The following is a 56,328-nucleotide window of genomic DNA, read 5'->3' on the forward strand; positions in this document are numbered from 1 at the left end:
GGTGCTGCACTGAGCTTGCCCCACCCCGCAGGGCCGATGGTTCGGCCGTCCAAGCGGTCCATTTTTTCCCCCGCCATGCCCTGGCGCCGCCGGGCGGGCTCGTGCAGGCCTGATTGCTCCTTCCCTTTCTCCTTCTGTTGCCATGTGGTTTGCCCTGAAGAAAATACTGTCTGCGCTGCTGTTGCCCCCGGTGTCCAGCATCCTGCTGGCGCTGGTGGGGCTGTGGATCGCGCGCTACCACCGCCGCACGGGCATCACGGTGGTGGTGCTGTCGCTGCTGTCGGTGCTGGTGCTGTCCTGGCCACCGGTGTCGGATGTGCTGGTGCGCAGCCTGGAGCACCATCCCGTGGTGACCGCCAAGCAGTTGTCCCAAGCGCGCACCCAGGCCATCGTGGTGCTGGGGGGCGGGGCCGACACCGTGGCCCCCGAGTACGGTGTGGATGTGCTCAGCCGGGGCGCCCGCGAGCGGGTGCGCTACGCCGTGCACCTGCAGCAGCAGGCGGGCTTGCCGATCCTGGCGACGGGCGGCTCCACCGGCGGCATGCGGGCCGAGTCGCTGGTCATGAAGGACGTGGTGGAGCGCGAGTTCAAAGGGCGGGTGCGCTGGACGGAGGTGGAGTCGCTCGACACCCGCAGCAATGCCGAAAAATCCGCCATCCTGCTCAAGGCCGCCGGTATCGAGCGCATTGCCCTGGTCACCCACGGCTGGCACATGGTGCGCGCGGCCGGGGCCTTCGAGCGCGCGGGGCTGCAGGTGCTGCCCGCGCCCATGGGCTTCAAGGGCGGGCAGGCCCGCAAGCTGTACCGGGTGTTGCCGCGCGCCTCCGCGCTGGCCGACAGCAGCCTGGCGCTGCACGAATGGCTGGGGATTCTGGTGCAGCGGATGGGGCTGGGCTCCTGACACGACGTTGTCAGCAGCCCGGCAATAGCCTCGTGTGCACCATTCTTGAGAGGGAGCTGCCCATGATGCAGGCCAATGCCGCCGGCACAGCGAAGTGGAAAGGCGCGCCGGGCGCCGGCGCCCCAGCCATGGGAGACGCCGCGCACGCCCCGGTGCCGGATGGATCTGCGGGCCGCCAGAGCCTGGCGAACCTGACGGCGCTCGGGCAGGCGGATACAGTCTCCCTCGTTGCAATGCCCACAGTGGGGTGACATGGGTTTTTCTGCCGCTGAAAAAGAGCAAATGCTGGCCCTGCACGGCGTGGGGGCCACCGTGATTGCGCGCCTGGAGCAGGTCGGGTTTTCGGCGCTGGCCGAACTGGTCGACGCGGATGTGGCCGCGGTGACCAGAACCATCTCGGAGATGATGAGGTCCACCTGCTGGCACAACAGCCCCCAGGCGCGCGGTGCCATTGGCGCCATCGTGGCGCTGGCCCGGAGCCGGCAGCCCTAGCTGTTCTCGCCGGCGGCCCGGCCCCTGTGGCGAAAGCCACACCCACCGCGACCGCAGCAGCCTCACCCTGGGCCGTGCCGGCACGGCGTTGTGGTTAGTTACGCCAGCAAGAAGTCCGGCGCCGCAGCCAGCGCCTGCGCGTCGGCCTGCACCGCCCCCGGCGGCCCGCCCTTGCCCCAGAGCGCGCCGCCCCAGGCCATCGACAGGAACCGGGCGCACAGCTCCACGGAGTCGATCATGGGCTGGGCCTTGGCGCGGTCGCCGCTGGTGGTGATGAGCGCCAGGGTCTTCGCGCCCATGGGCTCCTTGAAGGCCAGGCCGGGCACGCGCATCCAGGCGCTCCAGTGGTCCAGGTAGGTCTTGAGCGGCGAGGGAATGCTGTACCAGTAGACCGGCGCCACGAACACGATGTGCGTGGCCGCCAGCGTGGCGTCCAGCAGCGTCTTCATGTCGCCTTCGGGCGGCGCATAGGTGCCCGAGGTGTGGCGCTGGTCCACGAAGGGCGGCAGGTCCATCCGGGCCAGGTGGTGCCAGGTTTGCGCGGTGCCCGGGGGCAGCGCGGCGGCCGCCTGGCGCGCGAGCCACTCGGTGTTGCCGGTGTGGCCCGGCTCGCGGGTGGACGTGGTGAGAAAGAGGTAGTGCGGTGCAGGCATGGACGGGATCGTAACGGCCCCGGCCCGTGTCTGCTGGCAGTGGCTTCAGGCCGTGGCGACGGCCCGGGGCGCGCGCACGCGCTCGTCGCCCAGGAAGCCGAAGTTCATCGCGGGCTGTTCGCCGCTGATGAGCTCGGCCAGCGCCTTGCCCGAGCCCGCGCCGTGCGTCCAGCCCAGCGTGCCGTGGCCCGCATTCACCCACAGCTTGCCCACGCGGGTCTGCCCGATGAAAGGGATGTTGGTGGGCGTGGCCGGGCGCAGGCCGGTCCAGTACTGCGGGTCGCCGCCTTCTTCGGGCGTGCGGGTGTCGCACACGCCGGGCAGGATGGCCTCGATGCGGCGCGACAGCATGTGGCAGCGCGCGCGGGCCAGTGTGCTGTCCAGCGTCAGGTCCCAGCCGTTGAGTTCGATGGTGCCCGCCACGCGCAGGTGGTTGCCCAGGCGGCTCATGGCGATCTTCTTGCCGTCGTCGATGGTGGAGACCATGGGCGCGCCCTCGGGCTTGAGCAGCGGGAACGTGGCGCTGTAGCCCTTGCCGGGGTAGATGGGCAGGTCCACGCCCACGGTGCGCAGCAGCGGTGCGCTGTAGGAGCCGCAGGCCACGACCACGGCGTCGGCCTTCAGGATGAAGTCTTTTTTGCCCCCACCGCTGGACTGGCGTGCCATGACAGCTACCGAATCAATAGCGTTGCCGATCTTGTTCAGGCGCAGCACGTCGTGGCCATAGAGGAACTGCGCGCCGCGCGCCATGCAGCGGCGGGCGAGTTCCTGCGTGAACACGCGCGCGTCGCCGCTCTCGTCGGTGCTGGTGTAGGTGCCGCCGGTGATCTTGTCGCCGTAGGCCTTGAACGCGGGCTCGATCTGCAGCAGTTCGTCGCGGCTCACCAGGCGCCGTTGCACGCCGTGCTTGCGCATGAGCTCCACCGCATGGCCCGCGGCGTCGAAGGACTTCTGGTCGGTGTAGAAGTGGGCGATGCCGCGTTCGAGCCGGTTGTACTCAATGCCCGTGGTGGTCACAAGGTCCTTGAGCGCGGCATGGCTGTAGGCGCCCAGCGCCACGATCTGCTGCACGTTGCGCTCGAATGCCGCGTCGTTGCACTGCGCCAGGAACTGCAGGCCCCAGCGCCATTGCTGCCAGTCCATCTGGGGGCGGAACAGCAGCGGCGCCTCTTTGTCGAACATCCACTTGAGCGCCTTGAGCGGTGCCTCGCGGTTGGCCCAGGGCTCGCAGTAGCTCACCGAGATCTGCGCCGCGTTGGCAAAGCTGGTTTCGAGCGCCGCATCGGGCTGGCGGTCGACCACGATGACCTCGTGGCCGCGTTCGAGCAGGTGCCACGCGGTGCTGGTGCCGATGATGCCTGCGCCGAGAACAATGGTTTTCATATGCGGAATGCCTTGTGAGCCTTTGCGTGCCACCCGCCCCAGTGCGGGACACGATGGGGCGCAGTGTGCGCGACATTGCATTCAACTAAAAGCAAAATTAAACTTACTCCAAAAACATCAGCGCACCTAATAAACGGTGCGGTAGAGACAACCCTCTTTTGTTCGAGCCCGAGACCATGAGCACCTACGATCCCGCCGCCCTGGAATGCCTTGCCGCCATCGTTGAAGAGGGCGGCTTCGAGCGCGCTGCGCAGCGCCTGAACGTCACACAGTCGGCCGTCTCACAGCGCCTGCGCGCGCTGGAGGCGCAGGTGGGCTCGGTGCTCATCGTGCGCAGCCGTCCGCTGCGGCCCACCTCGGCGGGGCAGTTGCTGCTCAAGCACACCAAGCAGCTGCGACTGCTGCGCGCCGACCTGGAGCGCGACCTGCACGAACTCGCGCCCAGCGCCCCCGGCGGCACGCGCGAGGACGAACGCATCTCGATCGCCATCAATGCCGACAGCATCGCCACCTGGGCCATGGGCGCGCTGCACGACCTGGTGCGCCAGCGCCTGCCGCTCGAAATCATCGTGGACGACCAGGACTTCACCCAGGAATGGCTGCGCTCCGGCCAGGTGCTGGGCTGCGTGACCACGCTCAAGCAGGCCCTGCGCGGCTGCAAGATGGTGCCTCTGGGCGCCATGCACTACGTGGCGGTGGCGTCCGCGCCCTATGCGCAGCAGCACCTGCCCCAGGGTCTCACGCCGCACAACTTCCGCGAAGTGCCGTTCCTGTCGTTCAACCGCAAGGACGACATGGCCGCCGAATTCGTGGCCCGTGCCTTCGGCCTCAAGCGCGTGGCGCTCAACCACCTGTTCGTGCCCGGGTCGGAGGCGCAGATGCGCGCCGTGGCCGCAGGCTGGGCGGTGGGCGTGGTGCCCGAGCTGCTGGCGCGCGGGCCCATCGCCGACGGCAGCATGGTGGACCTGGCGCCCGGCCGCAGGCTGCCGATCCAGCTGTACTGGCACTGCTGGAACCTGGAGTCGGCGGTGCTGGACGCGCTCACGGCCGCGCTCACGGCCACGGCCGCCCGCACGCTCGAGGCGCCGGCGGCCTAGCCGGGGCGGCGGCTGCGTTCAGTGCGGCCGGCCCACCACGAGATGGCACGAGGCCATGGGCGCCAGCGTCTGCCCCACCGTGCATCGGGTCTCATCACCCGGGCCCTGGATGCGGTGCGCGGCGGTCACGCTCACGGCGGTGATCCGCTGGGGGCGGTCCGTGGTGTTGCGCACCTCGTAGGCGTGCAGGTAGTCGGCGAATGCACGTTCCAAGTCGGGGTGGTCGGGAATGTCGGCCACGCCCCCCGCCGGGTTGTCCAGCGGGACATCGCTGGAGGGCACCGCGATCGCCTGTCCGCCCCACGGCATGCACAGCAGCGCCGCGCAGGCCAGCAGCCCCGGCACGATGGCGCGGACCACGCCGTGTCCCGCGTGGCGCAGCAGGTGGCGGGCCGCGGCGGCCAGGAGCAGCACCAGCACCAGCAGCCCCCATTGCGACAGCGTGGGCACGGCGGCCGGGGCCGCCAGCGGGGCATAGGCCACCGCGCCCACGGGCGCGCCCTGGGCCCAGGCGGCGGGGGCTGCAGCGGCGGCGGCCCACAGCAGGGCGATGCGTGGGGCGGTTGCGGGGTGACGGGAGGGATGGTTTTTTTGCATGAAATTGCCTTGTAGCGCTTGTTTTAAAAGGGTGAGTAGCTATTGTTTTGGGAGTGACGCGCGAGCCCTGCGACGGGACCCGGGCCGCCGTCGGTCAAGGCCAAGCCCACGCTGCGCCGGTTGGTTGGCCGCGAAAAGGGCGGCGGCGATGCCGCGGACAAGGAACATGGTGGCGCGCACGGAGAAGAAGCGGAGGAGGGCTGCCGCGCATGCTAGGCAGCATTCACGGCGCGGCTTGACTGTGCGTTTCAGGGCGCTTGACTGCCCGTGCCGCCGAGGGATCGGCAAAAGCGGGTGCTACACCCTCAAGCCGCGCAGCCAGTCCGCGTATTCGGCGGTGGTCTGCCCGCTGGCGCCGTCCGGGCCCTTGCGGGGCGCTTGACAGCCGCGCCCCATGGCACGCACGTCGCTGGGCGTGAGGCCAAAGGTCGTGCGAAAGGCGCGGCTGAAATGCGCCTCGCTGGTGAACCCGGCGCGCGTGGCGATCTCGCCCACCCGCAGCCGGCGGTTGGCCGGGTTGGCCAGCGCGTGGAACGCCCGGGCCAGGCGCTGCTGCTGCACGTAGTGCGCCACGCCGCCCAGCGGCTCGAACAGCCGGTACAGCATGCTGCGCGAGACGCCGAACGTGCGGCTCAGCAGCTCGGGGCTGAGCGGGGCCCCCAGGTGCTGCGCGATGTATTGCTGGATGCGTCCGAGGGTGACACCCTGGATCTGTGGTTCCGCCTGGGCGAGGGTGTCGCGGCCCGGGCGCAGGCAGGCCGCCAGCATCTGCGTGGTGGCCTGCACCACGGCGGGCGCCTCGGGGAGGGTGACGGTGGGCAGCCGCCGATGCAGCGACTGCAGGTAGTCGCTGAGCAGCCCGCCCAGCGCCGTGTGGCCGCGCAGCACCGTGCCGTGCAGGTCGGCCGAGGGGCTGCAAAAGGCCTCGTCGGCGATCTCGCGGGGCACGACGATGGACAGGACGTGCGAGGGGCTGGCGTAGGTGCGCTGCGTGCGGCCGAGGTCGAACACGGTGATGTCGCCCGCGCGCACCTGCATGTCCACGCCGTCGTCGTGCTGGCCCACGAACCCGCCGCTGCGGTACCACTGCACCAGGTAGTGGTTGACCCCGTCGCGCGCCACGCGCGGCGTACCGCGCGAGAACTGCTGCCGGCCAAAGCGCAGGTCGCCCACCAGCAGGGCGCCCAGGTGGCTGGCGGTGACCGATGCACTGAAGCTCTCCAGCGGATCGCGGTCCAGCGGCGCGACATCGAAGACCACCGAAATGCTGCTGCGCCAGGCCTCGAAGCGCTCTTCGCCGGAACCCTGGTCGGTGGTGAAAACTGTCGATGGCAGGGCGTGCGGCGTGGACATGGCGGCGCGATTATGGGGGCGGGTGCTGCAGTGCACCAGCGCAGATTGCCCGCCCTCGCGCCCAGGCCCGCGGCACGATTCCTGCTGGAGAAAACGTGAACGACGTAGTTGCATTGCAACTTGGTCATTTATTTTTTTACTGTGATGTATAAAATGGACGCCATGCAAACGCAGCCCCCCAAAGCCTCGTTCAAGGAGCAGATGCACCAGGCGCGCGAGGATGCCATCCTCCAGTCCACCTGCCAGCTCCTGGGCGAAAAGGCCTTCGACGCCATGACCATGGACGATGTGGCCAACGCCGTGGGCATTGCCAAGGCCAGCCTGTACAAGCACTTTTGCAGCAAGGAAGAGCTGTGCAGCGCCGCCATGGTGCAGATCCTGGCGCGGGTGCGGGCCTATCTGGCGGACCTGCCCGCCGAAACGCCACCCCTCGAAAAGCTCCATGCGCTGGTGCGCTGGTCGCTGGAGCGCCTGCTGAGCAATGAAATGCCGCTGCTGCCCAGCCGCAACTCCACGCTGCGCGCGGTGCTCATGGCCAACAAGGACTATCTCAACGGCCTGGTGGCGGTGAGCGACCAGATCGGCGAATGGATCACCCAGGCCCAGGCCGAGGGCGTGATCAACCCCACGCTGCCACCGCTGGTGGTGCTGTACACCTTGTATGCGCGGGCCTGTGACCCGGTGGTGAGCTTCCTCAAGGAAGGCGGCCAGTATTCGGATGCGCAGATCGTGGATCTGGTGGTGCGCACCTGTTTCGACGGGCTGGCTGCGCGGTAGCGGCAGCCCGTTCCGGCGTTTCGCACCTCGCAAGAAAGCCCGGCATGCCGGGCTTTCTTGTCTTGTGGGCGAAAAACCCTGCCGAGGCAGGGCGCGGCCTGCGCCGGGCGGCGGGGCTCAGCGCACGAGCAGCACGGGCACCTTGCTGTGGGCCAGCACCTGCGTGGTGACCGAACCCATGACCAGGGTGGCCAGGGCCCCGTGGCCGTGGGAGCCCATCACCAGCAGGTCGAACTTGCCGCTGTCGGCCACCTTGGCGATGTTCTCGCCCACCGTGCCGACCTTGACGCTGCGCTTGGCCTCCACACCGTGGCGCGCGAGAAACTTGCACACGGGCGCCAGGATTTTCTCGGCTTCTTCGGCGTGGTAGTTCTCCACGACTTCCTTGCCCAGGGCCGCGCGGGCACGCGCGGGCAGCGGGGCCTGCACGGTGAGCACCGTGTACTGGTGGTTGCCCCCCAGCAGTTCTTCGTGGGTGGCCAGGTAAGCCAGCATTTTCTTGGTGTAGGCGCTGCCGTCGACAGCAAGCAGGATGTTCATGGTGTTCTCCGAAAAGGAATGGGTCAGACTAACGTGCGCGGACTTCTGTTGTCTTGACCTGGGTCATGTTTTTTCCTCTGCACTGCGGGGCGGCAGGGCCCCGTGCACCGATCATAAGGTGATGCAGCACTGCGCCTGGAACGCCGCCTGCTCGCCCTTGCGCGCATAACCCAGCGGATTGGCCACGACGCGGCACTGCCACGGCGTGCCGTCCTCGCGCAGGCCCCGTGCCGTGTAGTCGCTCGGGGCATGCAGGTGCCCGTGCAGCCACAGCTGCGCGCGGGGCAGCAGGGCGTCCAGCGCGTTGCAGAAGCCCGCCGTGCCCGGCACCATGCCGTAGCGCGGGTCGGCACTGCGCAGGCTGGGCGCGAAGTGCGTGGCCACGACCGTGGGCCCGTCGAACGGGACCGCGAGCGCGTCGGCCAGCCACTGCTGGCAGGCCAGGGCCTGGTCGCGCACGGCCTCCGCGAGGAATGGCTGCGCATGGCGGGTGCCGCCCGTCTTGCGCAGATAGAAATTCGCCGCCCGGAAAGCCTTGTCGCGCAGCTTCAGGCGCCTCGCCAGGTCGGTGGTGCCTTCGTGGTCCGCCAAAGCGTCGAAATCGCTCCAGAGCGTGGTGCCCACGAAGCGGACACCTTGAAGAGTGACCACCTCCCGCTCCAGCCAGGTGATCCCCAGCCGTTCGCAGGTCCTGCGCAGCCGCTGGTGGGCCGCATCGAAATCCTGCGCGTCGTATTCGTGGTTGCCGGGCACGAAGAGCACCGGCGTGGGCCAGCCCGCGTACGGGGCCAGGGGCGAGAACCGGGCGAGGCCGAAGTCATCGTCCTGCAGCAGCGAGCCCTGCTGGTAGGAGCCCACGTCCCCCGCAAGCACCAGCACATCGGCGCCGGGGGCCGGTTCGGGGATGAAATGGGGGTGCGCCTCAAGGTGCAGATCGGACAGCAGCTGGATGTTCATGGAGCGCGCAGTCTACGGGCTCGGGGTGGGACGGGGCGAATCGAATGCCGTGGCGGCACCCCGAAATGCGCCAGATCCCGCCGCAAGGCACTGCCGCGGCAGGCCGCGCTGGGGTGGGTGGGGGATGCCCGCGCCCGGGCCTCACGGTTCGGGAAAGGTGCGGCGCGCCGAGCGCGCCAGGGCGTGCAGCAGCCAGGTCATCGCCGCCTGCTGCGGGCCGCGGCGGCGCCACAGGGCATCGACGTGCACGGGCGGGACGTCCAGCGGCAGGGCCCGTTGCACCAGCGCGTCGGAGATGCCCGTGACGGGCACGAAGTGGCGCGGCAGCACCGTCAGCAGGTCCGAACCCGACACCACGCGCCCGGCGGTGAAGAACTGGTTGACCGTGATCACCACCTTGCGCTCGCGGCCCAGGGAGGCCAGCGCCTCGTCGATGAAACCGAAGGGGCGGCCGGAAAAGCTCACCAGCATGTGCCGGGCAGCGCAATAGGCGTCCAGGGTGAGCGGCGCGTCCGCCAGCGGGTGGCCCTGGCGCATCACGCACACGTATTCCCCGTCGTAGAGGCGGCGGCTCTCGAACGCGACCGCCCCGCCCGACTGCGCGCGTGCCGTGAGGTCCGCCAGCACGGCCGGAAAGTAGCCCACCGCCATGTCGGCGGCTTCCTCGTCGAGCAGGCGCCGGGGGTCGCGGGTGGTCAGGGGCAGCACCCGGATCGAGATGCCGGGGGCCTCGCGCTCGATGATCTCCACGAGGGCGGGAACCAGCGTGGCCGCCGTGGCATCGGCCATGGCCAGCACAAAGGTGGACTCGGCCGTGGCGGGCTCGAAGCGCCCCGGCGCCAGGGAGTCCTGCAGATGGGCCAGGGCCTCGCGCACGGGGGGCCACAGCGCCAAGGCGCGGGGCGTGGGCTCAACCCCCTGGCCGCTGCGCACCACCAGTTCATCCCCCAGTACGTCGCGCAGCCGGCGCATGGCATTGCTCACGGCGGGCTGGGTGATGGACAGCTTGTGCGCCGCGCGCGTGAGGCTGCGCTCGGCCATCACCTCGTCGAAGACGCGCAACAGATTCAGGTCCAGCGAGCGGAAGTTCAAGGGTGTCATGGCCATTCATCACCATTATGAATATCAATGATTCAAAATATAAACTTGAACATGCAAAGGGTAAACCCTAGTATTGCCCCATCGCCCGGCAATCTCGCCACAAGCGTTAGAAAAGGGAAACCGAAATGACCAGCTTTGCACACGTTGACTACCCCACTGAACACCCCGGCGTGGTCCGCGCCGAAAACGCCGCCGCCGCTCTGAAGAGCGTGGCCGCCAACTTTGACGGCGCCCGTGGCGCCGCCACCCTGCTGCTCGCGGCCGTCGTGTCGGCACTGCTGGTCGTGGCCAACCAGGTGATCGACACCTGGAGCGAAGGCCACCTGCTGGCCGCGTGGATGGTGCTGTGGCTGGTGGCGTTCGCCGCCCTGGCCCTGCTGACCGCCCCGGCACGCCGTGCTGGCGCCGCTCTGCGCGTGGCAGGCCGCGCCTGGGCGGAAAACCGCCGCCGCGCCGCGGACGACGAGCGCACCTGGCAAGTCGCCATGAAGGATCCCCGCATCATGGCTGAACTGAACCATGCAATGGGCATCCCCACGGTGAACGATATCCGCACGTACTACTGAGACCGCGCTGCGCGGCCGGCGCGGCCGTCCCGATCCCCTTGAAGCCGTGGCGAATGCTCGCCACGGCTTTTTTCATGGGCCGGCTGTCCTGCGCCTGGCCTGTTTCCCCCTGGCGCCGGCCCATGAAAAAACCGCCCGTTCGGCAGAAGGGGCGGTTTCTCGGACTGGGAAGAACAGGGTTTTATGCAGCCAGGCGTTTTTCCAGCAGGGCCTTGGTGTCCAGCAGGGCCGTGGGCAGGTGGTAGGCCAGTTGCTCGAAGTGGGCATCGTGCAGCTTGAACTCATCGGCCCAGGCCGCCTTGTCGATGCTGGTCACGGCGTCGAACTTCTGGGCGCTGAAATCCAGGCCCGTCCAGTTGATCTCGGCGTACTGGGGCGCCACGCCGAACATGGTTTCCTGGCCTTGGGCCTGGCCTTCGATGCGGTCGATCATCCACTTGAGCACGCGCATGTTGTCGCCGTAGCCGGGCCAGACGAACTTGCCGGCCTCGTCCTTGCGGAACCAGTTCACGCAGAAGACCTTGGGCACGGCCTTGCCGGTGGCGGCGATCTTGCCTTCCATGTTCAGCCAGTGCTGGAAGTAGTCGCTCATGTTGTAGCCGCAGAACGGCAGCATGGCGAAGGGGTCGCGGCGCACCACGCCCTGGGCCCCGAAGGCGGCGGCGGTGGTCTCGGAGCCCATGGTGGCGGCCATGTACACGCCCTCCGTCCAGGTGCGGGCTTCCGTCACCAGCGGCACGGTGGTGGAGCGGCGGCCGCCGAAGATGAAGGCGTCGATCGCCACGCCGTTGGCGTCGTCCCACTGCGCATCGAGCGCCGGGTTGTTGGTGGCGGCCACCGTGAAGCGCGAGTTGGGGTGGGCCGCCTTGGCGCCGGTTTCCTTGGCGATCTGGGGCGTCCAGTCCTTGCCTTGCCAGTCGATCAGGTGGTCCGGGAGCTTGCCGGTGTCCTTTTCCATGCCTTCCCACCACACGTCGCCGTCGTCGGTCAGGGCCACGTTGGTGAAGATCACGTCCTTGTCCAGGCTCTTCATGCAGTTGGGGTTGGTGTGCATGTTCGTGCCGGGGGCCACGCCAAAGTAGCCGGCTTCAGGGTTGATGGCATACATCTTGCCGTCGGCATGGGGCTTGATCCAGGCGATGTCGTCACCGATGGTGGTGACCTTCCAGCCGGCAAAGCCTGCTTCGGGCGGCACCAGCATCGAGAAGTTGGTCTTGCCGCAGGCGCTGGGGAAGGCGGCGGCCACGTGGTACTTCTTGCCGGCGGGGTTGGTCACGCCCAGGATGAGCATGTGCTCGGCCAGCCAGCCCTGGTCGCGGCCCATGGTCGACGCGATGCGCAGGGCCAGGCACTTCTTGCCCAGCAGCGCGTTGCCGCCGTAGCCCGAGCCGTACGACCAGATCTCGCGCGTCTCGGGGTAGTGCACGATGTACTTGACCTTGGGATTGCAGGGCCAGCTGGTCGTGTCCTTTTCACCTTCGGCCAGGGGGGCGCCCACGGTGTGCATGCAGGGCACGAACTCTCCTTCCACGCCCAGCACGTCGTACACGGCCTTGCCCATGCGGGTCATGAGGCGCTGGTTCACGGCCACGTAGGCGCTGTCGGTCAGCTCCACGCCGATGTGGGCGATGTGGCTGCCCAGGGGGCCCATGCTGAAAGGCACCACGTACATGGTGCGGCCCTTCATGCAGCCGTCGAACAGGGGCTGCAGCGTGGCCCGCATCTCTGCGGGTGCCATCCAGTTGTTGGTGGGGCCTGCGTCTTCCTTGGCGGCCGAGCAGATGTAGGTGCGGTCTTCCACGCGGGCCACGTCCGATGGGTCGGACCAGGCCAGGAAGCTGCCGGGGCGCTTGGCGGGGTTGAGCTTCTTGAAGGTGCCGGCGTCGACCAGCTGCTGGCACAGGCGGTCGTACTCTTCCTTGCTGCCGTCGCACCAATAGATGGTGTCGGGCTTGCACAGGGCGGCCATGTCGGCCACCCAGGCGAGCAGCCGGGCGTTCTTGACGTAAGCGGGGGCGTTGAGATTCAGGCCCTGCATGGTGGGTGCGTTCATCGGGAGCTTCCTAAGTTGAAAAACAGTTTTTTCAAAGGAAGCGGACCCGGTGGATCGCGGCAAGGCCTGGCGCAGTTGCGATGCTGAGCGCTGCCTTTGAAAAAACGGCTTTCGTGCTCAGTCGGCGGGCGGGAGCGTGGATCAGCCCCACGGGGTGGAGGCTATTTCCACGGATTCCGCGGGTCGGCTGGGGTGTCAATTTTATGAATCTGCCGACCGCTTGTCTGTCAGACTGGGGCTAAAACCATGCAAAAGATGCATGAGGTTATGCATCACAATCCGCCCAGTCCCGCTCTGTCCCGCCCTTCAGGTGCAGGGCTGGCCTGTCTGGCCGACCTGCCACCGCGCATGGCCCGCCTTGCGCAACTCGCACGCCGGGCAGGTGCCGCAGCCGTAGCCCCAGGCATGCAGCGTGTCGCGCACCCCGTGGTAGCAGGTGTGCGACTCGGTGATGATGAGATCCACCAGCGCGTCGCCGCCCAGGGTGCGGGCCAGCTCCCAGGTGGCGGCCTTGTCCAGCCACATGAGCGGCGTCTCGAACGTGAAGCGCTGCCCCATGCCCAGCGACACGGCGACCTGCAGCGCCTTGAGCGTGTCGTCGCGGCAGTCGGGGTAGCCCGAGAAGTCGGTTTCGCACATGCCGCCCACCAGCGTGTGCAGCCCGCGCCGGTAGCCCACGGCGGCGGCCAGGTTGAAGAACAGCAGGTTGCGCCCCGGCACGAAGGTGTTGGGCAGGCCGGCGGCGGTCATCTGGATCTCGGCGTCGCTGGTCAGCGCCGTGTCGCTGATGCGGCCCAGCACGGCCAGGTCGATCATGTGGTCGTCGCCGAGCCGGTCCCGCCATGGCCCGAAGCGGGACCGCAGGGCCGCCAGCACTGCCTGCCGGGCCTGCAGCTCCACATGGTGGCGCTGGCCGTAGTCGAAGCCGATGGTTTCCACGCGCTCGAACTGCGTGAGCGCCCAGGCCAGGCAGGTGGTGGAGTCCTGGCCACCGGAAAAAAGGACGAGGGCGTGTCCGGGTCTCATGGGGTCTCCTGGTGACGGGGGTGGTGCAAGGCGAAAAAAAGCCCCGCGCAGCGGGGCTTGTGGCGGTGCCAGGGCAATCGATCAGGCCATGTACACGGCGATGAAGGCCAGCAGGAACATCATGATGCCGCCGACCACGGGCAGCACCACGGGAATCACGTGAACCACGTTTTCCACAGGATCGTGCGGGAGCGATTCGGGGGCGTGCGTAGTGTGGTGGTCGGACATGGTGTGGGCTCCAGATGCTTAAAACTTGCGCAATTCTAGCCGCGCCGGCGTGCACGGGGCTGAAAACCCCGCGCCGGGGGTCAGATCAGGTCGGCCTCCATGCCCGCCGAACGCAGCTTGCCCAGCACCTCGTCCACGTGCGCCTTGCTCCTTGTCTGCAGGACCAGCTCGATCTCCACGTTCTGCGCGGCCAGCATGGTGAATGCGCGCTGGTGGTGCACTTCCTCGATGTTCGCGCCCGCGTCGGCCACGGTGGCGGTGATGCGCGCGAGCACGCCCGGCACGTCGCGCGCGCTGACCTTGATGCGCGCCAGCCGGCCCGAGCGCACCATGCCGCGCTCGATGATGGCGGCCAGCAGCAGCGGATCGATGTTGCCCCCCGAGAGCACCAGCCCCACGCGCTTGCCCCTGAAGCGGGCGGGGTGGCGCACCAGCGCCGCCAGGGCCGCGGCGCCCGCGCCCTCGACCAGCGTCTTCTCGATTTCGAGCAGCATCAGCACGGCCTGCTCGATATCGCCTTCGTCCACCAGCACCAGGTCGTCCACCAGGCGCTGCACCACCTCCTGGGTGATCTTGCCCGGGGTGCCCACGGCAATGCCCTCGGCGATGGTCGAGGTGCCCATGGGGTGCTGCGTGTGCCGCACGGCGTTGACCATCGACGGAAAGCGCGCCGCCTGCACGCCCACGATCTCGATGCCGGGCTTGAGCGCCTTGGCCGCCGTGGCCATGCCGGCGATCAGCCCGCCCCCGCCGATGGCGACGACCAGCATGTCCAGATCGGGCTGGGCGGCGAGCATCTCCAGCGCGACCGTGCCCTGGCCCGCGGCAATGGCTTCGTCGTCGTAGGGGTGCACGAACGTCAGCCCCTGCGCATCGGCCAGCCCGTAGGCGTGGGCCCGGGCTTCTTCGAGCGTGTCGCCGTGCAGCACCACCTCGGCGCCGAAGCCGCGGGTGCGCTCCACCTTCACGCCGGGCGTGAAGCGCGGCATCACGATCACCGCGCGCAGGCCCAGGCGCTGCGCGTGGTAGGCCACGCCCTGGGCATGGTTGCCCGCGCTCATGGCCACCACACCCGGCGTCGTTCCGGGCGCCGCGCCGCGGGCACGTTCCGCGTCGACCAGCAAGGTGAGCCGGTTGCAGGCGCCCCGCTCCTTGAACGAGGCCGTGAACTGCAGGTTCTCGAACTTGAGGAATACCTGCGCGCCCACGATCTGCGAGAGCGTCTTGGATTCCACACAGGGGGTGTCCAGCACCTGGCCCTGCAGGCGGGTGGCGGCGTCTCGGATGTCTTGGAGGGTCAGCATGGCGCCATTGTGGCGCAGGCCCGCGTGCCGCAGGCCCCCCGGCATGGACATGGGAAGAAAATGGCCGCCAGCGCTTGAGGGGTAAGCGCTGAATGCTATCAAAATTGAAGCATCTACTTGATGCCCAGCCTGCGCGCCAGCTTGTGCAGGTTGCTCGCGTCCACCTCCAGCGCACGCGCCGCCTGGGCCCAGTTGCCCTGGTGGCGCGCCAGGGCCTGCGTGATGGCGTGCCGCTGGCAGGCATCCACGGCGTCGCGCAGCGGGCCTTCGGCGGTGGTGGGGGTGGGCGGCGTGGTGGCCACAGCGGGGGCACCGGCATCCAGGGGGGCGTGGGCCACGCTGGCGGCGTTGGCGTCCAGGTCGAGCAGCGCGGGCTCCAGCGTCACGATGTCCGCGCGGCTCACGCCCCGGCTCAGGGCCTTGAGCGCCGCGCGGCTGACCACGTGCTCCAGCTCGCGGATGTTGCCGGGCCAGGGGTAGCGGCGCAGGGCGTCCTGTGCGCTGGCCGACAGCCGCAGGCTGCGCAGGCCCAGGCGCGCGCGGTTCAGTTCCAGAAAACGGCCCGCCAGCAGCAGCACATCGTTGCCCCGTTCGCGCAGCGGCGGGATGGGCACGGGGTACACCGACAGCCGGTGGTACAGGTCGGCGCGGAAGGCGCCGTCGCGCACCTGCTCGCGCAGGTTGCGGTTGGTGGCGGCGATCACGCGCACGTCCACGCGGCGCGGGCGGTCGGCGCCCAGGCGCTGGATCTCGCCGTTCTGCAGCGTGCGCAGCAGCTTGGCCTGCACGGCCAGCGGCAGCTCGCCCACCTCATCCAGGAACAGCGTGCCGCCCTCGGCGGCCTCGAAGCGCCCGGGCCGATCGGCCACTGCGCCGGAGAACGCGCCGCGCACATGCCCAAACAGCTCGCTCTCGGCCAGCGATTCGGGCAGCGCCGCGCAGTTCACGTGCACCAGCGGGCGGGCAGCGCGGGTGGACTGGCGGTGCAGCAGGCGCGCGAACAGCTCCTTGCCCACGCCGGTTTCGCCCAGCAGCAGCACCGGCAGGTCCGAGCCCGCCACTACCTCCAGCTCGTGCAGCAGGCGCAGCAGGGGCTCGCTCTGGCCGACGATCTCCATGTCGCCATCGCCCGCGCGGGTGGTGCGCTCGTCGTCGGCGCTGCGGGTGTGGGGGGCGCTGCGCAGCGCCTGCACCTCGCGCTCCAGCCGCGAGATGCGCACGGCCGCCTCCACCAGCACCTTGCAGTCGGCCAGCGCGGCGCGTGCGGCCTCGCCAAAGGTGCCGGTCTGCAGCGCGTCGAGCGTCAGCACGCCCCAGGGCTGGCCGTCCACCCACAGGCTCACGCCCATGCAGTCGTGCACGGGCAGGGGCTCGCCCACCAGGGTGTCGAGCAGGCCGTCGTAGGGGTCGGGCAGGGCGCTGTCGTGGTCGAAACAGGTCACCTCGCGCCGCGCCAGGATGGCGGCGAGCCGGGGGTGCTGGCTGACCACGAAGCGCCGGCCCAGCGCCTCGCGCACCAGGCCCTCCACGGCCACGGGGCGCAGGTGGTCTTCCTCCAGCTGCAGCAGGGCCACGGCCCCGCAGTGAAAGCGCGTGCGCAGGTGGTCCGCCAGCCGCTGCAGGCGCACGGCCTGGGGCAGATCGGTGGCCAGGTCGGCGAGCAGGGGGCTATGGTCCATGGTGATATTTACCTTTGATGGGTGAATTAAACCCTATCCATGGATGGTCAAAAAGACCATGACTGCTGCAAGTGGTTGATTTGATGGGCCTGCAGCCCTGGCCCGGCGCTTGCGATGTGGACAGTGACACCGATTCACTCGTTCCGGAAAGCCATGACCACAAGACCCCGACCCCATGCCGCCAGCGCACGCTGGCGCCGCCCCGTTGTTGTTGTTCTGTTGAAGCAGGAGGCCCGCCATGGGTAACTACCGCAAGCTCTGGTTCACGCTGATCGGCGTGCTCATCGTCACCTTCAGCCTGCTGGGCTACTACGGCGCCGAGGTCTACCGCACCGCGCCGCCCATTCCCGCCAGGATCGCCACGGCCGGGGGTGAAGTGCTTTTCACCCACGACAGCATTCTCGACGGCCAGACCGCGTGGCAATCGGTGGGCGGCATGCAGCTGGGTTCCATCTGGGGCCACGGCGCCTACCAGGCACCCGACTGGACGGCCGACTGGCTGCACCGCGAGCTGCTCCACTGGCTTGACGTCGCCGCCGAGCGTGCGCACGGCAAGCCCTTTGCCGAGCTCGACGCCGCCGCCCAGGCCGTGCTGCGCGACCGCATGAAGACCGAGTACCGCACCAACACCTACCACCCCGAGACGGGCGTGGCCACGGTGTCTTCGGTGCGTGCGGATGCCATTGCGATGACCGCGCTGTACTACGACCAGCTTTTCAGCGACGTGCCCGCGCTGCACAAGACCCGCGAGCACTTCGCCATGAAGGAGAACACCCTGCCCAGCGCCGAGCGGCGCGCGCAGATGACGGGTTTCTTCTTCTGGACGGCCTGGGCCGCCGCCACCGAGCGCCCCGGCACCACGGCGACGTACACCAACAACTGGCCCCACGAGCCGCTGATCGGCAACAAGCCCACGGCCGAGAACATGGTCTGGTCCGTGATGAGCGTGGTCGTGGTGATGGCGGGCGTGGGCTTCCTCGTGTGGGGCTGGTCCTTCCTGCGCAAGCACGACGAGGTGGAGCCCACGCCACCCCAGCATGACCCGCTCTCGCGCGTGCCGCTCACGCCGTCGCAGCGCGGGCTGGGCAAGTATTTGTTCCTCATCGTGGCGCTGTTCAGCTTCCAGGTGCTGCTGGGCGGCTTCACGGCCCACTACACGGTGGAAGGCCAGCAGTTCTACGGCATCAACGTGTCGCAGTGGTTCCCGTATTCGCTGGTGCGCACCTGGCACATCCAGAGCGCGCTGTTCTGGATCGCCACGGGCTTCCTGGCGGCGGGGCTGTTCCTCGCGCCGCTCATCAATGGGGGCAAGGACCCGGCTTACCAGAAGCTGGGCGTGGACATCCTGTTCTGGGCGCTGGTCGTGGTGGTGGTGGGCTCGTTCACGGGCAACTACCTGGCCATCGCGCAGGTCATGCCGCCCGAGTGGAACTTCTGGCTGGGCCACCAGGGCTATGAATACGTGGACCTGGGCCGCCTGTGGCAGATCGGCAAGTTCACCGGCATCGCCTTCTGGCTGGTGCTCATGCTGCGCGGCATCGTGCCGGCGCTGCGCACCCCCGGTGGCGACAAGAACCTGCTGGCGCTGCTGACGGCGTCGGTGGTGGCCATCGGCCTGTTCTACGGCGCGGGCTTCTTCTACGGCGAACGCACCCACCTGTCGGTGATGGAGTACTGGCGCTGGTGGGTGGTGCACCTGTGGGTTGAGGGCTTCTTCGAAGTCTTCGCCACCACGGCGCTCGCCTTCATCTTCTCGACGCTGGGGCTGGTGTCGGTGCGCATGGCCACCACGGCCAGCCTGGCCTCGGCCTCGCTGTTCATGCTGGGCGGCGTGCCCGGTACTTTCCACCACCTGTACTTTGCAGGCACCACCACGCCGGTGATGGCGGTGGGCGCAGCCTTCAGCGCGCTCGAAGTGGTGCCGCTGGTCGTGCTGGGCCACGAGGCCTGGGAACACTGGCGCCTGCAGCACCGCACGCCCTGGATGGCCCGCCTGCGCTGGCCGCTGATGTGCTTCGTGGCCGTGGCCTTCTGGAACATGCTGGGCGCGGGTGTCTTCGGCTTCATGATCAACCCGCCCATCTCGCTGTACTACGTGCAGGGCCTGAACACCACGCCGGTGCATGCCCACGCCGCGCTGTTCGGGGTGTATGGCTTCCTGGCGCTGGGCTTCACGCTGCTGGTGCTGCGCTACATCCGGCCGCAGCTGGTGTTCAGCGAGCGGCTCATGAAGACGGGCTTCTGGTGGCTCAACGCCGGCCTGGTGCTGATGATCGCCACCAGCCTGTTCCCCATTGCCCTGTTCCAGTTCCATGCCAGCGTGAGCGAAGGCCTGTGGTACGCCCGGGGCGAGGCCTTCATGCAGCAGCCCTTCATCCAGACGCTGCGCTGGGTGCGCACCTTCGGCGACGTGGTCTTCATCGTCGGCGCGCTGGCCATGGCCTGGCAGGTGGTGAGCGGTGTGTTCGGTTCGCGGGCCCCGGCCGCTTCCACGGGGGCCTACCTGGCACAGGCCCGCCGCTGAAATGCACCGTGCGCGGCGGCTGCCACAAGCGGCCACCGCGCTCACACACCGTTTGCCCACAAGGACTGACCATGAACCTCGACAAATTCAAGCACCAGCACACCGACATCCTGCGCAGCATCGCCACCTTGCGCGCCCTGGCCCACGCGGGCGTGCAGGCCAACGCCACGGCCATCGCGCAGGGCATCGTGGCGATGAGCGGCACCATCAAGCTGCATCTGGCCGTGGAAGACCAGGTGCTGTACCCCGCACTGCAGCGCGGTGGCAACGCCGAACTGGCGCGCCTGGGCCGCCAGTACCAGAGCGAGATGGCCTCGATTGCCAGCGCCTACGACGCCTTTGCGCGCCGCTGGAACACGGCCGAGGCCGTGCGCCGCGATGCGCAGGGCTTTCGGGACGAGGCCAACGTGGTGCTGCGCCGGGTGTTCGAGCGCATGCAGCGCGAAGACCATGACTTTTATCCGCGCATCGAGGAGGAAGAAACCGCCGCCTGCCATTGAGCGCCCACGCGAGCGCAGCCCGGCCGCAGCAGTGGAGCCCCTGCAGCCCCTAGCCCCCAAGAAAAACACCCACCTTTTCCACGCACACCTCTTGTGCTCCAGCGTGCCATCACACGCACCCCCATCCATCGGTAGGGCCTGACGGCACCTTCCTTTCGCCGGCCTTTGTGCCGGCATTTTTTTTACCCCTGCTTACCGCCTCGATTGTGTTGGGTCAAACTACCTATAGTGTTTGGTGGGTATCGTGGACACCATAGGTAGTGTTTTTAACCCGTTCCACAGATTGGTCGAACCCATGGCGTCCACCCTTGCCACCTTGCCCCGCGATGTTGTGTTGCGCAGCGGCCAGCGCGTTCCTTTTGACGCCGAACGCATCCGCGCAGCGCTGGCCAGCGCGGGCCAGGCCTCGGGTGAATATGGCGCCGACGAAGCGGCGTTGCTCACCGCCCAGGTCACCAAGGTGCTGATCCACCGCTTCCATGGCGAGGCACCCACCATCGAGCAGATCCAGGACGTGGCCGAGCAGACGCTGATCGCCGCCAACCACCTGGCGACCGCGCGCGCCTACATCGTCTACCGCGAGCAGCACGCCCAGCTCCGCGCCGACCGGCAGACGCTGGTCGATGTGGAAAGCTCCATCAACGAATACCTCACGCGCGCCGACTGGCGCGTGAACGCCAACGCCAACCAGGGTTACTCGCTGGGCGGGCTGATCCTGAACGTGGCGGGCAAGGTCACGGCCAACTACTGGCTGTCGCACGTCTACACGCCTGAGATCGGCGAGGCGCACAGGAGCGGCGACCTGCACATCCACGACCTCGACATGCTCAGCGGCTACTGCGCGGGCTGGTCGCTGCGCACGCTGCTGCACGAGGGGCTCAACGGCGTGCCGGGCAAGGTGGAGGCGGGGCCGCCCAAGCACATGAGTTCGGCCGTGGGGCAGATCGTGAACTTCCTGGGCACGCTGCAAAACGAGTGGGCGGGCGCGCAGGCGTTCTCGTCGTTCGACACCTACATGGCGCCCTTTGTGCGCATTGATGCCATGGACTACGCCGCCGTGCGCCAGTGCATCCAGGAGCTGGTCTACAACCTCAACGTGCCCTCGCGCTGGGGCACGCAAACGCCGTTCACCAACCTCACCTTCGACTGGACCTGCCCCGAGGACCTGCGCGAGCAGGTGCCCGTGATCGCTGGCGTGGAAATGCCGTTCAGCTACGGCGAGCTGCAAGCCGAGATGGACCTCATCAACCGCGCCTACATCGACGTGATGACCACGGGCGATGCCAAGGGCCGGGTGTTCACCTTCCCCATCCCCACGTACAACATCACCAAGGATTTTCCGTGGGAGAGCGAGAACGCGCAGCGGCTGTTCGAGATGACGGCCAAGTACGGTCTGCCGTACTTCCAGAACTTCATCAACTCCGAGCTGGAGCCCAACATGGTGCGCTCCATGTGCTGCCGCCTGCAACTCGATTTGCGTGAACTGCTCAAGCGCGGCAACGGCCTGTTCGGCAGCGCCGAGCAGACGGGCAGCCTGGGCGTGGTCACCATCAACTGCGCGCGCCTGGGCTACCAGCATGCGGGCGATGAGGCGGGCCTGTTCGCCGCGCTCGACCGCCTGCTGGAACTGGGCAAACAAAGCCTGGAGACCAAACGCAAGCTCATCCAGCGCCTGATGGACCAGGGCCTGTTCCCCTACACCAAGCGCTACCTGGGCACCTTGCGCAACCACTTTTCCACGCTGGGCGTGAACGGCATCAACGAGATGGTGCGCAACTTCACGGCGGACCGGCACGACATCACCAGCGAATGGGGCCACGCGTTTGCCGTGCGCCTGCTCGACCACGTGCGCGAGCGCATGACCGCCTTCCAGGAAGAAACCGGCCACCTCTACAACCTGGAGGCCACGCCCGCCGAAGGCACCACCTACCGCTTCGCCAAGGAAGACAAAAAGCGCTGGCCCGCCATCCTGCAGGCGGGCACGGCCGAGCAGCCCTACTACACCAACTCCTCGCAGCTGCCCGTGGGCTTCACCGACGACCCGTTCGAGGCCCTGATGCGGCAGGAGGCGCTGCAATCCAAATACACCGGCGGCACCGTGCTGCACCTGTACATGGGCGAGCGCTTGTCCAGCGGCGCGGCCTGCCGCGATCTAGTGCGGCGCGCGCTCACGCGCTTTCGCCTGCCCTACATCACGGTCACGCCCACGTTCTCGATCTGCCCCACCCACGGCTACCTGGCGGGCGAGCACCCGTTTTGCCCGCGCTGCGACGAAGAGCGGCTGGACGCAAAGCGGCGGCGTCTGGTCGCCTAGTGTGGTGCTGCACGCTATCCGGCACTTAAAACCGCGTCTTTTCGGCCAGGGCTGCGTTGCAAATCCGCGCGATACCTACGGGTATCGCTGTGGTTTGCGCCTTGCCCTGACCAAAAATCCATCGGTTTTAAATGTGCCGTCAAGCATGCAACACCACACTAGATTTTGAACAAAAAGTGGCCCTGGCGCTTGATGGTCAAGCGCAAGCAGCTATCAAAACAGAAGCAAACCATTTCCTCAACCCCCGAAAGGACCCCGGCATGAGCCATTTCTCCGCCACCGAACACATCGCCATCTCCAGCGCCGCCGCCGTGCAGCTCACCGACGACGAGCGCCAGCCCTGCGAGGTCTGGACCCGCGTCATGGGCTACCACCGCCCCGTGGCCAGCTTCAACACGGGCAAGCAGGGCGAGCACGCCGAACGCCGCTTCTTCGCCGAAACGCACCGTGGCTCCAGCAGCAACGGCTGCTGAGCCCGGTGCCGCCGCCCTGCGCCTGGGCGGCCTCACGCCGCTGACCACCATCGACTTCCCCGGCCGCCTCGCGGCCGTTTTCTATTGCCAGGGTTGCCCCTGGCGCTGCGGCTACTGCCACAACCCCGGGCTGCTCGACGCCGCCGCGCCCCCGGCGTTGCCGTGGGACGAGGCGCTGCAGTTCCTGCACAGCCGCCGGGGCCTGCTTGACGGCGTGGTGTTTTCGGGCGGTGAGCCGACGCTGCAAGCCGCGCTGCCCGCTGCGGTGGATGCCGTGCGCGCACTGGGCCTGCAGACCGCCCTGCACACCGGCGGCATGTACCCCGGGCGGCTGGCGGCGCTGCTGCCGCGCCTCCACTGGGTGGGGCTGGACATCAAGGCCCTGCCGCAGCGCTACGACGCCATCACCGCCACCCCCGGCAGCGGCGCGCGCGCCTGGGCCGCGCTCGATGCCATGCTGGCCCATGGCATCGACCACGAATGCCGCACCACCTGGCACGCGGGCCTGTTTGGTGTGGGCGAATTGCTGGAACTGGCCCAGGCCCTGGCCGCGCGCGGGGTGCGGCATTGGGCGCTGCAGGAATGCCGCGTGCTCGGCGCCCCGGCCTGGGCGCTGGCGCCCGCGCACCAGCAGCAACTGGCCGCGCTGTTTTCCGGATTCACCTTGCGCCGGGTGTGAGCGCCGGGCGCAGATTTCCTGCGTTGCAAGGGCCTGCATGAAATAGGCATGCAAATACGGCCGCTGTTGCACACGCCTTGATGCGCGTCAGAAGTGCTTTGCGCGGCCCGCGCGGATCATTCGCGCCACCGCCGCACAACGGCACCACCTTGTCAGGAAATCCTCCATGAACCCCCTCGGCCTCCAGCTGCTGCACGCGCTCAAGCACCACGGCGCGCGCGAGATCTTCGGCATCCCCGGTGATTTCATCCTGCCCTTGTTCGCGCAGATCGAGGAAAGCGGCATCCTGCCGCTGGTCACGCTCAGCCACGAACCCTCGCTGGGTTTTGCCGCCGATGCCGCCGCGCGCATGCACTGCGGGCTGGGCGTGGTGGCCGTCACTTACGGCGCGGGTGCGCTCAACGTGGTCAATGCGGTGGCGGGGGCCTATGCCGAGCGCTCGCCGCTGGTGGTGCTGGCCGGCTGCCCCGGCGAGGTCGAGGCGCACTCCGGCCTGGTGCTGCACCACCAGGTGCGCCATGTCGATTCGCAGTGGCGCATCTTCCGCGAGATCACCTGCGACCAGGTGCGCCTGTCCGACCCCGCCACCGCGCCCGCCGACCTTGCCCGCGTGCTGCGCAGCTGCCGCGAGTACTCGCAGCCCGTGCTCATCGAGGTGCCGCGCGACATGACGCTGCACCCCATGGCCGAGGTGCCGGTGCTGCCCCCCAGCCCGTTCAACGTAGCCGCCGTGGCCGAATGCGCCGATGAATGGATGGCCCGCATCCAGGCGGCCCGGCGCCCCGTGCTGGTGGTGGACGTGGAGGTGCGCCGCTTTGGCCTGGAAGCCCGCGTGGCCGAACTCGCGCGCCGCCTGCAGCTGCCCGTGCTCACCACCTTCATGGGCCGGGGCCTGCTGGCCGAGGACGCGGGGCATGCCGGCGTGCCCTTCCACGGCACCTACCTGGGCGTGGCGGGCGCACCGGAGACCAGCGCGCTGCTTGACGACTCCGACCTGCCCGTGATGCTGGGCGCCATCCTGTCGGACAGCAACTTCGGCGTGAGCGCCCAGCGCATGGACTTCCGCCGCGCGCTGATCGCCGCGCACCGCGAGGCGCGCGTGGGCCACCACCTGTACCCGGACATCCCCCTGGCCGCGCTGGTGGAGGCGTTGCTGGCCCGTGCCCCGGCAGCGGGCGTTGCAATGGCACGCGCGTTGCCACCCCCGCCCATCTGCCCCGAAGGCCTGGTGGCCGACGATGCGCCCGTGTGCGCGGCCGACCTCTCCCGCGCGCTCAACGACCGCATCCGCGCGCACGGCCCCATGAACATCGTCTCGGACATCGGCGACTGCCTGTTCGCCGCCATGGAGCTGCTGCCCACGCCGCTGGTGGCACCGGGCTACTACGCGTCGATGGGGTTCGGGGTGCCGGCCGGCATCGGCGCCCAGGTGGCCACGGGCCAGCGCAGCCTCATCCTCGTGGGCGACGGTGCCTTCCAGATGACGGGCTGGGAGCTGGGCAACTGCCCGCGCCTGGGGCTGGACCCCATCGCCATCGTGCTCAACAACCAGACCTGGGAAATGATCCGCGCGTTCCAGACCACGTCGCGCTGCGCCGCGCTCGGCGACTGGCACTTGGCCGAGGCCGCCGACGCGCTGGGCGGGCGCGGCCACCGGGTGCACACGCGCGCCCAGTTCAAGGCGGCGCTCGATGCCGCGTTTGCCGAACGTGGGCGCTTCCAGCTCATCGAGCTGATGGTGCCGCCGGGCGACAGCACGCCCACGCTGCGGCGTTTTTCAGAGGGCATTCGCGCGCTGCGCGCGGGAAGGTAGCCCTCCCCGCCACACGCACGCGCGCGCCAGCCTGGCAGGGGGTGGGGCGATGCCGGTGGCCGGGCGGCTCAGCCGCCCACCACCCGCAGCACGTCGGCGCCGTAGGCTTCGAGCTTCTTCGCCCCCATGCCGCTGATGCCCTGCAGGTCGTCCAGCGTGCCCGGGTTGCGTTCGGCAATCGCCGCGAGCGTGGCGTCGTGGAAGATCACATACGCGGGCAGGTTGTGCTCGCGCGCCACCTCGGCGCGCCAGGCCTTGAGGTTGATGAAGCGCACCTGCGCGTCGGGCCCCAGGTTGGCGGCGGCGGCGGGCGGGGCGCTGCCCTTGCGCGTGCGCTTGGCTGGTGCGGACGACACCGATTCGCGCAGCTGCACCGGCACCTCGCCCTTGAGCACGGCGCGCGAGCCCTCGGTGAGGCACAGCGTGTCGAAGCTGTGGCCGCTGTCCAGCATCACCTTCTGAAGGCCTAAAGCGCCCGTGGCGATCAGCTGGCGCAGCACGCCGCGCAGTTGCGGTTCCGAGAGGTCCGCGCCAATGCCGAAGGTGGAAATCTTCTCGTGCCCGAACTGCGCGACCTTCTCGGTCTTCTTGCCGCGCAGGATGTCCATGATGTGCCCCGTGCCAAAGCTGATGCCGCTGGCCTGGTTCACGCGGTAGATGGTGGACAGCAGCTTGCGCGCCGCGTCGGTGGCGTCCCAGATCGCGGGTGGTGTCAGGCAGTTGTCGCAGTTGCCGCAGGGCGTGGAGGCTTCGCCAAAGTAGGCCAGCAGCCGCACGCGGCGGCAGTCGGTGGCCTCGGCCAGGGCCAGCAGCGCGTCGAGCTTGCCGCGCAGTGCCTGCTTGAACTCCTCGCCCGCCGGACTCTCGTCGATCATGCGGCGCTGGTTGACCACGTCGTTCAGGCCATAGGCCATCCAGGCATCGGCGTTGAGGCCGTCGCGGCCCGCGCGGCCGGTCTCCTGGTAGTAGCCCTCGATGTTCTTGGGCATGTCCACGTGCGCGACGAAGCGCACGTCGGGCTTGTCGATGCCCATGCCGAAGGCGATGGTGGCCACCATCACGATGCCTTCCTCGCGCAGGAAGCGGTCCTGGTTGCGCTGGCGCACCTTGGTGTCGAGCCCCGCGTGGTAGGGCAGGGCCGTGAGGCCGGCGTCGCTCAGCGTGACCGCCAGCTCCTCCACGCGTTTCCTGGACTGGCAGTACACCACGCCCGCCTCGCCCGAGTGCTCGCGCTCGATGAAGCGCAGCAGCTGCGTGGTGGCGTCCTTCTTCTCGACGATGGTGTAGCGAATGTTGGGCCGGTCGAAGCTGCTGATGAACAGCCGCGCGTCTTCCAGCTGCAGGCGCTCGATGATGTCGGCGCGCGTGAGGTCGTCGGCCGTAGCCGTGAGCGCGATGCGCGGCACCCCCGCATAACGCTCGTGCAGCACCGTGAGCGCGCGGTACTCGGGGCGAAAGTCGTGGCCCCACTGGCTCACGCAATGCGCCTCGTCGATGGCGAAGAGCGACAGGTGGCCCTCGTGGTACAGGCTGTCGAGCAGGCCCAGGAAGCGCGGCGTGTTCAGCCGCTCGGGCGCCGCATACAGCAGCGTGATGTCGCCGGTCTGCAGGCGCAGCTCCACGTCCTGCGCCTCGTCAAAGCTCAGCGTGGAGTTCAAAAAGGCCGCATCCACCCCCGCCTCGTGCAGCGCGCCCACCTGGTCGTGCATCAGCGCGATCAGGGGCGAGATCACGATGGTCACGCCGCGCCCCTGCTGCTGGCGCACGATGGCCGGCACCTGGTAGCACAGCGACTTGCCGCCGCCCGTGGGCATCAACACCAGGGCATCGCTGCCCGCGATCACGTGTTCAACGATGGCCTGCTGGGGGCCGCGGAATTGCTCGTAGCCGAAGACGTCCTGCAGGACGGTATGGGCGGGGGACAAGGCGGGAGACAGGCGGGAAGACAAGCGGATACTCTGAAATTAATAGCTGCCAGCGCATGACCAGCAAGCGCCTGGTGCCGATAGGGCGGGAATTCTCTGGCGCGCCAGGGCCTGGCCCCGCGCGCGGCAGGCGCATATTGTGCGCTGCACCGCGCACCGGGCCGCACTTTCTACAATAGCGGCCTATGCAAGCCCTTCACTACACCCGCGCCGCGCAGCTGCCCGACATCCTCGCCCAACGCATCGTCATCCTCGACGGCGCCATGGGCACCATGATCCAGCGCTTCAAGCTGGGCGAGGCGCAGTACCGGGGCGAGGGCTACACGGGCCCCGACGGTGTGGGCGACCGGTTCAAGGACTTCCCGCGCGACGTGAAGGGCAACAACGAGTTGCTCAGCCTCACCCGCCCCGACGTGATCCGCGACATCCACGAGCGCTACCTGGCCGCGGGCGCCGACCTCATCGAGACCAACACCTTCGGCGCGACGACCATCGCGCAGGAGGACTACAAGATGGCCGACCTGGCGCGCGAGATGAATCTCAAGTCCGCCCGGCTCGCCCGCGCCGCCTGCGACAAATACTCCACGCCCGACAAGCCGCGCTTCGTCGCCGGCGCCCTGGGCCCCACGCCCAAGACGGCCAGCATCAGCCCCGACGTGAACGACCCCGGCGCGCGCAATGTGGACTTCGAGCAGCTGCGCGCCGCCTACTACGAGCAGACCGAGGCGCTGGTCGAGGGCGGCTCCGACGTGCTGCTGGTCGAGACCATCTTCGACACCCTCAACGCCAAGGCCGCGCTGTTCGCCATCGATGAGTTCTTTGAAAAAAGCGGCGAGCGCCTGCCCCTCATCATCAGCGGCACCGTCACCGACGCCTCGGGCCGCATCTTGAGCGGACAGACCGTGACCGCCTTCTGGCACAGCGTGCGCCACTCCCGCCCGCTGGCCATCGGCCTCAATTGCGCCCTGGGTGCCACGCTGATGCGCCCCTACATCCAGGAGCTGAACCGCGTGGCCGAGGACACGTTCATCAGCTGCTACCCCAACGCGGGCCTGCCCAACCCCATGAGCGACACGGGGTTTGACGAAACCCCCGAGATCACCAGCCGCCTGGTGCACGAGTTCGCGGCCGAGGGGCTGGTCAACATCCTGGGCGGCTGCTGCGGCACCACGCCGGACCACATCGGCGCCATCGCCAAGGCGGTGGAAAACGTGCCCACGCGCAAGATGTTCTACCCCGCTGAAGCCTGAATTTGGAGGCAAACTGGCCTCTGGCGCTGATCCAGAAAGCGCTGGTAGCTATAAAAAACGCAGCACTCAAATCGTCACTGCGCTGCGGTGGCGCATTGCCGGGCGCATGACTCTGCGGCACCCTTGCGCCTTCGGTTGAACTTTCGCCCGCACCCTTTGCCAGAACCCCGGCCCGCTCCCCATGTCCGTTACCGCCACCCTGCCCGAAACCCCTGTTGCTGAGGCCGCCGAGAAAGCCGCCGCCCACGCCGCGCTCAAGCTCGAAAAGCGCCTGGTGCGGCAGGTCGCCCAGGCCATTGCCGACTTTGGCCTCATCGAAGACGGCGACAAGGTGATGGTCTGCGTCTCGGGCGGCAAGGACAGCTACGCCATGCTCGACGTGCTGCGTTTGCTGCAGCAGCGCAACGGCAACCGCTTCGAGCTGATCGCCGTCAACCTCGACCAGAAGCAGCCCGGCTTTCCGGCCCATGTGCTGACGGAGTATCTGACGCAGGTCGGCGTGCCCTTTCATATCGAAACGCAGGACACGTACAGCGTCGTCAAGGAGCACATCCCAGAAGGCAAGACCATGTGCAGCCTGTGCAGCCGCCTGCGCCGGGGCATTTTGTACCGCGTGGCCGACGAACTGGGCGCCACCAAGATCGCGCTGGGCCACCACCGCGACGACATGCTGCAGACCTTCTTTTTGAACATGTTCTTCGGCGGCAAGCTCAAGGGCATGCCGCCCAAGGTGCAGAGCGACCGGGGCGACCACCTCATCATCCGCCCGCTGGCCTATGTGGCCGAGGATGACCTCACGCGTTGGGCCGAGATCCGCAACTTCCCCATCATCCCCTGCACCCTGTGCGGCAGCCAGGAGAACCTGCAGCGCAAGCAAATCGGCCAGATGCTGCGCGACTGGCAGCAGCTGTACCCCGGCCGCATCGAGAACATGGCCGTGGCCCTGCGCAACCTGGTGCCTTCGCACTTCATGGACCCGCGCCAGTTCGACTTCAAGGGGTTGGTACCCAACGGCGTGGCCGACGCCGATGGTGACAAGGCCTTTGACGCCGAAGAACTGCCTGCGCAGGCCGTGGGCATGCTCGCGGGCCTGCCCCTGATGCCCCGCTGAACCCGACCCCGACGATTTCTAGATTGGGCCATCCCATGACCACCCTCAAAGCCCCCGAACTGCTGCTGCCCGCCGGCTCGCTCGACAAGATGCGCGCCGCCTACGACTTTGGCGCCGACGCCGTGTACGCCGGCCAGCCGCGCTACTCCCTGCGCGCGCGCAACAACGAATTCAAGCTCGAGCAGATCCGCCAAGGCATCACCGAGGCCCATGCGCGCGGCAAGAAGTTCTTCGTGACCAGCAACCTGATCGCGCACAACGACAAGATCCGCACCTACCTGCGCGACATCGAGCCCGTGATCGACTGCCAACCCGACGCCCTCATCATGGCCGACGCGGGCCTGATCATGATGGTCAAGGAAAAGTGGCCCGAGCAGGTGGTGCACCTCTCGGTGCAGGCCAACACCACCAACTGGGCGGCGGTGAAGTTCTGGCAAAAGATGGGCGTGGAGCGTGTGATCCTGTCGCGCGAGCTGAGCCTGGACGAGATCGAAAAAATCCGCCAGGAATGCCCCGACATGGAGCTGGAAGTGTTCGTGCACGGCGCGCTGTGCATCGCGTACTCGGGCCGCTGCCTGCTCAGCGGCTACTTCAACCACCGCGACCCCAACCAGGGCACCTGCACCAACGCCTGCCGCTGGAACTACGCCACCCACGACGCCGACATCGACCCCACCACGGGCGAAGCCATCGCGCAGAAGATGGAAGGCGACTTCAACTTCGAGGCCGCGCAGCAGAAGGCCGAACAGTCCTTCGCCTCCACCACTGGCAACGGCGAGCGCCACCCCAAGGCCGACAAGGTCTACCTGATTGAAGAAGCAGGCCGCCCCGGCCAGCTCATGCCCATCATGGAAGACGAGCACGGCACGTACATCATGAACAGCAAGGACCTGCGCGCGGTGGAGCACGTGGCGCGCCTGGCGCAGATCGGCGTGGATTCGCTCAAGATCGAAGGCCGCACCAAGAGCCTGTACTACGTGGCCCGCACCGCCCAGGTGTACCGCCGCGCCATCGACGACGCCGTGGCCGGCCGCCCGTTCAACCCCGAGCTGCTCATCGAACTCGAAGGCCTGTCCAACCGGGGCTACACCGGCGGCCTGCTGGAGCGCCGCCCCAGCAACGACTACCAGAACTACATCAACGGCCACTCGGCCACGCAGCGCAGCCAGTATGTGGGCGAGGTGCTGGGTGCCGAAGGACTGGCCGAAGTGGGCCTGTCAGGAGATTGGGTTCAGGTCGAAACCAAGAACCACTTTGCCGTGGGCGACCTGGTCGAGGTCGTGCACCCCAGCGGCAACACCACCGTGCGCCTGCAAGAGATGCGCAATGTGGAAGGCCAGCCCGTGCAGGTCGCCCAGGGCAGCCCGGTGCGCGTGTGGATTCCGCTGGCTGCACGCTACAGCGGCGCACTGCTGGCGCGGGTGATTGAATCGCAACCGCCTGCTGCAGCGGCAGAGCCTGCATTGGCGGTGTAACTCTTTTGCAGGGGCTGGAGCATGAAGACCTTGGTGCACGCCACACGGCCTCGCCACTGGACCATGGCTGCTTTGCTGGGCGCAGTTCTCGTAGGCCCGGTCAATGCCCAGACGCCGGCTGTGGCGCCCGCCAAGCAGCGTTATGTGCAGGGCTCCTGGGTCAACCTGCGCGATGCTGCCCAGTCGCAGGCGCGCATCGTGGCCCAGGTACCCGCCAACACCGTGCTGCAGCAGATCACCGAGCGCGACGGCTGGTGCGCCGTGCTCTACACGGGCGATGCGCGCCTGGGCCCGCCTTTGCCTGAGCCCCTGCAAGCCCATGTGGCCTGCAACCTGCTGGCCGACCAGCCCCTCACCCTGGCCCAGGCGGGCAAGGACGCCGCCCGCGCCTTCTGGGTGGCGCCGTCCGCCAACCGCATGCGAGCCTATGGCAACGCCCTGCCGCGCCCCGCTGCATTGCAGTTGCCCGCGTTGGCTCAAAGCCACACGCCCCGGATGCCCGTGCAGTACCCCCTGCGCCCCGAATGGGAGGCTGCCAAAAAGCTCATGCGCGGCGGCGTGTTGCTGCGGCCCGAGCAGGAGATCGACCGGGGCCGCCCCGTCAACCCGCTGGATAACTTAAAGCTGGCCACCCGCGCCGTGGACCATATCCCGGCCGTGGCGCCCCTGGCATCCGCCCCCACGCTGCCTGCCATTGCCCCGTCGTACTTCCGCAGCCACACCAGCGTGGCCCTGCTGCACGAGACCGAGGCCGACGGCATCGCGGCCGTGGCGGGCAGCCGCATTGCCGTGGAGCCCACCGCTGTGCCTTATGGCAGCTTCAACCGCCACAGCGGACCCGAGATCGAGTTCGTGACCGGCTTCTGGGACGTGGGCGGTGCCGATCTGGCCTTTGCCCCGGCGCTCACGCTCTACGCCATCACGCACCAGGGCCTGGTGGGCGCCCGCACCTTGGGCCGGCGGTATTGGGAGATCAGCAATGCAGACCACTATTGCGGCGGCCACTACCCGGGCAAGGGCTTTGACGACCCGAGCAACGACGAGACCACTGCCGTGCGCGGCTATGTCAAGGTGTCAGATTCCGCTGAAGTGCTGGTGCGCCTGGTGGTGCCCGGCAAGCTGCCGCCCGATGCGGTGAAGGTGCGCTCCCGGCGCTACGCCACCAGCTGGATGATGCCCGCCGACCCGCCCTACCGGCCCCAGCCCGAGCGCAAGAAAACAGCGGTGACGGTGCACGAGATCGACCTGGACCGCGACGGCGTGGCGGACATCCTGCGCATCGACACGCCATCGCCGGGCGGCATGAGCTTTGAGCCCATCTTTGAATGGCGCTGGTACCTCAATATCAACGGCCAGTGGTTTCCGGCGGGGTATTGGGTGGATCAGGAGTGCACGTGAGGGGATGCTGCTGGACTGCTTTGGGTCAGGATCGGCAGCGCTTAAGCCGTAGCCCCCCGCGCCGGTTGCATGACAATTCGCCTATGACGCTTTAAAAGGTGTCACTGCATGCTTTACTGGAAGCACTCATGGCGGAAAAACTGAATCCGGACGGCTGGCTTGACCTGCGGCTGTATCACGCGGTCTTTTTCGATCACATCATTTCCGACATCAAGTTCTGCCTTGAGAACAAGCGTATGGCCGCTGGAGCGCAGCTGCTGATGAGCGCCATCGACATAGCATCCGGAATCGAGCGACCACGCGAGAAAATGGATACAGACCGGGAGGACTTCATCTCCTGGGCAGACCGCTACTTAACCTTGTCTGGGCCAGAGTACACACTCCGTGGCGTTGATTTGTACGCTGCGCGATGTGGTCTCCTTCACGGCTACACATCGCAGGCCAAGCTCATCCGGCAGGGTAGGGCAGTGATGCTCGGATGGCTGGACGATATGCTGCCGCCCGTCCGCGCCAATGAGGACCAGTCACTGGTTCTTGCAAGTCTGGCCGCCCTGTTCGTGGCCTTCAATCATGGCTTGGCAGATAGCATTGGCCGCATTAACAGAAACGAGAAGCTTGCCGTTGTCGTCAATGAGCGCCTGGCGTTCATGTTCCAGACTTCCGACATTGACGCTGACCTCAAGACATCGATGGGGCAAGCAGCTGAGAAGTGGCACGAGGCTTTGAAGGCCAAAAAAACAGCCGCGGAATGAATAACGCTCCTGTGAGCGGAGCGTATTTCGTCGTCAAGCCTTCACTTCGTTCGCTTCTTATCGCAACCCCGGCTGTCGCAACAACGCCCCCAACACCAGCGCCTCGGCCACCACCTCAAGCCCTTCTTCCAGCGTAGCCAGCAGCGATGGCAGCTCGGGCAGGCGGGGCCAGCGCGCTTGCACTTCGGGCCATTGGTCCACACCAATCGCCAGCCAGCCCACAGCCAGGCCCGCCCACAGCAGGGTGCGTGTGCCGGTGTGCCACAAGGCGCGGTGTAGCCAGACCATGGTGAGCAGGCCCACCACCGCCACGGTGAGCATGGGGGCTTCGCGCACGGCGCTCCAGCGGCAGGCATCGGTCCATTCGTGGCAGCGAAACTTCCACAGCTCGTGCAGCATGAACTGCTCGTCCAGCGCCAGCACAAAAAACGAGAGCGCCAGCCAGGCACCCAGCAGCCGGGGCAGGGCGCGGTCCCCCACCATCCTCAGGGCCGTGATGCTGAGCGCCAGCAGCAGCGCACTCGACAGCCACGACACCGGCGAGCCGTCCGAGCGGAAGGCTCGCTCCCACTGCGGCGCATACATCCACCCACTGAACAGGAGGAAGCCCAGCACGGCCATCAGCAGTGCGGGCGCAACCCCAGTGTGGGGCGTGGGGTGGCGATCAACAAGGCGCGGGTGGGCGGTGGTGTGCGGGTACATGGCGGGGAGGTGGCTGCGCACTGAGAGGCAGCGCGGCGGGCGGTGGAACCGGATTGTGGGCAAAAAGTGCCGGTAGCGCTGGACTTTATTGCACCTTTTGCTATGTAGTTGATAGCTGATGCGGGCGACAGGTTTGCCCGCACCATGGCCTGTTCACGCTGGACGAATCACTACAGAATCGGGCATCCCTTCCCCAGGCAACCCGGCATGACCCTCCCGATCGATCCGTCCCGCACGGCACTGCGGCCCGTGGCCCAGTTCCTGGCCGAGGCGGCGCTGCAGCGGCAGACGGCGCTGCTGGGGCTGGACAAGCCCAAACCCGCTGCACCCTCGCCGTTGCCCACTGCAGACCCCAGCGCGCCGCCGCCCTCGGTCACGTCACCCAGTCCGCCCGGCGGGCCGCTGCCTACACCGGCGGACCAGGCCAGCATCTCGCCCCAGGCGCGCGAACAGTTGGCGGCGGGCTTCGACCCGCGCAGGGCGGGCGGGGCCGATGGCCGCTTGCAGGGCGCAAGGGGCGAAGGCACTGCGCGGGCCGCACCACCAGGGTCGTCGGCGCTGCCGCGTGGCGCAACCATGGCGGCGCAGGCCAATGCGGCAACCTCCGCTGCCTCCGCCACAAGTGGCACGGCCTGGCCTGCGTCGGGCCTGGGTGCACCGCTGCTGCGGATGGTGAGTGCCCTGGTCGCACAGGTCACCGCCCAGGCCGGAGTGCCGCAACGCGTGGTGGCCGCGCAGCCCTGGCCCATCGGCATGGCGCAGGCGCTGGAGAGCGGCGCGCTGGATGCCGACCAGCCGCCGCTGCAAACCTGGCTGGTGCGCCAGGGCGTGGTGTCGACGCCTGAGGGGCCGCGCGGGCTCGCGCTCACCTTGCGTGCCCCGGTGCCGTGGCTGGCGGCCCAGGCGTCACCTGCCGCTGCGGGCGCGGCGGCGGCGCAAGTCGGCGCAAGCCTGGGCGCGGGCGCCAGTGCTGCGGGTGGCGCGCTGCAGGTGCCTTTTGCCGGGGGTGGCCAGGCGTTGCAATCGGGGGTGATGGCCTTGGTGTTGCAGGGCATGGATGCTGCCGCGCCGCGCACCAGCGCGCTGCTGGTGCTGGACCTGCAGCCGCAACTGGCTGCCACCGTGTACGGCCGCGACATGCTGCAGCAGGCCACTGGGCGCCTGGACCCCTGGACCCAGATGGCCGTGCTGCAAGCCAGCGGCCAGGTGCCGCGAGAAGAGGAGAAGGCGCGTAATGGCGCGTCAGGCCTGTGCGAGACGGTGGGCTGCCCTTACGCCGCGCGGGCCGAGTGCGTGCAGCCCTTCTGCCTCGCGATGCGGGGCGTGCTACCGCCCGAGCCCGTGGGGCCAGCGCCGTCTGCCTGAGGGCGCTCCCGGATGTTCTCTAACGACTGTGTGCGAAGTCGTGCCCACCACCGGGCAGGTTGCGTGAGGGCTCCCACGCAGGGCGGGTGGTGTGTTCGCTCTGGCGTACAGGGGTTGCGGCCACTGCTGCCGCACTGGCCGTCTCCGCCGGGGCGGCAGCGCCCACGCTGCGCACCAGGTCTGCATGGCGGGCGCGCGTGATGGGGTAGGCCATCAGCAGCGGGATGGCCAGCACCAGGCACAGCGCCGGCAGCAGGCCCGTCATGGCCGTGATGCCTTGCAGTGCCTGGGCCGACTGGGCCACGTTGGGCACATAACCGGTCAGCTCCAGCATGCCGGCCACCAGCACCGTGGCCAGGGTGCGAGCCAGCTTGTCGACCAGGCCATACAGGCCGTAGTACATGCCGGTCTGCCGCTCGCCCGCTTGCATGTGGCCGTGGTCGATGGTGTCGGGCACCATGGCAAACGGCACGATCCAGTGCGCGCCCATGCCAATGCCCACCACCACCAGGATGCCCGTCACCAGGGCCTGCTGGCCTGGGCCCACCCAGTACAGCGCTATCAGCCCCACGCAGCAAAACACCAGCCCGAGGATGTAGGCCCGGTTTTTCTCCCAGCGGTCCACCACGCGCTTCCAGACGAACAGCGAGACACCCACCACCGCGAGCAGGATGCCCATGAAGCGTGGCAGATCGCCCTTGTCGCCCTGCAGCTGGTAGATGACGAAATAAGCGAGCGAGGCCTGCACCAGCGTGAGGCCCAGCCGCACCAGCCCGGCTGCGCTCACCAGCATCACAAACGGGCGGTTGCGCAGCGTGGCCAGCAGGGTGCTGCGTACCGACGCCCAGCCGGGTGTGGCTGCTGGAGGGTTTGGGGCGGCAGGCGATAAGTCGCCGGTGGTGGCGGGCTCGCGCACGCGCCAGGCCACCACGGCCACAGCGACCCCGGCGGCCAGCCCGAAACAGGCGCCGGCCAGTGCGTAGCCCGTGCGTGCATCGGGCGCGGCCCGCACCAGCAGGGGCATGAACACGCTGCCCGCAAAAAACCCCAGCAGGGCACCCATGGATGCAAAAGCCGTGAGGCTGGTGCGCTCGTCGTAGTCCTGCGTCATGTTGGCGGCCATGGCCTGGTAGGGCAGCTGCACCAGCGTCATCACGGTGTCGAACAAGGTGTAGGTGACGGCGATCCACACAAACGCTGCCCAGGGGCTCAGGCCTGGCGGCACCATCCACACAGCGGCGGCCACCACTGCCAGCGGCAGGGCGCCATAGATCAGGTACACGCGGTGGCGGCCGTGGCGCGAGCGCGTGCGGTCGGTCAGCCAGCCAAACAGCGGGTCGTTGATGGTGTCCCACACCTTGCCCACCAGCAGCGCCGCGCCGGCCACGGCGGGCGCGACCAGGGCCACGTCGGTGTAGAAGATCATGAGCATGAAATTCATCGCCGCGACCAGCATCTGCAGGCCGACGTTGCCGACCGCGTAGCTGAGCTTGGTGCCGAGGGTCAGGGGCGATGGCGTGGTGCTGCCCGGCGCGTGGCTGGGGTGCATCACGGTGCCACCGCCGAGACGGACGCGGGCATTGCGGCGGACGTGGGCGCAGGGGCGGCTGCGCGCGGCGGCGCGGCTTCGAGCATCAGCCGCACTTCGCGGCGCAGCATCTTGTTCAGGAAGCTGCGCGGAATCTCCTCGACGATGCGGACATCGTCGGGGCACAGGGTGGCGGGCAGCTGCTGCGCCAGGTACTGCGCGATCTCACCCTCCAGCGTGCCCCAGTCCTGCCCCTTGCGCCAGCTCCGGCGCAGGCTCAGCACCAGCACGGCCTGCGCGCCATGCTGCACCAGGCAGGCCTCCTTGACCGAGGGGTGGGTGTGGGCCACCTCCTCCACTTCGCGCGGGTTCAGCAGCTGCCCATCGCGCGAGACGCGGTCGGCGCTGCGCCCCAGCACGTGCAGGTAGCCTGCCGTGTCGAAATAGCCCAGGTCGCCCATCACCACCCAGCCGTCGCGCAGGGTCTCGCCGGTCTTTTCGGGGTCGAGCCAGTAGCCGTCGAAGCGCACGGGCGTCAGCACGGTGATCAGGCCCATCTCGCCCTGCGGCAGCGGCGTGAAGTCGTCGCCGCGGATGACCACCTGCACGCCGGGCATGACCCGGCCCACGGTGGAGAGCACCTCCAGGCCGAGCGGGTTGCCCTGTGCATCCACGTGTTCGTGCGGCAGCAGCCAGGTGATGGGCGGCAGGGCCTCCAGGCAGCCGTAGCCCTGCTGGAAGATCGGCCCGAAGCGGCGGATGGCCTCGGCGATCTTGGGCGCGGGCATCATCTCCGAACCGTAGGGCACGTGGGTCAGCGACGACAGGTCGTACTGGTCCAGCGTGGGCTCGTCCAGCAGGTCGATGATGGCCGAGGGCGAGAGGAAGGCGCGCGACACGCGGTGCTTCTGGATCAGCCCCGCGAGCGTGCTGGCGCGGAAGTCCTCGGGCATCACCAGCGCCGCGCCCGAGAGCAGCGTGGGCAGCACCAGGCCCGAGCCCGGCCCGGTGAGCGGCAGGCCCAGCATGTTCACGTCGGGGCCGTGGGCGGGTGGCTTGAAGTCGATGGCGCGCGAGATCAGGCGCACGCTGTCCAGGTACTTGCGGTTGCTGTAGCCGATGGACTTGGGCAGGCCCGTGGTGCCCGAGGTCATGTGCAGCGCGAACACGTCGTCCTCGTGCACCTCGGCGGTGCCCGCGGTGGGGGTGGCCTGCGCCAGCGACTGTTCGTACTCATCCCCCAGCGCCAGCAGGCGCAGGCCGGGCAGCTGCTCGCGCACGGCCTGCAGGATGGGCGTGCTCAGCAGCGGGTCGTGGATGAACACCGTGGGCTTGACGCGGCCCATGGTGGTGAGCGCCGCATCGGCCGGCAGGTGCTTGTGGAAGCTCGCGAAGATGGTGCCGTTCTCGAACGTGGCCAGGCGGGTTTCGTACTGCTCGCCGGTCTCGGGCAGCCAGGTGAACACGACGTCGCCCTTCTTCACGCCCTGCGCCTGCATCCAGGCCTGCAGGCGGTACACGCGGTCTTGCAGCTGCGCGTAGGTGAGGGTGCCGCGCCGGTCGATGAGCGCGGGCTTGTGGGGGTGCAGGCGGTACGCCAGGCGGGCGACGGCGCGGGCGGTGCGCAAGCGGTTCAGGAGAAAGCGCGCCACCAGGCTGCGCAGGGAAGGTAAGGCCACCGGAAGTCTCCCAGGAGGGGCGTGAAAGCAAGGTCAAGGAAGTTTTTCACGCGCACCCGTGGCAAAAGATGACCATTTGTACGTGCGCGTATCTTCTTGTTTCTGCTTCGGCTGTGCGGTCGCTTTGGCTCCGTGAACGGCGGTGCGCGCCGCGTGCCCGTCGCCGTGGCGCAACAAGCAGGCCGGCGCACCGTGCGCAGACAAAGAAAAAACCGCCAGGCCGGATCACGGCGTGGCGGTTGTTTGGCAAGGCCCGCCCCGGTAAGGGCGTGGCCAGGATGGCGGACTAGAAAGTGCCCCTGCGCAATCAGGCGGCGCCTTCACGCCAGGCCACCGGCGTGTCCCCTCGGGGGAAGCGGCGCAGCCGCTGCGGGCGCTTACGGATACAGGCCGCGCATTTCGCGGGCGTGCAGGATGCGCTGGCAGGCCACGATGAAGGTGGCGGTGCGCAGGCTCACCTTGTGCTCCTGCGCCACTTGCCAGATGCCCGCGAAGGCCTCTTGCATGATGCGCACCAGGCGGGCGTTGATCTCGTCCTCGCTCCAGAAGAAGCTGGAGAAATCCTGCACCCATTCGAAGTAGCTCACCGTCACGCCGCCGGCATTGGCGATCACGTCGGGCAGCACCAGCACGCCCTTGTCGTGCAGGATGTCGTCGGCCTCGGTGGTCGTGGGGCCGTTGGCGCCTTCGATCACGAGCCTGGCCTTGATCTGGCCCGCGTTGTCCTTGGTGATCTGGCCTTCGAGCGCGGCGGGGATCAGGATCTCGCAATCCACGCCCCAGAACTCCTCGGGCTGCATCACATCGGCGCCGGCGAAGCCGCCCACGCCACCCCGGGTCTTCACGTGCGCCAGCAGCGCGGGCACGTCCAGGCCCTTGCCGTTGAAGATGGTGCCGGTGTGGTCCTGCACGGCCACCACCTTGGCGCCCGCTTCGGCAAACAGCTTGGCCGCGATGCCGCCCACATTGCCAAAGCCCTGCACGGCCACGCGGGCACCGTCGAGCGCCAGGCCGGTGAGCTTGGCGGCTTCCACGCCCACGGTGAACACGCCGCGGCCAGTGGCTTCCACACGGCCGAGCGAGCCGCCCAGGTCCACGGGCTTGCCGGTCACCACGCCGGTGGCGGTGGCGCCCACATTCATGGAATACGTGTCCATCATCCAGGCCATGATCTGGCCGTTGGTGTTCACGTCGGGGGCGGGGATGTCCTTGGAGGGGCCGATCAGCAGGCCGATCTCGCTGGTGTAGCGGCGCGTCAGGCGCTCCAGCTCACCCATCGACAGCTTCTTGGGGTCCACGCGGATACCGCCCTTGGCACCGCCGTAGGGCACGTTCACGGCGGCGTTCTTGACCGACATCCAGGCCGACAGGGCCATCACTTCGGACAGTGTCACGTCCTGGTGGAAACGCACGCCGCCCTTGCCGGGGCCCCGGCTCAGGTTGTGCTGCACGCGGTAGCCCTCGTAGTGGGCGATGGTGCCGTTGTCCAGCTCGATCGGCACGTCCACGATCAGGATGCGCTTGGGGCGCTTGAGCGTTTCCACCCAGCGCGCCAGGCTGCCCAGGTAGGGGGTGACGCGGTCTACCTGCTGCAGGTAGTTGCCCCAGGGGCCGAGGTGGTCGGCCTGCAAGTACGAGGGCAGGGTGTGGACTGCGCCTGCGGGGTTGGAGGCTGGGGCGCCCGTGGATGAAGACATGGTGAATTCCTTGTGGGATCAGTTCAAGCCGCGAAGCTTATGCCTGCCGCCGCACGCTGTCTAAGGCCGTAGTGTTTGTGTGTTATGCATTTGTTGCATAACCACGCAAACGACCGCCCCATGTGGCACTGCACCATGGGCCGCGCCGGGCGCGGGCACCGGGCGGCCGCCCGCCACGCCGGTCATTCCACCGTGAAATGGGTCAGCGCCGGGTCGCCCGTCGGGTAGCGCAGGTCCAGGTTCTGCAGCACCTCGCGCAGCACGGTGGCGATCATCAGGTTGCGGTGGGTCTTGGAATTGGCGGGCACGATGGTCCACGGTGCCCAGGGCGTGTGGGTGGCGGCCAGCAGGGCGTCGTAGGCGCGCTGGTACTCCGCCCATTGCTTGCGCACCTCGATGTCGCCCATGCTGAACTTCCAGTGCTTGGCCGGATCGTCCAGGCGCTCCTGCAGGCGCTGTCGCTGCTCCTCGGGGCTGATGTGCAGCAGGAACTTGAGCACGATGGTGCCCGTTTCGCCGAGCATGCGCTCGAAGTCGTTGATGTGGGCCAGGCGCTGCTGGTGCTGTTCGGGCGTGATCCAGCCGTTGACCACGGGCACCAGCACGTCCTCGTAGTGGCTGCGGTTGAACACCGTGATGTCGCCGGCCTGTGGCACCTGCTGGTGGATGCGCCAGAGGTAGTCGCGGGCGCGCTCGGCCTCGGTCGGCGCCTTCCAGCCCACGGCATGCACGCCCAGGGCGCTCATGCGGCCGAACACGCCCCGGATCGTCCCGTCCTTGCCCGAGGTGTCGGTGCCCTGGAGCACCACCAGCAGCTTGTAGCGTTTGTCGGCATAGAACAGGTTCTGCAGCGCATCGAGTTCCTCGGCCAGCGCCTCGACGGCGGCCTTGTCCCGGGCTTTCTCGCCGTGCGAAAACGGCTTGGCGCCCGGGTCGTAGTCCTGCAGCGACACGCCGCGTGGCGGCTTGCCCCGGCTGCTGCCCTTGCCCTCGCCATCGGCGGGCTTGCCGGGTTGCCATTGCGACCAGAGCTCGGCGGCCTTGTTGCGGGACTTGGGAATCAGGGGTGACGGCATGGGGTTCCAGGGGCGGTGCGTTGGTGTGAAAGAGGTTAGCTCACAAGTGGCCTGCGTGGGCCGGCGGCTGCTGCCACTGGTCGTGCCGGCCGTCGATGCGCACGATGGCCAGCCGCGAGAGGTCTTCGTCCGTCAGCCCGTCGATGCAGCCCACGTTGACGCCGTACATCTCGCCCATCGGCGTCTCGGTGCCGTGGCCGAACACGCGCACGCCGCAGTGCCTGCAGAAGTAGTGCAGGTTCTTGCGCGTGTTGAACTGGTAGCGCGTGAGCTCGTCCTGCCCGCGCACGATGTGAAACTGGCCCGGCAGCGCCACGGCTGCCCAGAAGCGCGTGCGCCGGCAGATGGAGCAGTTGCAGCGGAAGGTGGGCTGGCTCAGGTCCAGGCCCGCCTGCACATGGACGGCGCCGCAATGGCAGGTGGCGGTGTAGGTCTGGGGCATGGGCGGGTCCTCGGAACGTGTGGCGATCTTGCAGGGCGAGGGCGGATGATCGCAAAAGCGCGGCTGCGGGGCTACCCCGCCAGCCTTCTGCCGGGGTTCTTTCAACCTTCAACCGCGCCCGTGCGCCATGCGGTAGGCCAGCGGCGTCTGCCCCGTGGCCTGCCGAAAGGCCCGGTGCAGGCCGGCTTCGCTGGCAAAACCCAGGTCTTCGGCGATGCGCTTCAAGGGCCGTGGCGTGTCGCACAGCGCCTCGCTCACCTGGCGCAGCTTGATGCGGCGCATCCAGTGCGCCGCCGGCAGCCCCGTGTGGGCCTGCACCCGGCGCGCCAGCGTGCGGGGCGACACGCCCAGCGCGTCCGCCAGCGCGGGCAGCCGCAGCTCTGCGGCGGGGCTGCGCTGCACCCAGAGCATGGCGCGGCGCAGGTCGGCGTCGGCCGTGGCCATGAGGTCGTGCCCCGCGAACGCCGGGTGGGTGGCGCGCGGGCGCGGCAGCATCAGCAGCGCCTGCAGGTCCGCCAGGGCCTCGGGCGCGATCCGCGCGCCCAGGGCGTGCAGCATCAGCGGCAGGTGGCCGTTGGCACCGGCCGCCGTGGTGGCGGCGCCGTCCTGCACCAGGGGTTCGTCGAAGCGCCAGCGCACGGCGCCGAACTGTTGCTCCAGCGCGGCGCGCAGCCACCAGGTGGCCGTGGCGCCACGCCCGCGCAGGCAGCCGCTGGCTGCGGCCAGCAGCACACCGGCGCAGTAGCTCCACACCTGCGTGCGGCGGGGCAGGGCGGCCAGGGCCCGCACCACCGGGGCCAGCTGCTGCAGCTGCGCGGCCAGGCCGTTCGTGGACGAAAGCCACAGGCCGGGGACCAGCACCGCATCCACATCGGCCCCGGCCAGGGCGGCGGTGGGCGCCAGCGCCGGCCCCTGCCACGTGGGCACGGGCTGCAGGTCGGCGCCCACCCACAGCGTCTGCACCACGGGCCGCTGCACCCGCAGGCCGGCCGCGCGGGCCATGTCGGCGGCAGCGAACAGGCCCGCCGGCATGCAGCCGGGGTACAGCAGCAGGCCCAGGCGCAGCGGGGCGGCGGGCGGCGGCACGGAGCGACGCGGGAGAGGTGGCTCGACGGGTGTTGCCATGGGGGAAAAAGTGGTTGGCTGGAAATGGTAAGAAGTTGTCCAATCAAGCCATTCTCGCGCAGGCCACGGCATCCCACAATCGGCCATCGACCCACCCCCCGGCCCTGTTGGAGACCCCCATGCACATCACCCATCTGCGCAATGCCACCGTCCTGCTGGAATTCTCATCGGAAGGCCGCCCCGTGGGCCTGCTGGTGGACCCGATGCTCGCCCCGCGCGGCGCCCTGCCTGCGCTGCGCTACCTGGGCCAGGGGCGCGAGCGCAATCCCATCGTCGACCTGCCGCCGGGCACGGACGCGGCGCTGGAGCGCGTGACGCACGCCCTCATCACGCACTGCCAGCGCGGCCACTTCGACCACCTGGACAGCGCGGGCAAGCGTTTTCTGCGCGAGCGGCAGATTCCGGTGGTCTGCATGCCGCGCGATGCGGGCTACTTGGCGCAACGGGGCCTGGCGGTGTGGCCGCTGTCCGGCCCGCAACGCCAGCCGTTCGCGCTGGGCGGCCATGTCACGCCGATCGCCTGCGTGCACGGCCGGGGCTGGATCGGCCGGTTCATGGAGCACGGCCATGGCTACCTGCTGGAGCTGCCGGGCGAGCCCCGCGTGTACCTGGCGGGCGACACGCTGCTGACCCCCGCCGTGCGCGACTGCCTGGCGCGACTGAAGCCGGATGTGGCGGTGCTGCCCGCTGGGGGGGCGCGCTTCGACATCGGCGCGGAAATCCTCATGGACGCCGCCGACATGGCCGAGGCCGCCGCGCTGACGCCCGGCACCCTGGTGGTCAACCACCTGCAGGCCCTGGACCACTGCCCCACCACCCGCGCGGCAGTGCGTGCGCTGGCCGAGCAGGGCGGCTGGGCGCACCGCCTGTGGGTGCCCGAGGACGGCGAGGCGCGGCGATTCCGGCGCACGGCTGGCGGCACGGATGCTATTGAAATAATAGCTAATTGCGCATGATGGTCAGGCGCTGGAGCCCTTCTTGAGGGTGCAGTCGCCGGGGGCCGTGCGCACCCCCGTGCTCTCCCGCATCAGCGCCACGAAGCGCGCCGCGCCCAGGCCCAGCGGGCGCTCCTTGGACCACACCACGTCCACCCACAGCGCGGTGCCGTTGCTCAGGTTCTCGAAGGGCATTTCCACCAGGCGGCCGGCCTCGATGCGTGGCTGCACCAGCGCGCGGGGCTGCCAGCCCCAGCCCAGGCCCGCTTCGATCAGCCCCAGCGCGGCCAGGTGGTTGTCGGTGCGCCAGTGGTGCCGGGCAAACACAAAGCGGGGATCGGTCTGCGCCAGGTCGCGGCTGGCCACGACGATCTGGCGCGTGGTGGTCAGGTGCTCCTCGCGCAGCATGGCGCGCCCGGGGTCTTCGCCCCGCGCCTTCGCCGACGCCCGTGCGCCCTCCAGCACCGGATGCTCGGGGGCGATCACGGCGACCAGCGTCTCGGTGCCCACCTCCTGGAAACCCTCGCGCCCGTCGATGCTGGGGCGCTCGAACACCAGCGCCAGCTGGGCGCGGCCGCCGTGCAGCAGCTCCAGCGCATCCACCTGCGGCGCGGCCAGCACCTCGACCTGGAGCAGCGGGTACTCCTGCGCCAGCGCGGCCAGGGGCCCGGTCCAGCGCGCCGCGAGCAGCTCGGGGGCGATGGCCAGCGTCAGCCGCTCCTCCAGCCCCTGGGTCAGCGCGAGCGCCTGGGCGTTGAGCTGCTGCAGCTGGCCCGCGAGCAGCCGGGCCTGGGGCTCCAGCGCACGCGCCGCCGCGGTGGGCCGGGGCTCGCGCCCGCTGCGGTCGAAAAGCTGCACGTCCAGCTCGGCCTCCAGATGGGCCATCGTCATGCTCACCGCCGAGGGCACCCGCGAGAGCGCGCGTGCCGCCGCCGAGAACGAGCCGTGGTCCAGCGCGGCCAGAAAGACCTGCACGCTGTCGGAACTGAAGGCCATGGTGGTTCCTGATCTATCAATAAAACTGAAACAAGCTGACTTTATATGTCAGATTGTTGAATATAAAGTCCGGCCCATGGACAAGAAACCTACTCTTTTTGGTCTGCAGGGCCTCAAGCGCCGCCTGATCTATGTGACCTTGTACGAACTGATCGCCATCGTGGCGGCGACGGCGGGGCTGGCCCTGCTGACGGGTCAGGGCGCGGGCCATTCGAGCGTGGTGGCCGTGGCGGCCTCGGTGATTGCCATCCTCTGGAACATCATCTTCAACTGGGCCTTCGAGCGCTGGGAAGCACGCCAGCCCGTGCGCGGCCGCAGCGTGGCGCGGCGCGTGGCGCATGCCATCGGTTTCGAGGGCGGACTGGTCTTCACGCTGGTGCCGCTGTTCGCGTGGTGGTTCGGCATCAGCCTGTGGCACGCGTTCGTGATGGACCTGGGGCTGATCGTGTTCTTCCTGTGCTACACCTTTGTCTTCAACTGGGTGTTCGACCATCTGTTCGGCCTGCCGGCCTCGGCCATGGAGCCCGTGGCTGCCTGAGGTTGCAAGGAATTTAGCTATTAAATTAATAGCTTTTGACGATTGGTGGATAGGCGCCAAAGGTCAATTTGACCTCAATTGACCTGATGGGTGCCGGCCTCGGATCAGCCGGTCGCCCTGGGCCCGTCGAAGGGCCGCTCGCAAGGAGCGCCCTGGCGTCGACAGGCTCCGCCCGGACGAATGGGGGCAGGCGTGGCCCATCCGGAAAATCCGGACTCAGACCTGCAGCAACTGCCCCGCAATGGCCGCGGCGGCGGTGCGCGTTTCCACCCCCAGCTTTTCAAAAATGTGCTCCAGGTGCTTGTTCACCGTGCGCGGGCTCATGCCCAGGATGTCGGCGATGTCGCGGTTGGTCTTGCCCTTGCTCAGCCAGGACAGCACCTCGGTCTCGCGCGGGGTCAGCGCCACCTGCTGCAGGTGGCGCGGCGCGGCGGCCTCGGGCTGCGCGTGGCTGAGCAGCAGCATGGATTCGGCCAGGCCGCTGGCGCCCATGTGCCGAGCCAGCAGCTGCCGGCCATCGGCCAGGGGCAGGGTTTGCGCGCCCTCCCGGCGCGCCTGCACCAGCCAGGCGGCTGCGCGTTCGGCCGGTGCCTCCTCACGGGCGAAAGCCGTCTCCAGCCAGCGCGTGGCCTGCGGTGAGCGCCAGGCCACGCGGCCCTGGCCGTCGAGCACCACCACGCCGAGCCCGGCCACGTCCACCGCCTCGCGCGCCAGCCGCGTGGCCTGGGCGTTGCGCATATGCGTGGCCAGCCGGGCCAGCACCTCGGGGATGCGCAGGGGCTTGACCACGTAGTCCACGCCGCCGCTGGCAAAGCCCTGCAGGATCTGTTCGGTGTCCGACAAGCCCGTCATGAACACCACGGGCACATGCGACCAGGGCGGGGTGGCCTTGAGCTGGCGGCACAGCGCAAAGCCGTCCATGCCGGGCATCACCGCGTCCAGCAGCACGCCGTCGGGCACGGTGAGGTCAAAGCGCTGCAGGGCTTCTTCGGCATCGCGCGCGGCCAGCACGGCGTAGCCTTCGGCGGCCAGTGCATCGCACAGCATGCGCAGGGTGTCGAGCGCGTCGTCCACCACCAGGATCACGCGCTGGCTGATCTGTGGGGCGGCGTCGGGTTGGTCGTTCATGGGGTTCCCTCTTCGGGCTCGCGCAGGTGGCGTGCCAGGGTTTCGAAGTCAAAGCGGTCGGCGCTGGCCTGCAGCAGCGCCAGCGTGGCGGCGTGGCCCGGCAGGTCGCCGCGTGCGCGCCGCAGCCGCTCGCGCAGCGCGGCGGCCTGGCCGGAGCGTGCCAGGCGGGTGAGGTCTTCGCGCAGCTCTTCGGGCAGGGTGGCCAGGGTGTCGTCCGGGTTGGCGGGGCCTGCGGCGGGATCCGGGCCGGGCGCCAGCGGGGTGTTGTCGCGCACCCATTCCAGCTGCAGCGCGTGCTCCAGCGCCTGCAGCAGTTCGGATTCGATCACGGGCTTGCCCACGAAGCCTTGGCACTGCTGGGCGGCCAGGCGCGTCGCTTCATGTTCAAACAGGTTGGCCGATACGAACACGACGGGCAGCTCGGCCGCGGGGCGCAGCGCGCGCAGCAGGGCAGCGGTCTGCCAGCCGTCCAGGTCGTCCATGGTGATATCGAGCAGCACCAGGTCGGGCGGTGTCTGGCGCACGATCTCCAGGCATTCGCGGCCGCTGGCGGCCTCGCGCACATCAAAGCCCAGGGGCACCAGCAGGCCGGCCAGCAGCTGGCGCTGCAGGGGCTGGTCGTCCACCACCAGCAGCGTGCGCCGGGGTGCCAGGTAGCCGATCACCGGGCGCAGCGTGGCGCGGCTGGGCGGGGTCCAGGCCGGGTCCACCGCAATGCCGGGCAGGTACAGCCGCACGGTGAAGGTGCTGCCCTGGCCCGGGGTGCTGGTCAGTGTGAGCTGGCCACCCATCAGCTCGGCAAGCAGGTGCGTGATGGTCAGCCCCAGGCCCGTGCCCGCCTCGCTGGCCCGGCGCCCCGCGCTGCCGCGTTCAAACGGCACAAAGATGCGCTCCAGGTCTTGCGGCTCGATGCCGATGCCGGTGTCGATCACTTCAATGCGCGAGACATGCTGGCGAAAGTCCATGCGCAGCCGCACTTCGCCGCGCTCGGTAAACCGCACCGCGTTGGACAGCAGGTTGATGAGGATCTGCCGCAGGCGCTTGGCGTCGGCCCGAATCCAGCCGGGCATGGTGCCCAGTGTCTCCACCACAAAGTGGAGGCCCTTGGCCTCGGCCTGCGGGCGCAGCATGGCTTCGATGTTCTCGATCAGGTCGGGCAGCGGCAGCGGGGCCATGTCCAGCCGCAGGCGCCCGGCCTCGATGCGCGCCAGCTCCAGCGACCCGTCAATGAGCGCGTGCATGTGCTGGCCGCTGTGCTGCATGGTGGACAGCGTCTCGCGCATCCAGCCTTCGGTGTGCGGGTTCTTGAGCAGGATCTGCGTGTAGCCCAGGATGCTGTTGAGGGGGGAACGCAGCTCGTGCGTCATGCCCGCCACGTAGCGTGTCTTGGCCTGGTTGGCCGACTCGGCCTGGTCCTTGGCGGCCTGCAGTTCGGCGTCGGTGCGCTTGTGGGCCTCGATCTCCTGCAGCAGCAGCTGCGTCTGCCGCTCTGATTCATCTTGCGCCATGCGTCGGCTGTCAGTGCTCAGCACCACCCACCACGCGCACACGGCCGCCAGCAGCGCCAGCAACGCAAACACCTTGAGGAACGGCATCCGCAGCACCTGCTCGGGCGCAGGGGTTTGCAGGCTCTCTTGCACATACACCACGCCCACCAGAAACGCCATCACCGCGCACAGCGACACCACGACCATGAGGTACTGTCCGAGGCGAAAGTTCACCTTGATGGCCCAGCGCTGCGGCAGCAGGGCCATCACCACGCCGCGCAACTGGTCGGCCGCGCGCGAGCCGGTCTTGCAACGGTCGTGGCAGCGGGACTCCAGCGAGCAGCACAGCGAACAAATGGGCGCGGCATAGGCCGGGCAGCGCGCCATGTCTTCGGACTCGAACTGGTTCTCGCACACGGCGCAGCGCACGATCTCGCCGGGGCGCCACTCGTTGCCCGGCGCGCGCGCCAGGTAGTAGCGGCCCTGCGTCAGCCAGGCCAGCAGCGGCGCCAGCGCCATCGACAGCACCAGCGCGATGAAGGGCGAAAACGCGGCCGCCTCTTCGCCCAGCAGCCCCGCATAGGCGCCGCAGGCCACCGTGGCCGCCAGCACCATGGCGCCCAGCCCCACGGGGTTGAAGTCGTACAGGTGCGCGCGCCGAAACTCGATGCCCTTGGGGGAGAGCCCGAGCGGCTTGTTGATGACGAGGTCGGCCACCAGCGCGCCCACCCAGGCGATGGCCACGTTGCTGTACACGGCCAGCACCTTCTCCAGCGCTCCAAAAACCCCGAGCGTCATCAGCAGCGTGGCAATCAACACGTTGAACACCAGCCACACCACGCGCCCCGGATGGCTGCGGGTGACGCGCGCGAAAAAGTTGGACCATGCCAGCGAGCCCGCGTACGCGTTGGTGAGGTTGATCTTGATCTGCGACACCACCACGAACACCACCGTCACCGCCACGGCCAGCCCGGGCAGGCCCAGCGCCTGCATGACCTGGTGAAAGCCTGCGAGGAACATCTGCGTGGGCTCGGCGGCGCGCTGGGCGCCCACCTCGAACTGCAGCGCGGCAAACGCCAGAAAGGCCCCGCCCGCCATCTTGAGCATGCCCATGACGATCCATCCGGGGCCTGCCACCAGCACCGCGCCCCACCAGCGCAGGCGGTTGGCGGGCGTGCGCTCGGGCAGAAAGCGTAGAAAGTCCACCTGCTCGCCAATCTGCACCACCAGCGAAAAGATCACCGCGGCCGCTGCACCAAACATGAGCGGGTCGAACTGGCTGCTGCCGCTCTTGAGGCCCGAAAGCCCCGCAAAGTCGCGGTACAGCTGCGGCTGGGCCAGTGCAATCCACACAAAGGGCAGCAGCAGCAGGAACAGCCACAGCGGCTGCGTCCACGCCTGCAGGCGCGATATGAGGGTGATGCCGCGCATGGCCAGCGGCAGGACCACCAGCGACGACGCGATGTAGCACCACTCCAGCGGCCAGTCCACCACCATCTGCAGCGCCAGCGCCATGATGGCCGCCTCCAGCGCAAAGAAGATGAAGGTGAACACCGCGTAGATCAGCGACGTGATGGTGGAGCCCAGGTAGCCAAAGCCCGCGCCGCGCGTGAGCAGGTCCATGTCCAGGCCGTAGCGCGCGGCGTAGTAGGCAATGGGCAGGCCCGTCAGAAAGATCAGCAACCCCACGGTGAGGATCGCCCACATGGCGTTGCTGAAGCCGTAGTTCAGCGCAATCGCACCACCAATGGCCTCCAGCGCCAGGAACGACAGCGACCCAAATGCGGTGTTCGCCACGCGGAATTCGCTCCAGCGCCGAAAGCTCTTGGGCGTGTAGCGCAGCGCGTAGTCCTCCATGGTCTCGTCGGCCACCCACGCGTTGTATTCGCGCCGGAACCGGAAGATGGTCTGCGGCGCGCTCTGGGCGTTGGGTGGGAGCGGTGGGGCCATGCGCAGGCTTCAAGCAAGAAGCGTTCTAGGCGTGCACCGCGTTGGGGCGCTGCACGGGTGCGCGGGGCCATGCGCAGGGTGCGCACCGGGGTGCGTAGGCAGCCCTACGTTAATTGACGTATGGGCGCATGCAAGGGTTGTCCCTAACCTTCATTCCACAGCGCAAACAAACCGCTTTGGTCCCGTCCCTTCCTTCCTTCATTCATTCACACCGATCTCGCAAGGAGCGCCTTCATGAGCCACCCCTCCGACCCCCGCTTCAGTGACTCCGTCCAGGCCGAACCCGGCCGCCGTCGCATCCTGCAGGCGCTGGGCGCCGCGTCGGTAGCGGGCCTGCCCGCCTGGTCTTTTGGCCAGCCCACGGCGCAGGTCAATACCACCAAGCTGGCCATCACCGACACCGAAGTCACCGTGGGCCAGTTGCACTCGGCCACCGGCACCATGGCGATTTCCGAAACGGGCTCCATCCAGGCCGAGCAGCTGGCCATTGACCAGATCAACGCCATGGGCGGTGTGCTGGGCCGCAAGATCAAGGTGATCAAGGAAGACGGCGCCTCCGACTGGCCCACGTTTGCCGAGAAGTCCAAGAAGCTGCTCATCAACGACCGCTGCGCCGCCGTGTTTGGCTGCTGGACCAGTGCCTCGCGCAAGGCCGTGCTGCCGGTGTTCGAAAAGGAAAACGGCCTGCTCTACTACCCCACGTTCTATGAAGGCCTGGAGCAGTCCAAGAATGTGATCTACACCGGCCAGGAAGCCACGCAGCAGATCCTGTACAGCCTGGAATGGGCCAAGACCGAGAAGAAGGCCAAGAGCTTCTTCCTGATTGGCTCCGACTACATCTGGCCCCGCACCTCCATGAAGATTGCGCGCAAGCACATCGAGAACTTCCAGAAGGGCAAGGTCGTGGGCGAGGAGTACTACCCGCTGGGCAGCACCAACTTCGGCTCGCTCATGAACAAGATCAAGGTGCAAAAGCCCGACTGCCTGTTTGTGGCGGTGGTGGGTGGCTCCAACGTGGCGTTCTACAAGGCGCTCAAGGCCGCGGGCATCACGGGTGACAAGCAGCTGCTCGTCACGCTGTCGGTCACCGAGGACGAAATGACCGGGGTGGGCGGCGAGAACTTCGCGGGCTTCTATTCGTCGATGAAGTACTTCCAGTCGCTCGACAACGAAAACAACAAGAAGTTTGTGACCGCCTTCAAGGCCAAGTACGGCAAGGAGGCCGTGATTGGCGACGTGACCCAGGCGGGTTACCTGGGCCCCTGGCTGTGGAAGGCGGCGGTCGAAAAAGCCAAGAGCTTTGACGTGGACAAGGTGGTGGCCGCATCGCCCGGCATTGAACTGACCACCGCGCCGGAGGGCTATGTGAAGGTGGACGCCAACCACCACCTGTGGAGCAAGTCGCGCATCGCCATGGGCATGCCGGACGCGTCGTTCAAGGTGGTGTCCGAGTCGCCCGCGCTGATCAAGCCGGATCCGTTCCCCAAAGGGTATCAATAAACACCCCCTGAGGCGCTTCGCGCCTTCCCCCTCTCTCGCTGCGCGGGAGGGGGACGACACCCTCGGTGCGGGGCGGCCCTTCCTCGGTGTCCCTCGCAAGAGGCCGCCCCATGGCACCGCTGTTCGTTTTCCAACGCTGCCCACGCAGGAGCTGCAACATGACCTTTTCCGAAATGATGAACATCGGCCTCATGCAGGGCTTTGCGGGCCTGAGCCTTTTTGCCGTGCTGCTGCTCATGGGGCTGGGCCTGGCCATCATCTTCGGGCAGATGGGCGTGATCAACATGGCCCATGGCGAGTTCATGACCATTGGCGCCTACACCATCTACCTTGGATCCACGCTGGCGGCCAACCATGCGCCGCAGATGATTCCGTATTACTTTCCGCTGGCGATCGTGGCGGCGTTCGGCTTCGCGTTTGCGGCGGGCTGGCTGGTGGAATGGGGGCTGATCCGCCACCTGTACAAGCGCCCGCTCGACACGCTGCTGGCCACCTGGGGCATCAGCCTGGCCCTGCAGCAATCGTTTCGCACCTTCATCGGCCCCAAGGAGGTCAGCCCGACCTTGCCCGACTGGCTGCTGGGTTCGTGGGCGCCCGCCGAGGGGCTGGACATCCCGATCAATGGCCTGTTCGTGCTGGCGCTGACGGCGGTGGTCACGGGCGGCGTGCTGCTGGCCCTGCACCGAAGCCGCTGGGGCCTGCGGGTGCGCGCCACGGTGAGCAACCGCGTCATGGCCAACGCCATTGGCATCGACACCCAGAAGACCGACCGCCTCACGTTCGCCATCGGCTGCGGCATTGCCGGCGTGGCGGGCGCAGCGTTCACCACCATCGGCTCCACCGGCCCCACATCGGGCTCGCTCTACATCGTGGACGCCTTCCTGGTGGTGACGTTTGGCGGCGCCGCCAGCCTGCTGGGCACCGTGGTGTCGGCCTTCGGCATTGCGCAGACGCAGTCCATCACCGAGTTCTTCATGGCGGGCTCCATGGCCAAGATGATCACGCTGTCGCTGATCGTGCTGATCCTGATGGTGCGGCCGCAGGGTTTGTTCGCCTCCAAAGTTCGCCGATGAAATTCGCTCAACTGTCCATTTCCTTCGAGCCCACCGGAGTCTCCGCATGAACGCCCTCAAAGCCTGGATCCTGCGCTACCAGCTCGCCAGTCTGGTACTGCTCACCGTGCTGCTGGCCGTGGTGTTGCCGCTGGCACTCGACATCTTTCGGCTGAACCTGGTGGGCAAGTACCTCACCTATGCGTTCGTCGCCATCGGCCTCGTGATGGTGTGGGGCTACGGCGGCGTGCTCAGCCTGGGGCAGGGCGTGTTCTTTGGCCTGGGGGGCTATGCCATGGCCATGTTCCTCAAGCTCGAGGCGTCGGACCCCATCAGCACCAAGATCCAGTCCACACCCGGCATCCCGGACTTCATGGACTGGAACCAGATCACCGAGCTGCCCAACTTCTGGATTCCCTTCAAGAGCCTGCCGTTTGCGCTGGCAGCGGTCATCGTGGTGCCCACGGTGCTGGCCTGGGTCATCAGCTTCGCGATGTTCAAGCGCCGCGTGGGCGGCGTGTACTTTGCCATCATCACGCAGGCCGTGGCGCTGATCCTGACCGTGCTCATCATCGGCCAGCAGGGCTACACCGGGGGCGTGAACGGCATGACGGACCTCAAGACCCTGTGGGGCTGGGACACGCGCACCGACAGCGCCAAGTACATCCTGTACTACGTGTGCGTGGCGCTGCTCATCGGCTCCATCGTCCTGTGCCGCTGGATACAGACCGGCAAGGTGGGCACGCTGCTGCTGGCCATGCGCGACAAGGAAGACCGCGTGCGCTTTTCCGGCTACGACGTGGCCAATTTCAAGGTCTTCACCTTCTGCCTGGCCGCCGCGCTGTCGGGCATCGGTGGGGCGATGTTCTCGTTGCAGGTGGGCTTCATGTCGCCCAGCTTCGTGGGCATCGTTCCGTCCATCGAGATGGTGATCTACGCCGCCGTGGGCGGGCGCATGAGCTTGGTGGGTGCCGTGTATGGCACCTTGCTGGTGAACGCGGGCAAGACGTATTTCTCGGAGAGCTTTCCCGAGTTGTGGCTGTTCCTCATGGCCGGGCTTTTCATCGGCGTGACCATGGCCTTCCCCATGGGCCTGGCGGGCCTGTGGGAGAGCCATGTGGTGCCGTGGTGGAAGGGCCGCCGCGAAGCGTTGCGCCAGGCGTCCGCCCAAGGCCGGGCACCCGCAGCCCGCCCACCCGCCGATGCTGGGCCAGCGGCGGCATCGTCGCCCGTACCGTCTGCCACGCTGCCTGACGGCGTGAGCCGCCAGGGCGTCTGAAACCACCGGAGCACTCCTCATGAGCAACACCGACTTCGCGCTGGCCATTGAAGACCTGACCGTGTCGTTCGACGGCTTCAAGGCCATCGACGACCTCACGCTGTACATCGACAAGAACGAGCTGCGCGTGATCATCGGTCCCAACGGCGCGGGCAAGACCACGCTGCTGGATCTGATCTGCGGCAAGACGCGCGCCACGGGCGGCAGCATCAAGTTCAAGAACGAAGAACTCACCCGCATGGCCGAGCACAAGCGCGTGCGGCTGGGCATCGGGCGCAAGTTCCAGACACCCTCCATCTACGAGAACCTGTCGGTCTTCCAGAACCTGGAGGTGTCCTACCCCGCGGGCCGCTCGGTGCTGGGCGCGCTGGCGTTCAAGTGCACCGACGAAGTCAAGGCGCGTGTGCAGGTGGTGGCCGAGGACATCGGCCTGGGGGACAAGCTCGACACCGAGGCGGGCCTGCTCAGCCACGGGCAAAAGCAGTGGCTGGAGATCGGCATGCTGCTGATGCAGGAGCCCGAGCTGCTGATGCTGGACGAGCCCATCGCTGGCATGAGCGCCCGCGAGCGTGAGCTGACGGCCGAGCTGCTGCAGCGCATCTGCAAGAACCGCGCGGTGATCGTCATTGAGCACGACATGGAGTTCGTCAAGCGCATTGCCCACAAGGTCACCGTGATGCACCAGGGAAAGATCCTGGCCGAAGGCCCCATGGAGAAGGTGCAGGCGGACCCCAAGGTCATCGACGTGTACCTCGGTCATTGACTTCGCCACCCGCCCACCGAACCCCCACAGGAGCGCAGCATGCTGGAAGTCAAAGATCTGTTTGTGGCCTACGGCCAGAGCGAGGCGCTGCACGGCATCTCGTTTGACGGCCGTGCCAACGAGACCGTGGCCATCATGGGCCGCAATGGCATGGGCAAAACCACGCTGTTCAAGAGCCTCATGGGCGTGATGCCCGTCAAGAGCGGCCAGATCACCGTGGCAGGCCAGGACGTGACCAAAGACGAGAGCTTTCGCCGCGTGGCCAAGGGCATCGCCTATGTGCCGCAAGGCCGCATGATCTTCCCGACCCTCACGGTGCAAGAGAACATCGAGACCGGGCTGGAAAACTCCAAGACGCGGCAGATTCCCGAAGACATCTACGCGCTGTTCCCCGTGCTGTGGGACATGCGCCGCCGCAAGGGCGGCAACCTGTCGGGCGGGCAGCAGCAGCAGCTGGCCATTGCGCGAGCGCTGGTCACCGACCCCAAGGTGCTGCTGCTCGACGAGCCCACCGAGGGCATCCAGCCCTCGATCATCAAGGACATCGCCAAGGCGCTCAACGAGATCCGCAAGCTGCGCCAGATCACCATCGTGGTGAGCGAGCAGGTGCTGTCATTCGCGATGGACGTGGCCGACCGGCTGTTCGTCATCGAGGGCGGCCGCCTGGTGCATGAGACGGCACGCGCTGACACCGACCAGCAGCGCATCAAGGCTTATTTGTCTGTATGAGGCACCCCCTGTGTCGCTTCGCGCCTTCCCCCTCTCTCGCATCGCTGCGCGCTGCAGGAGGGGAACGCCCCCAGCGCGGCGGGGCGGCCCTTGCGCGGGGGCACTGGCCTTCGCCGCGACAGTTTCGCAGGGCGCTTGCCGTGCAAGCCCTGGACTCTCTTCCCCCACTTTTTCCTCTGTCCACCCACCCTTCCAAGGAGCACGCCATGGCTGAAACCCTGATCAAGGTCGATCTGAGCAAGTCGCCCACCGAGAACGAGAACATCCACAACCGCTGGCACCCCGACATCCCCATGGCCTGCTGGGTCAACCCTGGCGATGAGTTCGTGCTGGAGACGTTCGACTGGACCGGCGGTTTCATCAAGAACAATGACAGCGCCGACGACGTGCGCGACATCGACCTGACCACGGTGCACTACCTCAGCGGCCCCGTGGGCGTGAAGGGCGCCGAGCCGGGCGACCTGCTGGTGGTGGACCTGCTGGACATTGGCGCCAAGCAGGACAGCCTGTGGGGCTTCAACGGTTTCTTCAGCAAGAAAAATGGCGGCGGCTTTCTGACCGAGCACTTTCCCCAGGCGCAAAAGTCCATCTGGGACTTTCATGGCATGTTCACCAGTTCGCGCCATGTGCCAGGTGTGAAGTACGCCGGCCTCATCCACCCCGGCCTGATCGGATGCCTGCCCGACCGCAAGATGCTGGAACAGTGGAACGCCCGTGAGCAGACCCTGATCGACTCGGACCCCACGGCCGGGCTGGCCAACCCACCCTCGGCGGGCACCGCGCACATGGGTCGCCTCACGGGCGATGCCAAGGCCAAGGCGGCTGCCGAAGGGGCCCGCACGGTGCCACCGCGCGAGCATGGCGGCAACTGCGACATCAAGGACTTGTCGCGCGGCGCCAAGGTGTTCTTCCCGGTGTATGTGGACGGTGCCGGGCTGTCGGTGGGCGACCTGCACTTCAGCCAGGGCGATGGCGAAATCACCTTCTGCGGCGCCATCGAGATGGCGGGCTGGGTGCACATGAAGGTCACGCTCATCAAGGGCGGCATGGCCAAGTACGGCATCAAGAACCCCATCTTCAAGCCCAGCCCCATCACGCCCACCTACAACGACTACCTGATCTTCGAGGGCATCAGCGTGGACGAAAGCGGCAAGCAGTACTACCTGGATGTGAACGTGGCCTACCGCCAGGCCTGCCTGAACGCCATCGAATACCTCAAGAAGTTCGGCTACTCGGGCGCGCAGGCGTATTCCATCCTGGGCACAGCCCCGGTGCAGGGCCACATCAGCGGCGTGGTGGATGTGCCCAACGCCTGCGCCACGCTGTGGCTGCCCACGCAGATCTTTGACTTTGACATCAACCCCAGCGCCGCAGGGCCGGTCCAGCACCTGGATGGCTCGGTGGTCATGCCGCTGTCGCCCGATCTGGCCTGACCC

The 56,328-nt window shown here is 67.9% G+C and carries 49 protein-coding genes (1 of these 49 running past the window's edge); 26 read left to right on the forward strand and 23 right to left on the reverse strand.

Annotation, left to right across the window (positions count from 1 at the left end; all coding sequences use genetic code 11):
• The 3 genes from KW843_RS17930 to KW843_RS17940 form a co-directional block, all read left to right on the forward strand.
• On the forward strand, positions 1 to 13 hold the end of the coding sequence (locus KW843_RS17930; protein WP_218296511.1) for an alpha/beta fold hydrolase. Its footprint begins 776 nt before the window's first position; the window shows 13 of its 789 coding nt (coding positions 777-789); its start codon lies off the left edge, out of view; its stop codon occupies positions 11 to 13.
• A gap of 129 nt (positions 14 to 142) precedes the next feature.
• Positions 143 to 901: a YdcF family protein gene (locus KW843_RS17935; RefSeq protein WP_218296512.1), complete on the forward strand. Its 759-nt coding sequence runs from the start codon at positions 143 to 145 to the stop codon at positions 899 to 901.
• A 282-nt stretch (positions 902 to 1,183) separates the two neighbouring features.
• On the forward strand, positions 1,184 to 1,393 hold the full coding sequence (locus KW843_RS17940) for a helix-hairpin-helix domain-containing protein (RefSeq protein ID WP_218296513.1): 210 nt from the start codon (positions 1,184 to 1,186) through the stop codon (positions 1,391 to 1,393).
• Positions 1,394 to 1,491: 98 nt separating this feature from the next.
• Here KW843_RS17940 and KW843_RS17945 read toward each other — a convergent pair whose 3' ends face one another.
• Both KW843_RS17945 and KW843_RS17950 read right to left on the reverse strand, forming a co-directional pair.
• Complete coding sequence (locus tag KW843_RS17945; protein ID WP_218296514.1) at positions 1,492 to 2,046, reverse strand: flavodoxin family protein; 555 nt, start codon at positions 2,044 to 2,046, stop codon at positions 1,492 to 1,494.
• A 45-nt stretch (positions 2,047 to 2,091) separates the two neighbouring features.
• Positions 2,092 to 3,429, reverse strand: coding sequence for a D-amino acid dehydrogenase (locus tag KW843_RS17950; protein WP_218296515.1), 1,338 nt, complete (start codon positions 3,427 to 3,429; stop codon positions 2,092 to 2,094).
• A 176-nt stretch (positions 3,430 to 3,605) separates the two neighbouring features.
• Between KW843_RS17950 and KW843_RS17955 the strand changes: the two genes are divergently transcribed.
• On the forward strand, positions 3,606 to 4,526 hold the full coding sequence (locus KW843_RS17955) for a LysR family transcriptional regulator ArgP (protein WP_218296516.1): 921 nt from the start codon (positions 3,606 to 3,608) through the stop codon (positions 4,524 to 4,526).
• Positions 4,527 to 4,544: 18 nt separating this feature from the next.
• Here the strand turns inward: KW843_RS17955 and KW843_RS17960 are convergent, their stop codons facing one another.
• Positions 4,545 to 5,123 (reverse strand): midcut-by-XrtH protein, encoded by a 579-nt coding sequence (locus KW843_RS17960; RefSeq protein WP_218296517.1) that lies wholly within the window; start codon positions 5,121 to 5,123, stop codon positions 4,545 to 4,547.
• Between the two features lie 297 nt (positions 5,124 to 5,420).
• Positions 5,421 to 6,476 (reverse strand): helix-turn-helix domain-containing protein, encoded by a 1,056-nt coding sequence (locus KW843_RS17965; protein WP_218296518.1) that lies wholly within the window; start codon positions 6,474 to 6,476, stop codon positions 5,421 to 5,423.
• 153 nt (positions 6,477 to 6,629) lie between these two features.
• Here KW843_RS17965 and KW843_RS17970 point away from each other — a divergent pair, with 153 nt between their 5' ends.
• Entirely contained in the window at positions 6,630 to 7,253 is a 624-nt protein-coding gene (locus KW843_RS17970) for a TetR/AcrR family transcriptional regulator (RefSeq protein ID WP_218296519.1), read from the forward strand.
• A gap of 117 nt (positions 7,254 to 7,370) precedes the next feature.
• Here KW843_RS17970 and KW843_RS17975 read toward each other — a convergent pair whose 3' ends face one another.
• The 3 genes from KW843_RS17975 to KW843_RS17985 form a co-directional block, all read right to left on the reverse strand.
• A complete protein-coding gene (locus KW843_RS17975; RefSeq protein ID WP_218296520.1) occupies positions 7,371 to 7,793 on the reverse strand; it encodes a universal stress protein in 423 nt (140 codons plus the stop codon).
• Positions 7,794 to 7,904: 111 nt separating this feature from the next.
• On the reverse strand, positions 7,905 to 8,750 hold the full coding sequence (locus KW843_RS17980; protein ID WP_218296521.1) for a metallophosphoesterase: 846 nt from the start codon (positions 8,748 to 8,750) through the stop codon (positions 7,905 to 7,907).
• A 141-nt stretch (positions 8,751 to 8,891) separates the two neighbouring features.
• Positions 8,892 to 9,851 carry a LysR family transcriptional regulator gene (locus tag KW843_RS17985; protein ID WP_218296522.1) on the reverse strand — a complete coding sequence of 320 codons (960 nt, stop codon included), beginning with the start codon at positions 9,849 to 9,851 and terminating at the stop codon, positions 8,892 to 8,894.
• Between the two features lie 125 nt (positions 9,852 to 9,976).
• Between KW843_RS17985 and KW843_RS17990 the strand changes: the two genes are divergently transcribed.
• Entirely contained in the window at positions 9,977 to 10,417 is a 441-nt protein-coding gene (locus KW843_RS17990; protein ID WP_218296523.1) for a hypothetical protein, read from the forward strand.
• A gap of 181 nt (positions 10,418 to 10,598) precedes the next feature.
• Here the strand turns inward: KW843_RS17990 and KW843_RS17995 are convergent, their stop codons facing one another.
• From KW843_RS17995 to norR, 5 genes are all read right to left on the reverse strand, one after another.
• Positions 10,599 to 12,470: a phosphoenolpyruvate carboxykinase (GTP) gene (locus KW843_RS17995; protein ID WP_218296524.1), complete on the reverse strand. Its 1,872-nt coding sequence runs from the start codon at positions 12,468 to 12,470 to the stop codon at positions 10,599 to 10,601.
• Between the two features lie 306 nt (positions 12,471 to 12,776).
• Positions 12,777 to 13,496: a 7-cyano-7-deazaguanine synthase QueC gene (queC, locus tag KW843_RS18000; protein WP_218296525.1), complete on the reverse strand. Its 720-nt coding sequence runs from the start codon at positions 13,494 to 13,496 to the stop codon at positions 12,777 to 12,779.
• 81 nt (positions 13,497 to 13,577) lie between these two features.
• Complete coding sequence (locus tag KW843_RS18005; protein WP_218296526.1) at positions 13,578 to 13,724, reverse strand: hypothetical protein; 147 nt, start codon at positions 13,722 to 13,724, stop codon at positions 13,578 to 13,580.
• Positions 13,725 to 13,804: 80 nt separating this feature from the next.
• Positions 13,805 to 15,028, reverse strand: a complete 1,224-nt coding sequence (locus tag KW843_RS18010) for a threonine ammonia-lyase (RefSeq protein WP_218296527.1) — start codon at positions 15,026 to 15,028, stop codon at positions 13,805 to 13,807.
• Between the two features lie 113 nt (positions 15,029 to 15,141).
• A complete protein-coding gene (gene norR / locus KW843_RS18015; RefSeq protein ID WP_218296528.1) occupies positions 15,142 to 16,707 on the reverse strand; it encodes a nitric oxide reductase transcriptional regulator NorR in 1,566 nt (521 codons plus the stop codon).
• A 238-nt stretch (positions 16,708 to 16,945) separates the two neighbouring features.
• Between norR and KW843_RS18020 the strand changes: the two genes are divergently transcribed.
• The 6 genes from KW843_RS18020 to ipdC all read left to right on the forward strand — a co-directional run bounded on the left by KW843_RS18020 (position 16,946) and on the right by ipdC (position 25,010).
• Entirely contained in the window at positions 16,946 to 19,231 is a 2,286-nt protein-coding gene (locus tag KW843_RS18020; RefSeq protein ID WP_218296529.1) for a nitric-oxide reductase large subunit, read from the forward strand.
• 71 nt (positions 19,232 to 19,302) lie between these two features.
• The gene (locus KW843_RS18025; RefSeq protein WP_218296530.1) at positions 19,303 to 19,731 is read left to right on the forward strand and encodes a hemerythrin domain-containing protein; all 429 of its coding nucleotides are present in this window, start codon (positions 19,303 to 19,305) and stop codon (positions 19,729 to 19,731) included.
• Positions 19,732 to 20,026: 295 nt separating this feature from the next.
• The gene (locus KW843_RS18030; protein WP_218296531.1) at positions 20,027 to 22,045 is read left to right on the forward strand and encodes a ribonucleoside triphosphate reductase; all 2,019 of its coding nucleotides are present in this window, start codon (positions 20,027 to 20,029) and stop codon (positions 22,043 to 22,045) included.
• A 260-nt stretch (positions 22,046 to 22,305) separates the two neighbouring features.
• On the forward strand, positions 22,306 to 22,518 hold the full coding sequence (nrdD, locus tag KW843_RS18035; RefSeq protein ID WP_218296532.1) for an anaerobic ribonucleoside-triphosphate reductase: 213 nt from the start codon (positions 22,306 to 22,308) through the stop codon (positions 22,516 to 22,518).
• Positions 22,493 to 23,197: an anaerobic ribonucleoside-triphosphate reductase activating protein gene (locus KW843_RS18040; protein WP_218296533.1), complete on the forward strand. Its 705-nt coding sequence runs from the start codon at positions 22,493 to 22,495 to the stop codon at positions 23,195 to 23,197. The genes nrdD and KW843_RS18040 overlap by 26 nt, the downstream gene beginning before the upstream one ends.
• A 166-nt stretch (positions 23,198 to 23,363) precedes the next feature.
• Positions 23,364 to 25,010 (forward strand): indolepyruvate/phenylpyruvate decarboxylase, encoded by a 1,647-nt coding sequence (ipdC, locus tag KW843_RS18045; protein WP_218296534.1) that lies wholly within the window; start codon positions 23,364 to 23,366, stop codon positions 25,008 to 25,010.
• Positions 25,011 to 25,078: 68 nt separating this feature from the next.
• Here the strand turns inward: ipdC and recQ are convergent, their stop codons facing one another.
• Positions 25,079 to 26,935 carry a DNA helicase RecQ gene (gene recQ / locus KW843_RS18050; protein ID WP_218296724.1) on the reverse strand — a complete coding sequence of 619 codons (1,857 nt, stop codon included), beginning with the start codon at positions 26,933 to 26,935 and terminating at the stop codon, positions 25,079 to 25,081.
• A gap of 185 nt (positions 26,936 to 27,120) precedes the next feature.
• On the opposite strand from recQ, the gene KW843_RS18055 reads away from it, so the two are divergent.
• The 5 genes from KW843_RS18055 (at position 27,121) to KW843_RS18075 (ending at position 32,921) form a co-directional block, all read left to right on the forward strand.
• Positions 27,121 to 28,185, forward strand: a complete 1,065-nt coding sequence (locus KW843_RS18055; protein ID WP_218296535.1) for a homocysteine S-methyltransferase family protein — start codon at positions 27,121 to 27,123, stop codon at positions 28,183 to 28,185.
• A gap of 181 nt (positions 28,186 to 28,366) precedes the next feature.
• Positions 28,367 to 29,296 (forward strand): tRNA 2-thiocytidine(32) synthetase TtcA, encoded by a 930-nt coding sequence (gene ttcA / locus KW843_RS18060; RefSeq protein WP_218296536.1) that lies wholly within the window; start codon positions 28,367 to 28,369, stop codon positions 29,294 to 29,296.
• 35 nt (positions 29,297 to 29,331) lie between these two features.
• A complete protein-coding gene (gene yegQ, locus KW843_RS18065; protein ID WP_218296537.1) occupies positions 29,332 to 30,771 on the forward strand; it encodes a tRNA 5-hydroxyuridine modification protein YegQ in 1,440 nt (479 codons plus the stop codon).
• Between the two features lie 21 nt (positions 30,772 to 30,792).
• The gene (locus tag KW843_RS18070) at positions 30,793 to 32,169 is read left to right on the forward strand and encodes an SH3 domain-containing protein (protein ID WP_255594805.1); all 1,377 of its coding nucleotides are present in this window, start codon (positions 30,793 to 30,795) and stop codon (positions 32,167 to 32,169) included.
• A gap of 128 nt (positions 32,170 to 32,297) precedes the next feature.
• Positions 32,298 to 32,921, forward strand: a complete 624-nt coding sequence (locus KW843_RS18075; RefSeq protein ID WP_218296538.1) for a hypothetical protein — start codon at positions 32,298 to 32,300, stop codon at positions 32,919 to 32,921.
• Between the two features lie 57 nt (positions 32,922 to 32,978).
• On the opposite strand, the gene KW843_RS18080 is transcribed toward KW843_RS18075, so the two are convergent.
• Positions 32,979 to 33,623, reverse strand: coding sequence for a hypothetical protein (locus KW843_RS18080; protein WP_218296539.1), 645 nt, complete (start codon positions 33,621 to 33,623; stop codon positions 32,979 to 32,981).
• Between the two features lie 207 nt (positions 33,624 to 33,830).
• Between KW843_RS18080 and KW843_RS18085 the strand changes: the two genes are divergently transcribed.
• Positions 33,831 to 34,988, forward strand: a complete 1,158-nt coding sequence (locus tag KW843_RS18085; RefSeq protein ID WP_218296540.1) for a hypothetical protein — start codon at positions 33,831 to 33,833, stop codon at positions 34,986 to 34,988.
• Positions 34,989 to 35,007: 19 nt separating this feature from the next.
• On the opposite strand, the gene KW843_RS18090 is transcribed toward KW843_RS18085, so the two are convergent.
• The 6 genes from KW843_RS18090 to KW843_RS18115 form a co-directional block, all read right to left on the reverse strand.
• Positions 35,008 to 36,537: an MFS transporter gene (locus KW843_RS18090; RefSeq protein WP_218296541.1), complete on the reverse strand. Its 1,530-nt coding sequence runs from the start codon at positions 36,535 to 36,537 to the stop codon at positions 35,008 to 35,010.
• Positions 36,537 to 38,195: an AMP-binding protein gene (locus KW843_RS18095; protein ID WP_218296542.1), complete on the reverse strand. Its 1,659-nt coding sequence runs from the start codon at positions 38,193 to 38,195 to the stop codon at positions 36,537 to 36,539. The genes KW843_RS18090 and KW843_RS18095 overlap by 1 nt, the downstream gene beginning before the upstream one ends.
• Positions 38,196 to 38,572: 377 nt before the next feature.
• Positions 38,573 to 39,892, reverse strand: coding sequence for a Glu/Leu/Phe/Val dehydrogenase (locus KW843_RS18100; protein WP_218296543.1), 1,320 nt, complete (start codon positions 39,890 to 39,892; stop codon positions 38,573 to 38,575).
• A 182-nt stretch (positions 39,893 to 40,074) separates the two neighbouring features.
• Complete coding sequence (locus tag KW843_RS18105; protein WP_218296544.1) at positions 40,075 to 40,968, reverse strand: PPK2 family polyphosphate kinase; 894 nt, start codon at positions 40,966 to 40,968, stop codon at positions 40,075 to 40,077.
• 40 nt (positions 40,969 to 41,008) lie between these two features.
• Positions 41,009 to 41,410, reverse strand: coding sequence for a GFA family protein (locus KW843_RS18110; protein ID WP_218296545.1), 402 nt, complete (start codon positions 41,408 to 41,410; stop codon positions 41,009 to 41,011).
• Positions 41,411 to 41,518: 108 nt separating this feature from the next.
• A complete protein-coding gene (locus KW843_RS18115; protein ID WP_218296546.1) occupies positions 41,519 to 42,535 on the reverse strand; it encodes a helix-turn-helix domain-containing protein in 1,017 nt (338 codons plus the stop codon).
• 119 nt (positions 42,536 to 42,654) lie between these two features.
• Between KW843_RS18115 and KW843_RS18120 the strand changes: the two genes are divergently transcribed.
• Positions 42,655 to 43,491, forward strand: coding sequence for an MBL fold metallo-hydrolase (locus KW843_RS18120; protein WP_218296547.1), 837 nt, complete (start codon positions 42,655 to 42,657; stop codon positions 43,489 to 43,491).
• 3 nt (positions 43,492 to 43,494) lie between these two features.
• On the opposite strand, the gene KW843_RS18125 is transcribed toward KW843_RS18120, so the two are convergent.
• Positions 43,495 to 44,466 (reverse strand): LysR family transcriptional regulator, encoded by a 972-nt coding sequence (locus KW843_RS18125; RefSeq protein ID WP_218296548.1) that lies wholly within the window; start codon positions 44,464 to 44,466, stop codon positions 43,495 to 43,497.
• A 76-nt stretch (positions 44,467 to 44,542) separates the two neighbouring features.
• On the opposite strand from KW843_RS18125, the gene KW843_RS18130 reads away from it, so the two are divergent.
• Positions 44,543 to 45,004 carry a PACE efflux transporter gene (locus tag KW843_RS18130; RefSeq protein ID WP_218296549.1) on the forward strand — a complete coding sequence of 154 codons (462 nt, stop codon included), beginning with the start codon at positions 44,543 to 44,545 and terminating at the stop codon, positions 45,002 to 45,004.
• A 216-nt stretch (positions 45,005 to 45,220) separates the two neighbouring features.
• Here KW843_RS18130 and KW843_RS18135 read toward each other — a convergent pair whose 3' ends face one another.
• Together KW843_RS18135 and KW843_RS18140 are read right to left on the reverse strand one after the other, a co-directional pair.
• Positions 45,221 to 46,132 (reverse strand): response regulator, encoded by a 912-nt coding sequence (locus KW843_RS18135; protein ID WP_218296550.1) that lies wholly within the window; start codon positions 46,130 to 46,132, stop codon positions 45,221 to 45,223.
• Complete coding sequence (locus KW843_RS18140) at positions 46,129 to 49,569, reverse strand: ATP-binding protein (RefSeq protein ID WP_218296551.1); 3,441 nt, start codon at positions 49,567 to 49,569, stop codon at positions 46,129 to 46,131. Before KW843_RS18140 ends, KW843_RS18135 begins: the two co-directional genes overlap by 4 nt.
• Positions 49,570 to 49,803: 234 nt before the next feature.
• Between KW843_RS18140 and urtA the strand changes: the two genes are divergently transcribed.
• The 6 genes from urtA to fmdA all read left to right on the forward strand — a co-directional run bounded on the left by urtA (position 49,804) and on the right by fmdA (position 56,325).
• Positions 49,804 to 51,069: an urea ABC transporter substrate-binding protein gene (gene urtA, locus KW843_RS18145; RefSeq protein WP_218296552.1), complete on the forward strand. Its 1,266-nt coding sequence runs from the start codon at positions 49,804 to 49,806 to the stop codon at positions 51,067 to 51,069.
• 158 nt (positions 51,070 to 51,227) lie between these two features.
• On the forward strand, positions 51,228 to 52,142 hold the full coding sequence (gene urtB, locus KW843_RS18150; protein ID WP_218296553.1) for an urea ABC transporter permease subunit UrtB: 915 nt from the start codon (positions 51,228 to 51,230) through the stop codon (positions 52,140 to 52,142).
• Positions 52,143 to 52,188: 46 nt separating this feature from the next.
• The gene (urtC, locus tag KW843_RS18155) at positions 52,189 to 53,400 is read left to right on the forward strand and encodes an urea ABC transporter permease subunit UrtC (RefSeq protein ID WP_218296554.1); all 1,212 of its coding nucleotides are present in this window, start codon (positions 52,189 to 52,191) and stop codon (positions 53,398 to 53,400) included.
• 19 nt (positions 53,401 to 53,419) lie between these two features.
• Complete coding sequence (gene urtD / locus KW843_RS18160) at positions 53,420 to 54,163, forward strand: urea ABC transporter ATP-binding protein UrtD (protein WP_121507918.1); 744 nt, start codon at positions 53,420 to 53,422, stop codon at positions 54,161 to 54,163.
• 39 nt (positions 54,164 to 54,202) lie between these two features.
• On the forward strand, positions 54,203 to 54,892 hold the full coding sequence (gene urtE / locus KW843_RS18165; protein ID WP_218296555.1) for an urea ABC transporter ATP-binding subunit UrtE: 690 nt from the start codon (positions 54,203 to 54,205) through the stop codon (positions 54,890 to 54,892).
• 206 nt (positions 54,893 to 55,098) lie between these two features.
• Positions 55,099 to 56,325 carry a formamidase gene (gene fmdA, locus KW843_RS18170; protein WP_218296556.1) on the forward strand — a complete coding sequence of 409 codons (1,227 nt, stop codon included), beginning with the start codon at positions 55,099 to 55,101 and terminating at the stop codon, positions 56,323 to 56,325.
• Positions 56,326 to 56,328: the final 3 nt, after the last annotated feature.

Origin of the sequence: Acidovorax sp. sif1233, assembly GCF_019218755.1 — a bacterium.
Classification (GTDB): Bacteria; Pseudomonadota; Gammaproteobacteria; order Burkholderiales; family Burkholderiaceae_C; genus Acidovorax.

Excerpts from the sequence above, each read along its gene's own strand:
- KW843_RS17935 (WP_218296512.1), top strand. The coding sequence starts at position 143 with ATGTGGTTTGCCCTGAAGAAAATACTGTCTGCGCTGCTGTTGCCCCCG.
- KW843_RS17940 (WP_218296513.1), top strand. The coding sequence starts at position 1,184 with ATGCTGGCCCTGCACGGCGTGGGGGCCACCGTGATTGCGCGCCTGGAG.
- KW843_RS17945 (WP_218296514.1), bottom strand. The coding sequence starts at position 2,046 with ATGCCTGCACCGCACTACCTCTTTCTCACCACGTCCACCCGCGAGCCG.
- KW843_RS17950 (WP_218296515.1), bottom strand. The coding sequence starts at position 3,429 with ATGAAAACCATTGTTCTCGGCGCAGGCATCATCGGCACCAGCACCGCG.
- KW843_RS17955 (WP_218296516.1), top strand. The coding sequence starts at position 3,606 with ATGAGCACCTACGATCCCGCCGCCCTGGAATGCCTTGCCGCCATCGTT.
- KW843_RS17960 (WP_218296517.1), bottom strand. The coding sequence starts at position 5,123 with ATGCAAAAAAACCATCCCTCCCGTCACCCCGCAACCGCCCCACGCATC.
- KW843_RS17965 (WP_218296518.1), bottom strand. The coding sequence starts at position 6,476 with ATGTCCACGCCGCACGCCCTGCCATCGACAGTTTTCACCACCGACCAG.
- KW843_RS17970 (WP_218296519.1), top strand. The coding sequence starts at position 6,630 with ATGGACGCCATGCAAACGCAGCCCCCCAAAGCCTCGTTCAAGGAGCAG.
- KW843_RS17975 (WP_218296520.1), bottom strand. The coding sequence starts at position 7,793 with ATGAACATCCTGCTTGCTGTCGACGGCAGCGCCTACACCAAGAAAATG.
- KW843_RS17980 (WP_218296521.1), bottom strand. The coding sequence starts at position 8,750 with ATGAACATCCAGCTGCTGTCCGATCTGCACCTTGAGGCGCACCCCCAT.
- KW843_RS17985 (WP_218296522.1), bottom strand. The coding sequence starts at position 9,851 with ATGACACCCTTGAACTTCCGCTCGCTGGACCTGAATCTGTTGCGCGTC.
- KW843_RS17990 (WP_218296523.1), top strand. The coding sequence starts at position 9,977 with ATGACCAGCTTTGCACACGTTGACTACCCCACTGAACACCCCGGCGTG.
- KW843_RS17995 (WP_218296524.1), bottom strand. The coding sequence starts at position 12,470 with ATGAACGCACCCACCATGCAGGGCCTGAATCTCAACGCCCCCGCTTAC.
- queC (WP_218296525.1), bottom strand. The coding sequence starts at position 13,496 with ATGAGACCCGGACACGCCCTCGTCCTTTTTTCCGGTGGCCAGGACTCC.
- KW843_RS18005 (WP_218296526.1), bottom strand. The coding sequence starts at position 13,724 with ATGTCCGACCACCACACTACGCACGCCCCCGAATCGCTCCCGCACGAT.
- KW843_RS18010 (WP_218296527.1), bottom strand. The coding sequence starts at position 15,028 with ATGCTGACCCTCCAAGACATCCGAGACGCCGCCACCCGCCTGCAGGGC.
- norR (WP_218296528.1), bottom strand. The coding sequence starts at position 16,707 with ATGGACCATAGCCCCCTGCTCGCCGACCTGGCCACCGATCTGCCCCAG.
- KW843_RS18020 (WP_218296529.1), top strand. The coding sequence starts at position 16,946 with ATGGGTAACTACCGCAAGCTCTGGTTCACGCTGATCGGCGTGCTCATC.
- KW843_RS18025 (WP_218296530.1), top strand. The coding sequence starts at position 19,303 with ATGAACCTCGACAAATTCAAGCACCAGCACACCGACATCCTGCGCAGC.
- KW843_RS18030 (WP_218296531.1), top strand. The coding sequence starts at position 20,027 with ATGGCGTCCACCCTTGCCACCTTGCCCCGCGATGTTGTGTTGCGCAGC.
- nrdD (WP_218296532.1), top strand. The coding sequence starts at position 22,306 with ATGAGCCATTTCTCCGCCACCGAACACATCGCCATCTCCAGCGCCGCC.
- ipdC (WP_218296534.1), top strand. The coding sequence starts at position 23,364 with ATGAACCCCCTCGGCCTCCAGCTGCTGCACGCGCTCAAGCACCACGGC.
- KW843_RS18055 (WP_218296535.1), top strand. The coding sequence starts at position 27,121 with ATGCAAGCCCTTCACTACACCCGCGCCGCGCAGCTGCCCGACATCCTC.
- ttcA (WP_218296536.1), top strand. The coding sequence starts at position 28,367 with ATGTCCGTTACCGCCACCCTGCCCGAAACCCCTGTTGCTGAGGCCGCC.
- yegQ (WP_218296537.1), top strand. The coding sequence starts at position 29,332 with ATGACCACCCTCAAAGCCCCCGAACTGCTGCTGCCCGCCGGCTCGCTC.
- KW843_RS18070 (WP_255594805.1), top strand. The coding sequence starts at position 30,793 with ATGAAGACCTTGGTGCACGCCACACGGCCTCGCCACTGGACCATGGCT.
- KW843_RS18075 (WP_218296538.1), top strand. The coding sequence starts at position 32,298 with ATGGCGGAAAAACTGAATCCGGACGGCTGGCTTGACCTGCGGCTGTAT.
- KW843_RS18080 (WP_218296539.1), bottom strand. The coding sequence starts at position 33,623 with ATGTACCCGCACACCACCGCCCACCCGCGCCTTGTTGATCGCCACCCC.
- KW843_RS18085 (WP_218296540.1), top strand. The coding sequence starts at position 33,831 with ATGACCCTCCCGATCGATCCGTCCCGCACGGCACTGCGGCCCGTGGCC.
- KW843_RS18090 (WP_218296541.1), bottom strand. The coding sequence starts at position 36,537 with ATGCACCCCAGCCACGCGCCGGGCAGCACCACGCCATCGCCCCTGACC.
- KW843_RS18100 (WP_218296543.1), bottom strand. The coding sequence starts at position 39,892 with ATGTCTTCATCCACGGGCGCCCCAGCCTCCAACCCCGCAGGCGCAGTC.
- KW843_RS18105 (WP_218296544.1), bottom strand. The coding sequence starts at position 40,968 with ATGCCGTCACCCCTGATTCCCAAGTCCCGCAACAAGGCCGCCGAGCTC.
- KW843_RS18110 (WP_218296545.1), bottom strand. The coding sequence starts at position 41,410 with ATGCCCCAGACCTACACCGCCACCTGCCATTGCGGCGCCGTCCATGTG.
- KW843_RS18115 (WP_218296546.1), bottom strand. The coding sequence starts at position 42,535 with ATGGCAACACCCGTCGAGCCACCTCTCCCGCGTCGCTCCGTGCCGCCG.
- KW843_RS18120 (WP_218296547.1), top strand. The coding sequence starts at position 42,655 with ATGCACATCACCCATCTGCGCAATGCCACCGTCCTGCTGGAATTCTCA.
- KW843_RS18125 (WP_218296548.1), bottom strand. The coding sequence starts at position 44,466 with ATGGCCTTCAGTTCCGACAGCGTGCAGGTCTTTCTGGCCGCGCTGGAC.
- KW843_RS18130 (WP_218296549.1), top strand. The coding sequence starts at position 44,543 with ATGGACAAGAAACCTACTCTTTTTGGTCTGCAGGGCCTCAAGCGCCGC.
- KW843_RS18135 (WP_218296550.1), bottom strand. The coding sequence starts at position 46,132 with ATGAACGACCAACCCGACGCCGCCCCACAGATCAGCCAGCGCGTGATC.
- KW843_RS18140 (WP_218296551.1), bottom strand. The coding sequence starts at position 49,569 with ATGGCCCCACCGCTCCCACCCAACGCCCAGAGCGCGCCGCAGACCATC.
- urtA (WP_218296552.1), top strand. The coding sequence starts at position 49,804 with ATGAGCCACCCCTCCGACCCCCGCTTCAGTGACTCCGTCCAGGCCGAA.
- urtB (WP_218296553.1), top strand. The coding sequence starts at position 51,228 with ATGACCTTTTCCGAAATGATGAACATCGGCCTCATGCAGGGCTTTGCG.
- urtC (WP_218296554.1), top strand. The coding sequence starts at position 52,189 with ATGAACGCCCTCAAAGCCTGGATCCTGCGCTACCAGCTCGCCAGTCTG.
- urtD (WP_121507918.1), top strand. The coding sequence starts at position 53,420 with ATGAGCAACACCGACTTCGCGCTGGCCATTGAAGACCTGACCGTGTCG.
- urtE (WP_218296555.1), top strand. The coding sequence starts at position 54,203 with ATGCTGGAAGTCAAAGATCTGTTTGTGGCCTACGGCCAGAGCGAGGCG.
- fmdA (WP_218296556.1), top strand. The coding sequence starts at position 55,099 with ATGGCTGAAACCCTGATCAAGGTCGATCTGAGCAAGTCGCCCACCGAG.